Origin of the sequence: Microbulbifer okhotskensis (assembly GCF_023895975.1) — a bacterium.
Taxonomy (GTDB): Bacteria; Pseudomonadota; Gammaproteobacteria; order Pseudomonadales; family Cellvibrionaceae; genus Microbulbifer; species Microbulbifer okhotskensis.
In genome coordinates this window covers 1-48,544 of record NZ_JALBWM010000026.1, presented here as the reverse complement: position 1 = coordinate 48,544, position 48,544 = coordinate 1, and the positions used below count along the sequence as shown (strand labels likewise).

The following is a 48,544-nucleotide window of genomic DNA, read 5'->3' as shown; positions in this document are numbered from 1 at the left end:
TTTAGAAAAGATATGAGCATTAAAAGGCTTCGGAAAAAAGCCGGCTGGGATAGTGAAACTTTAGACAAGATAATTACAGTCACCATTTAAGCTGATTTATATGGGACAGCCCTGGGGGGGGAATAAGTTAAACTATTTGCCTGTTTCCACAGTGAATAAGTTTGAAGCAGAAATAGACTATGACTTGACGGGTCCTTCAACTTCCTATCGTCATACCGGCGAAAGCCGGTATCCAGAATCCAACGCTAAAAACTAGCTATAAATACCCTGTAAAAACCACTCTTCTGAGGTAAGGTCCTGAAAAACCCAGTAGAGCTCACCCCTCTTATTTTTTGCAATATAGTAATCTCGTCCGTGGCGGCCGTGTTGCCACCAGTAGCCGTCGATGCGTTCCGGGCCTTGTAACAGTTGGAGTTCCCCTCGATAAAATAACTTGTGCTCACTGCTGTCCAATTTGCTAGGGCGAGACAGCAGCCAATTGGGGCGCAGAGCTTTAATGGGTTTTATTTTCCGGCCATTGGAATTGCTTTGTATTAGCAGGGCGTTTGCACTTTGCCAGGCTTGTTCCGGTAAGTAACTTTCCTTTAGCGCAACCCCGGAGACAGCCTGATGACCAAGGCGGGCTTTTAGTTTGTTTATCAGTTGTTGTTTGCGCTGAATCTGGCTGCCTTCACCCAATAAATCCTCATCCAATAAGCCTTGCTCCAATGTCATCAAGTGATCGCAACTTAAACACACGGATTGTACTGGCTGATCCAGTGTTAATCGTTCCAACTGGAGTTTTGTCAGGACAAGCAGGCGCTGGGATTCCAGTTGTGGAGTCGATATTTCTACGGTTATCGCCTGGGTTTTATTCTGGCCAAAGTTCAATTGCCATTGGAGTCGTTGAGTGTAGAGCTGACGCCGTTGTAGTTGTGCGCAAAGCTCTCTCAACAAGCGCCCCATTGGGAATAACAATTGTTCGCTGTTATCCAGGGGGCTGGGAGAAAATAATTCGCTGTGGAATTGGGCGGGTGGCTGATAGCTGGAGACGGGGTCCTGGCGGCTGCCATTGAGCCGCGCGAGGTAGTCTACAAAGGGGCGGCCAAAGCGGGCGCCGACTTCCGATAAGGGGATAGCGAGCAACTGGCTGACTCTTTTGATACCGCAAGTGTAGAGCTTGGCAAGGGTTTTATGGTCGCAGTCGAGCAGTTTGCTCGGGGTAAAGCTGATCCACTGTTTCCATTGCTGAGGGGCTGGCGCTGTGTGTGTCTGCGCAAGCCATTGGCGGTGCTCCGGGAGTTGGCTCAGCAGGCGTGCAGCGCTGGGGTTGTGGCCAAGACCCATAATGCTGTCGACCCCCATATGCTCAAGTTCGTTATTCAGTTGATCTATCAGTGCTCTGAGCCCACCGTTGGCTTTCAGGCAGCCGCTCAACTCCAGGTAAAGATGGGCCGGAGTGCTTTCTCCGTTGTTCATAGGCCCCACCGTCTGAGGTGAAACGACAGGTGTGAAGCTGTAGCCCCATTGGGCCAATTGTTGCAGCTGCTGTTGCTCCCGCTGTGGGTCTCGCGCTAATAGTCGCAAGTCTGCACAAAGGGCGCAGGCGGTGGCGATACTGAGCCCGGTTTCAACGCCACGCTGGCTTGCAGCGGGGTCGCTTTCTACGATTAATTGCTTTTCAACGACAGCTTGGGGCGCAGTTTCTCCCCCCTGGGGTTGTGCGCGGGTTAGCACTTCCAGCGGGAGTTTGGGGAATTGAATACAGAGCCAGAGCATGGTCTTCTCCACCGGTGTCTGTCAGTGCAGGGGCTGGTCTCGATGGACCAGTCTTGCGGTTCTAGCCAGGTAGAGGTGTTGGCCACTGGGGCCGCCCAGTTGCTTTAGGAGATTTAACGCCAGTTGCTCTCCAGCGGATTCGAGCTTTAGGCGCAGGCTGGCGGGTGAAGGGTTGGTAGACTCGCTCTGCGGACGGAAGTGAAAGTGCAGGCAGTCGCCGGTGCGGGCGGCGACTTGTAGTCGGCGCAGGTCTTTATGGTTGGGGATCTGGCGGTCCTGCCAGCTGAGCAGGGCACCACAGCTGCCGGATTGCAGGGACTGCTCTATCGCCCAGAGCCTATCCTTGGGCCCGCGCGGGTGCAGTATCAATAGATTTTCCAGGCGGATACCGCTGTTGGCTAGCGCTGGAGCGTAGGGAATATGGGGGGGATTGATCAAAATCACCGTCTGTTGGTGCTGAGTGAGTTCGGCCAACGCCGGCAGTAGCAGCGTGAATTCACCGATCCCTGTCTGATTGAGCAATAATTCGGTGGTGGCACCGCGGGGCCAGCCGTGCCCGGTAAGGAGGGCGTCGAGGCCGGGATAGCCGCTGGCAATAGCACTGCACTGCCTTCTGGGTTCATTGGCAGCCTGCCAGATATCGGCCCTGTTGAGTAGTTGTTCAAGCTTCTGGCGTTTTGCCTGGCTATCTAACGGCTTGGTTTGCAAAAAGTTTTCGGCGCTACCCACGATTCCACCACTCAGTTCTGGCCAGGTTTGGCTCAAATCTTCAGCTAAGGCTGTATGCACATCCAGTAATGCTGTTGATTTATACAGTATCTATTCAGGGGTAACAAGAGAGAAATCATTGCATTGGCACTTTTTTGCACAGCCCAAACCGGCTATGATTCCGCCACTTTTATTGAGCACTTATTATTCTATTCAGGGGGATGGAGTGAGTATCAAGTCCGACAAGTGGATTCGCCGCATGGCTGAGCAGCACGGTATGATTGAGCCTTTTCAGGCGGGCCAGGTGCGCCATAACGATGATGGCGAGCGACTCATCTCCTATGGCACCTCTAGCTACGGCTACGATGTGCGCTGCGCTCGTGAGTTCAAGATCTTTACCAATGTCCACTCAGCCACGGTTGACCCGAAGACCTTCGATGAGAACAGCTTTGTGGATGTGGAAGGCGATTACTGCATTATTCCGCCCAACTCCTTTGCCCTGGCGCGCACGGTGGAGTACTTCCGTATCCCCCGCTCGGTGCTGACGATCTGCCTGGGTAAGTCCACTTATGCCCGTTGCGGCATTATCGTCAATGTGACACCGCTGGAGCCAGAGTGGGAAGGGCATGTGACTTTGGAGTTTTCCAATACCACTAACCTGCCGGCGAAGATCTATGCCAACGAAGGCGTGGCGCAGATGTTGTTTTTTGAGTCCGATGAAGTCTGTGATGTGTCTTACGCCGATCGCGGTGGCAAGTACCAGGGACAGCGCGGCGTAACCTTACCGCGTACCTGATTACCTGGGTGTACCCGGTCATAAATTCTTATCTATGACAGAAATTTCTTTGAGCGCATTGCCTGAGCGCGTCGATGTCTTGGTCATCGGCGCCGGGGCGGCGGGGTTGATGTGTGCGGCTGCGGCAGGCCAGCGCGGGCGCAGTGTGCTGGTGCTGGATCACGCTAATAAAGTTGGCAAGAAGATCCTGATGTCCGGCGGCGGCCGCTGTAATTTCACCAATCTGTATACCAGCCCGGAGAATTTCTACAGCGACAATCCCCACTTCTGCAAGTCGGCCCTGGCGCGCTATAGCCAATGGGACTTTATTGCCCTGGTGGAAAAACACGGGATCGCCTACCACGAAAAAACCCTCGGCCAGCTCTTTTGCGACAACAAATCCAGAGATATTGTTGATTTACTGCTGGCGGAATGCCGTACAGCCAAAGCCCAGATTCGCACCCGCTGCGCAATTTCTGCGGTTAGAGCTGCGGAAGCGGGTTACCGGGTGGAAACCACTATGGGAACGGTTGTTTGTGAATCGTTGGTGGTGGCTACCGGTGGTCTCTCGATTCCCACGATGGGGGCAACGGGGTTCGGTTACGACATCGCTCGCCAGTTTGGGCTGGATATAGTCCCCACCCGCGCGGCATTGGTGCCGTTTACACAACACAAGCGCCAGCTGGATCGGCAAAGCAGCTTGCCGGGGACTTCTCTTGCGGTGACAGCCTCTTGTGCTGAAGGCAGTTTTCACGAGCAGATGCTATTTACTCACCGGGGCTTGAGTGGCCCGGCGATCCTGCAGATTTCAAGCCACTGGCGCGAGGGGCAAGCCGTCACATTTGACTTGGCTCCAGACCGTAACCTGGCCGATTGGTTACCACAGCGGCGTCAGCAAAGCCCGGAGAGTCATTTGCACAGTGTGTTGGCCGAGGTGTGGAGCAAAAAGTTGGTGCAGTTTTTCTTGCTGCGAGCAGAAATCACCAGTCGACCCCTCAAGCAAGTGACGGAGGCAGAGTTGCAACAAATTGGCGATAAATTACAGCGCTGGAAGCTGGTACCGGCCGGTAGCGAAGGCTACCGTACTGCCGAGGTCACCCTTGGGGGAGTGAACACCGCGCAGGTTTCGTCGCGCACTATGGAGTGCAAAACCCAAGCGGGGCTCTATTTTGTGGGCGAGGTGCTCGATGTCACTGGTTGGCTCGGTGGATTTAATTTTCAGTGGGCCTGGGCTTCGGCGCACGCTGCGGGAGAGGTGGTTTAATGGGTGACGTAATTCCTTTCAAAAGAAAAACGGCCTGGCAAAAGCACAAAGGCAGTACATTGTGCCGAGAAGGTTTCCATAAATGGAAAACGGTCGTTGAAAGAAAGTTCGATGTTAAGCAGGGAAAGTTGGTTACTGAGTATTGCTGTGAACGCTGTGGTAAAACCAAAACTAAATTAATCTAGCGATCTTACCTCCATTCTATGAAATTACAGTGGGCCTGGCTGCCGTGGTTAGGTTCCTTGAAAATAGTCAAACTGGTGCGAAAGTGTTTCGCACCAGTTTGACTTTCCCAAGCTATTGCAGCCCCTTTTGATTAATAACGATAGTAGCGGCCGCGATAGCGATAATAGTCTCTGCGTTTTCTTTCCCTATCGTAGAGGTAGCCCGCACCGGCCCCAATAACGGCACCTGCGGCGGTGCCCCCTGGACGCCCACCACTGATCAACGCGCCGGTTACGGCCCCGATACCCACGCCGGTGCCGATGCGGCGATCGGTATCACTCATATTGGCACAGCCTGTACCTCCTAGGCCCGCGGCCAACACCGCTGCCAGGCTGAGATGTTTGATGGCTCTGATACGCATAGGCACCCCTGTTGCTGATGGGTTGAGGTATAGGGAATCGGCGTAATTAGCCGAATAATTCGCAGCCAGTGTAGAGTCCGCTTTTACTGGCAACAAACATAAAATGGGAGTTTCGTTCCCTTTTTTTAGAGATATTTAGGGAGTTATTGGGGTGTTTGAAAAACAGGATCTAGTTGAGCTGGCCCGACTTAGCATGCCTTTCGGGAAGTACTCGGGGTATTTGCTGATGGATCTACCAGAAGAATATTTGCTTTGGTTCGCCAGGAAGGGATTTCCAGAGGGCCGGTTAGGTGGCTTGATGGCGCTCGCTCTGGAAATAAAAGTAGAGGGGCTGCAGGGACTTATTGATCCTTTGCGATGAGATAAAATAGCGGCGTAGCAGATTTTTTCGGTTTTGCATGAAGTCCCTAAGAATCGGTAAATTTGTCATCCTGACATTTGACACTAATATAGTAATGCCTAGGTGTGCTTTGCGGAGCAAAGGCCAAGAAAAAGCGGACCGTGATGGAGACTGGACTGACCCGGAAATAGGCCCACAGCGGGTAACCACTGGTCTGGATGATTTCAGCGAGGTAGTAGCGGGAGTAGAGCCAGTCAGCTTGAAAGAGGGAGCGGTCGAAATGATTTCGACCGCCACTCTATTTGAAAACCGAATGATTAGTGATGGCGTTTTATTCGGGATCTCGGAGAAATCCCTCACTTTACATAACCCGGTATTATTGAAAACTAAGCCCAGTAGCTGGCTACAAGGCTAGAACAAATAGTCGTAATTTGTGGGTTTATAGCGGGATACGTATGACGACCCCACCCAGTGTATGGCCCAGTTCAAAGTCAGTACGTGGACTGTCTACATGGTCATTGTGACAGCTGACGCAGGCTGGCGATACACCAACATCCGCATATACAGCAGTGAAGTATTCGGTATCCCCCAGCGTCTCGCGGCCGTAGAAGTTCTCGCCGGGATTGTCAATGACGTACTGTAGGCCTTGCTTTTCCATATCGGTACGCGGCTTGTTCTGCTTGTTGATGGGCCACAGGGAAAGCAGGGCATAATTAAATCCAGATTCATTTTCAGCAACACGCTCTGCACCCATACGCATCATCTGAGCAGGCAGAGGCAATAATTTTTTATCTTGCCAGTGCTCGTCAGCATCTAGAATCTTTTCCTCGTTTTGCAGGCGGTTTACCACCTTATTGGTGTAGTTGGCCCGGTCTGCTTCGATAACAGCAAAAATGGCATCCGCCATTCGCTCTGGCGCAACTCCCTGGTTTTTTTCACAACCTGTGAGTAGGGCCAGTCCGGCGATAATACAAGCGGCAATACGCATAGTGTTCCCCTCCTATTGGGATTTAGTTTGCTTGTTTTTGCTTTTGGAGATCCTTGCAATCCGCTCGCGGATCAGATCGAAAGTCTGATGTTTTTCCGCGGGTTTATGCTTAAAGTTACTTGTAATCAGGCTTTTGTCGGCCAGTGCGGCAAGGGAGAATTCTGCTCCATGGCAGCTTAGGCAAACCGGCAGCATTTTTTCATTGGGGCGAAGGTTATGGTTTTGGTTGTGATTAGCCACTATTTGATCGCCATGAGTTTCCCGTGGTAGGTGACAGCTGGCGCAGCTGACTCCGTCCCCAGGGTTCGCAGTCCAGGTGTTAAAATGGGGGGACTCTTTATAGGCGAGACTGTGCTCATCATTATGACAGCCGAGACAGGCTTCAACAGCGGCAAACTGCATATCAACCTGATGAGGGCCGTGACAGCTGATGCAGCTTAATTCGTCTGTAGCATTTGTACTCATGGGAAGGCGAGCCTGCTGTGGTGATATAACACCCACTTGCTGAATAAACTCCTCAGCCAGTTTGTCGGATAGGCGCATTCCATGTTTGCCTTCAGTGAATGTTTTCTTTTGTTCGCTGTGACAGTCGGTACATTGCTCCACAATCTCCAAACTGCTGAACTGTATTTGGTTTTCCTCATGGCAGCTACTGCAGTTCACATCGGTTTGAGCGTGAACACTTTGCGCCCAGGCAGCCGTAATTTCCATACCGTGATCACCGCTATCGATATCCGCTTGAGAAATTTGCAAAGGTACCTTTTGTGGGTGTTCATTCAGCCAGGATTGAACGGCTGTACGGGCGGGGAGCTTTGCTGTCTCCAAATGGTCAGGCTGATCGGCATGGGCAATGAGGAAGTCCTCATATAGAGAGCCGTTATCGTGATAATTATGACAGCCTGCACTGGCGCAGGTCTCAAAGCCGAGGTCTTTATGGCTGCTGCGTTCCTCAGCAATATCACTGTGACAGTGAAAACAGAAATCACCAGCCAGCGTGACGCCCATTTCTCTCGTGATCTGCGGCTTGTGCTCTGTGTGACAACTCACACATAAGCGGGCATCAAGTGTTTCTAATAGTGATGCATTGCGGGGGTCCAGAAATTTTTTCCGTGGGTGCGAATCATCAACAAGCTCTAACTCCTCTGCGTGGCAATTGAGGCAGGCTTGTTGAACGGCTTCCTCTCCGGAAAATCCATCGGTATGGCAGGAGGTGCAGGCGAGTTCAATTTGATGATGACCATGAGTGGCATCCCCACTGATAAATAGGGATTTATCGTCGATATTAAGGTTGTAGGCGACTGCTGAGCCAATGACCAGGGTCAGCAGCAGGCCGTAGTGCCAGAATTTGAACTGATAGGATTTCATTTAGAAGTAATAAACCGCAAAAATATGGTAGCCGAGAAGGACCGGTAAAGCCCAAAGCAGGGCATAGTGCACACGAGACCACCACTTTCGGTGCTCACGAAGTTTCAGGTCCGTCCAGTGGTGGTTGCGCGCCATAAAAACGCCGACGAGCGAGCCCGTTGCGGTTGCAGTCAGAAATACCAGCATTAGCGCCAGATTCAGGTTTTCCCCAAGGCGAAATCCCGAGTGCATTGCCAGGGCGACCAGCGCAATCAGACCTGTAATGCTATGTGCGTAACGCCAGTGATCGACATGACCAAGGTTGAGTTTTTTCCAGCGTTTTCGAATGCTTAGTGCGGCGGTGAATAAGCACATGGCTAAAATGGTATAGCCGGTAAGCTGTTTCCAGAAATTGTCATACCAGAGCTTTTCCCAGAAAAATGCCGTTTGCACAGAGTCTGAAATGGGCGCTGAAGGCATTAAAAAAGCCAGAGTGATCAGTATCAATGACAACGCTGATGTAACCCATATCCCTTTTGAGTGCCTCATTACCAGGTTGGGGACGGGGGCATCGAGGAGTTCGGCCATCAGTGGGCGGCAACTGCCGCATACTGAGCCTGCGGTAGTTGCCTGCTGCAATTCATTCAGATTGCGTTTGCCATCGGAAATGGCTTTGCACAGCTCCCCCTTGGTGACGGAATTACACTGGCAAACCAGGTAGCTATCGGGGAAATCCTTAAGGTTGTTACCCGATTTCTTGGCGAAAAGCCGGCCTTCATTTTCGAATTGCTTTAACGAGCGCAAAGAAATTTTTTGCCCTTGCGCCACCGCTTGGCGAAGTTCACCCGCTTCATCCCAACTGCCTATATAGCTGGCCCCCAAGATGTTCTCGCCTTTAATAAATAGCCGGCGATAGATCCCCTTGAAGCGGTTTTTGTAAACGTAGCTCTGCGCATCAGCTGCGGCATTGCCATTGTCCGAAGATACATCACCCATAATTCCGCAGGGGATATGGGCAATTTTTAGTTGAATGTCGGTATAGCTACCGGAATAGGGCTGCGAAAGTAATTCACCACCGTAGTTGCGGTGAATATGAGAGCAACAACTTTCGGCCTGCTCATACCCAGGTCGAACCAGCTGGTAAACGGTTTGGTCAAATTCGGCACATTCGCCTACGGCATAAATATCTGGATCAGAGGTTTGCATCCATTCATTGACGACGATACCGCGTACGGTATTGAGCCCACATTGTTCCGCGAGGCTGATTTCCGGTTGAATACCAGTGCACAAAACAATGGCATCTACAGAAAGTGCTTCACCGCTATCGAAGATTAGTGTGCGCTTGCCATCCCATTCTTTTATTGCGCTCAGCGAGTCGCCAATTTTGAGTGTTACGCCGAGAGCGGTGAGGGCTGACTTGAGGAATCCCTCCCCCTCTTCCCCTAAAAGGCCACTTAGTAGATGACCGCGTGATTGGAGGGTGACACTGTTTTTGGGTGTTTTTAATGCTGTTGCGGCTTCAAGCCCCAAGGCGCCAGCGCCAATAACGCAAATATCCGCATTACGCTCCCGCAAAGTAAGTAAATCATTGGTGTTACGCAGGCTGCGGAAGGGGTAGACGCCGGGCAAGTCGGCGCCTTGAATTCCTGGAATGGTGGGGTTTGAGCCGGTAGCAATAATCAGCTTGGAGTAAGGCTGTATATTACCTGCGGCATCCGTTACCGTTTTTTGTGTTCGATCAATTGAAGTGATCTTGCGATCTATATATTCCGCAAGGCGGTGATCATTTTGACCGAGAATAGGGTTGTCGAGCTCTTCCAGCTCTACATGGCTGGAGAGATATTGTGAGAGCTTTACCCGATTATAGGGAGATTCCGTTTCTGCTCCATAGATGACAATTTGCGCTTCATCACAGAATTCCAGCAATTTTTGTGCACAGCGAACCCCCACCGGGCCTGTACCTACAATGACATAAATAGGGTAACTGCTATCTTTAGCACGAATACCGCTTGGCGAATGCTGGACAAGAGTGTTGTCTAGCTCAGTCATACCTCCCCCCGACTACTTTGGCTTTTCTGATGGCCTTTCTTTCTATCTTTCTAGCTTTTTTAATTTTTTAGCCATAAAGCTCTTAAAATTTCTTAGATCAATATCCCACCGCGGGGTATTTTTTAGAATTCTAATTCCTCTATGTTTAAACAAAATTAAATAAACGTCTAGTACTGATTAAGAGATGACGATAGAGAATTGGGTGTAAAGTAAGGTCAGGTCGGAAAATTTTGTTGCACTGGACCTTTATGCGCAGTTTTGGGTTTGCTGGGGAGGTGGGAAAATAATCTTCGCTTTAATCTCTGCCCTAAATAGGTGCTTAAATTACTGCGATGGCGATGGCGATGGCGATGGCAGGAATACGGGTAAGATTTGGCAGGGGTTGCCGATTGAGGAGCGTTGCCAGCTATTGTTACAGCTACTGAAAAATTATGCGGCCCCGTCCTTGTGGGCGGCAGGGAATAAAAGCAGTAGGCGGTTTGTAAAGAATTGTTTTTTATGGGTGTATCTAGGCTAAATTTCCAGTGACATGGGTTGCAAAAACCTGTCGATTGGTTTCAAGATGGCTGATAAAGAACGTAGAGTTCTTTTTCTTCCAGTGCAGTGCGGCGGGTTAATGCCTCGCCAATTTTTTGATAGTCCATTTTGAAGTCGCGAGCCATCTCCGGGGTGAAGGCTTCATGGTTATAGCGCTTGCAAAACTGTACAACAGCATTGGCAATTTCGTTCATGTCGGTGCGGAAATCTTTTACCACCTGAAGGGTGTGTGCATCACCGATAAGGGCCTGCTCAAGGTAAACGTAAAAGCGTACGTTTTCTTTGATCAGGTGAGCCTGGAAGCCGGATTTAAATTGAGTCAGCAGTTGTGACAGTTGGCGATAGTTCTGCTTTTCATGGCCTTCAGACCACATGCGCTGGAAAATACTGATTAAATTTCGATGGTCATCTTCAAGAGCTTTGATCAGCGTGGGGTCGTAAGAGATTGTGCGGCCGCCCTTGGCTCCAGCATAGGAGCTGCGCGTATATTTTTCTTCTAGGTCTGCGGTGTTTTCCGTTTTGTTACTTCGAAACATTCCAGAAATAAAGCTAAGCATTAATTTGGTCTCGGTAGATTTTTAAGGAAGCTTGTTATTAGATTTGATCGCTCTGCGAAATTGGGTGCTGGCTGGAGAGAGGGCGCAGCTCTTTGAGTCCCGGTGAGCGCGGCGGATTTTACATTGGATGACAGGTGGTTTAACCGCTAGAAAAGGACAGTATTAGGCAAAATGACAAAATTGGGATGCATGTCACACTTTGGCTCTTTGCTTTTATAATTTTATCGAATTGCAGCTGGTGGGATCTTGAGAAATACAAATTAATTTAATTAAAGGGGTGATAAAAAACCCGGCTTAGCCGGGTTTTTTACTTGGCGGGCTATTGAAAGTAATTTTCGGTAGCCTGCCAAGTAAATCAAACAGGTTAGAGCTTGATTTGTCGTCGAGACTTTACGGCATACGCCCACAAGCCTGGGTAGGGCAGCCTATTAAGCCTAGCGCTGTTCCAGGTCGGTGTAATTGCGCTGCGGGTAACCTGTGTACAGTTGGCGCGGGCGGCCAATCTTGTACGGGTTGGAAATCATTTCATTCCAGTGGGCGATCCAGCCGGAGGTGCGTCCGGTGGCGAAGATGACGGTGAACATATCGGTAGGGATGCCGATGGCTTTCATAATGATGCCGGAGTAGAAGTCCACGTTCGGGTAGAGCTTCTTCTCTACGAAGTAATCGTCTTCAAGGGCGATTTTTTCCAGCTTCTTGGCGATCTTCAGCAGCGGGTCATTCTCAGCGCCCATGGCGCCCAGAACTTCGTCACAGATGCCCTGCATGACGCGGGAGCGCGGGTCAAAGTTCTTGTAAACGCGGTGACCAAAGCCCATCAGGCGGAAGGGGTCGCTCTTGTCTTTGGCGCGCTTCACGAACTCGTCGATACGGCTTTCATCGCCAATTTCCTGCAGCATATTTAGTACTGCTTCATTGGCACCGCCGTGAGCGGGACCCCAAAGGGTGGCAATACCGGAGGAGATGCAGGCAAACGGATTGGCACCAGAGGAGCCGGCCAGGCGAACGGTGGAAGTAGAGGCGTTCTGTTCGTGATCGGCGTGCAGCAAGAAGATAATATCCATTGCTTTGGCGACAATCGGGTCGATTTTGCTGGATTCGCAGGGGTTGCCAAACATCATGTGGAGGAAGTTTTCGGAGTAGCTGCGGCTATTATCCGGGTACATGAACGGCATGCCTTTGGAGTGCTTGTAGCACATGGCTGCCAAGGTTGGCATCTTGGCGATCAGGCGGTGAGCGGAAATCTCGCGATGCTCTGGGTTATTGATATCCAGGGAGTCGTGGTAGAAGGAGGCGAGGGCGCCAACTACGCCACACATCATAGCCATCGGGTGAGCATCGTAACGGAAGCCCTTAAAAAAGCTCACCAGAGATTCGTGCACCATGGTATGAGACATAATGGTGTCTACATACGTCTTCTTCTGTTCTGCGTTTGGCAGCTCGCCATTCATCAGTAGGTAGCAGGTTTCCAGGTAATCGGATTTCTCTGCCAGTTGCTCGATGGGGTAGCCGCGGTGCAGTAGTTGACCTTTGCCGCCATCAATAAAGGTGATCTTGGATTCACATGAGGCTGTGGATACGAAGCCCGGATCATAGGTGAATAAGCCTCTGCCGGTCAGGCCGCCGACATCGACAACATCGGGGCCGAGGGTGCCGGAGCGAACGGGCATCTCAAGAGCGCCGTCGATACCATCGACTGTGAGGTGCGCTTTTTTTTCGGACATTGCGGACTCCTAATAATGTTCTTATGCCGGCCTTTTCCCGCTGTTTTCGGGTGCTGGTGGCCTTTTGAGCGGGGCCAAACTTAAGTGCCGCGCCGTAAATTGTCAAACCAAAAGGAATGGACCACCAGTCTATCGGCAACAGGATATCCGGTTGTGGTACTTACTCGTAGAGTATTTACCTATATGGAGGGATGGAAAGTCGGCAGAAATCTCGCAGCTGCAGGAAAGTCGCAAGACAGTGACGGGAGGCCAGCGTAATCACAGGCGTTCGTTGTGTTTTGACTATTGAATGCCTATAATCCGCGCGGCTTGCGCCATGGTACGGCTACTTTGTACAAGGCTTCATCAGGTCGAGTACAAAGTGATCAGCAAGCAGCTCGTCCCTCCAATTGAAAAGCTAACGGGCGCCCGGTCGTTCAGGGCAACAAGGTGTTTTTCCTGTGAACAAAAACAGACCTGTCAATTTAGACATTTCCACTATCAAGCTTCCCGCTGCTGGTTTGGTTTCCATTTTGCATCGCGTGTCCGGTGTAGTGCTCTTCGCCGTTGTGGCGCTTTTGCTCTGCATACTCGATGCCAGCCTGGAATCCGAACAGGGCTTCGCCGATATGGCGGCAGCGTTTAACAGTATTCCAGCCAAGCTTATCCTATGGGCCTCCCTGGCAGCTCTTATCTACCATCTGTTAGCGGGTGTTCGCCATCTGTTTATGGATATGGGGATGGGTGAGAGTCTCGAAGGTGGTCGCCGCAGCGCCATTGCCGTGCTGGTGGTGAGTGTAATCCTTATTCTTCTGGTGGGGGTATGGTTGTGGTAAGAACAGTAACTAGCTTTGGCCGTAGCGGTACTTTCGACTGGCTTTATCAGCGAGTCACTGCGGTAGTATTGCTCGCGTATACCCTCTTTATAGTGGGTTTTATCTTCTTTAGTAAAGACTTTGGCTACCAGGCCTGGTCTGAACTGTTCGCCCAGCGCTGGATGCGTGTTTTCAGCTTGGTCACCTTGCTGTCCACCATAATCCACGCCTGGATTGGCCTTTGGTCGGTGGTCACCGATTACATCACCAATCGGATGATGGGCGGTAAAGCCACTGTTCTGCGTTTATTCATAGAAGTGGTTCTGGCTGCTGTTGCTGTGTTATACGCAGTGTGGGGCATTGAAATTCTTTGGGGTGTATAAGCAATGGCGAACATGCGAACTATTTCTTTTGACGGGATTGTAATTGGTGGTGGCGGTGCCGGTATGCGCGCTGCTCTGCAGATGGCCCAGTCCGGCTATAAAACTGCGGTAATCACCAAGGTATTTCCAACCCGTTCTCACACAGTTTCTGCCCAGGGCGGAATTACCTGTGCAATCGCCAGCTCAGACCCCGACGATGATTGGCGCTGGCATATGTACGATACCGTTAAAGGTTCCGACTATATCGGTGACCAGGACGCGATCGAGTATATGTGTTCTGTTGGTCCCGAGGCCGTATTCGAGCTGGAGCACATGGGGCTGCCTTTCTCTCGCACTGAAGAAGGGCGTATCTATCAGCGTCCCTTCGGTGGTCAATCCAAAGATTTTGGTCGAGGTGGCCAGGCTGCACGTACCTGTGCCGCTGCTGACCGTACCGGCCACGCGCTGCTGCACACCCTTTACCAGAACAACATCAAGCACAAAACCGAATTCCTGAATGAATGGTTTGCGATTGACCTGGTGAAGAACCAGGACGGTGCTGTTGTCGGTGTTATCGCCATGTGTATCGAAGATGGCGAAGTGGTTTACATCAAATCCAAGGCGACGGTATTCGCCACCGGTGGCGCGGGGCGCATCTTCGCCTCTACCACTAACGCACACATTAACACCGGTGACGGTGTGGGCATGGCCCTGCGCGCAGGCATGCCGGTTCAGGACATTGAGATGTGGCAGTTCCACCCCACCGGCATCTACGGTGCGGGCGTACTGGTAACTGAAGGCTGTCGCGGTGAGGGTGGATACCTTATTAATAAGGACGGCGAGCGCTTTATGGAGCGTTATGCCCCCAACGCGAAAGACCTTGCCGGTCGCGATGTTGTGGCTCGCTCTATGGTTCTTGAAATCCTCGATGGCCGCGGTTGTGGCCCGGATGGCGATCATGTACTGCTCAAGCTCGACCATCTGGGTGAAGAGTTATTGAACAGCCGCTTGCCCGGTATTTGTGAGCTGTCCAAGACTTTCGCGCACGCCGACCCGGTTAAAGTGCCGATCCCGGTTGTGCCCACCTGCCACTATATGATGGGGGGTATTCCCACCAATGTTCACGGTCAGGCCCTGACTCAGGATGCCGCCGGTAATGATCAGGTCGTTGACGGCTTCTACGCTTGTGGTGAAGTTGCCTGTGTCTCTGTGCACGGCGCCAACCGCCTGGGTGGCAACTCGCTGCTGGATCTGGTGGTTTTCGGTCGCGCTTCAGGCCTGTTTATTGAAAAGGCGCTACGTGACGGTATCGAACACCGTGAGGCTTCCGAGTCAGATCTCGAAGCGGCAATGTCGCGCCTGAATCGACTGGAGACCAGTGAGAAGGGTGAGAGCGCATTTGATATGCGCAAAGAGTTGCAGGGCGTGATGCAGAACCACTTTGGGGTATTCCGTCGCGGCGATTATATGGCTGATGGTGTGAAGAAATTGGCCGATCTGCGCGAGCGTATTGCCAATGTGCGGCTGGACGACAAGAGCCGTGCCTTTAATACTGCCCGCATTGAAGCCTTGGAATTGCAGAACCTGCTGGAAGTTGCCGAGGCCACGGCGATCGCCGCTGAGACCCGTACTGAGAGCCGCGGCGCTCACGCCCGTGAGGATTTCCAAGAGCGCGATGACGAAAACTGGCTGTGCCACTCTATGTATTTCCCTGCGGAAAAACGTGTTGGCAAGCGTGCGGTAAACTTCGCGCCTAACACCATGGAAGCTTTTGAACCGAAAGCTCGGACTTACTGATTCGGGAGCGGAATAGAATATGTTGAAAGTAAGCATTTACCGTTACAACCCGGAAACCGACAAAGCGCCCTACATGCAGGACTACGAGTTGGACACCCAGGGTAAAGACTTGATGGTGTTGGACGTTTTGGAGCTGCTCAAAGCCCAAGACCAGTCTCTGTCCTTCCGTCGCTCCTGTCGCGAGGGCGTGTGTGGCTCCGACGGAATGAATATTTCCGGTCGCAACGGCTTGGCATGTACTACGCCACTGTCCGAGGCTGCCCGCAAAGGTAAACTGGTTTTGCGCCCGCTGCCGGGCCTGCCGGTAATCCGCGACCTGGTTGTGGATATGGAACAGTTTTACGAGCAGTACAAGAAGATCGAGCCGTACCTGCAGAACGATACTCCTGCGCCGGCCATTGAGCGCCTGCAGACCCCGGAAGATCGCGAGAAGCTTGATGGCCTGTACGAGTGTATCCTGTGTGCCTGTTGTTCCACTGCCTGTCCGTCTTTCTGGTGGAACCCTGACAAGTTTATCGGTCCGGCCGGCCTGTTGCAGGCTTACCGCTTCCTGGCGGACAGTCGCGATTTGGCCACCGATGAACGCCTGTCAGAGCTGGACGATCCCTTTAGTGTATTCCGTTGCCACGGTATTCAGAACTGTGTCAATGTGTGCCCGAAGGGATTGAATCCGACGCGCGCGATCGGCCACATTCGCAATATGTTGCTGACCCGTGCGGTGTAAGGGATATCGCGGCTGTTTATCGGTTTGCTAGAGTTCTGCTCTGCGGGCTCGGTGCCAGGTAGGGCGCCACGGAAATGACAAAAAGCCGGTTTCAATCGGTATAAAACTAAAAAGGGGAGGTGGCTTTATGCGCCTCCCCTTTTGTGAGTGAAAGGAAAGCGCAGTGGCTCAAACGAAGAGATGCACACTGCAATTGAGGTAGGCATCAACATGCACGAAAGTACCATGGAGCAGCTATGGCGTAGCTCCCATATCTCCGGGGGCAATGCTGCCTACGTGGAGGAGCTTTACGAGACCTATCTGCACGACCCCAACGGTGTCCCCGAGGAGTGGCGCAATTATTTCGATAGCCTCCCCCGCGTTGGTGGCAGCAGCGATGTTTCCCACGCTGCTGTACGTCAACACTTTGAGCTGCTCAGCAAGCACCGCGCGCGGCCGGTAGTCGCACCGGGCTCAGCGGGCTCTGCCAATATTGAGCACGAGCGCAAGCAGATCAAAGTCTTGCAACTGATCGATTCCTACCGCCACCGCGGCCATAAAAAAGCGACCCTGGACCCCCTGGGTTTGATGGCCCGTGAACAGGTACCGGACCTACAGCTGAGTTACCACGGCCTGACTGAAGGTGATTTTGATACCACTTTCAATACCGGCAGCCTGTTCCTCGGTAAAGAAGAGGCTACCCTGCGCGAAATCGTAGAGGGCCTGGAGTGTGCATACTGCGGCAATCTCGGTGCGGAGATCATGCATCTCTCCAACCTGGAAGAGCAGCAGTGGTTCCAGCAACGCTTGGAGCGCAGCCAGGCCAAGGCCAACTTTGGTACTGATATTCAAATTGAGATATTGCAGCGTCTCTCTGCAGCAGAGGGCCTGGAGCGCCATCTGGACTCCAAGTACCCCGGCACCAAGCGCTTTGGTGTGGAAGGTGGTGAGAGTCTGATTCCGATGATGGATGCGTTGATTCGCCGTTCTGGCACTTACGGGGTGAAAGAAATCGTAATTGGTATGGCTCACCGCGGCCGTCTCAATACCCTGGTGAATATCCTCGGCAAGAATCCGTCAGACCTGTTCCAGGAATTCGAAGGCAAGAAGACTCTGGATACTTCCGGTGACGTGAAGTACCACCAAGGGTTCTCCTCCAACGTGATGACGCCCGGTGGCGAAGTGCATTTGGCGCTGGCCTTTAACCCGTCGCATCTGGAAATCAGTGCCCCAGTAGTGGTCGGTTCAGTTCGTGCCCGCCAAGACCGCCGCAAAGATACCTCCGGTGAGACGGTGATGCCGATTAACATCCATGGCGACGCGGCCTTTGCTGGCCAGGGTGTGGTGCAGGAAACCCTGCAGATGTCCCAGACCCGCGGTTATTACACCGGCGGTACTGTGCATATCGTGCTGAATAACCAGGTGGGCTTTACCACCAGCAAGCGTGAAGACGCTCGCTCTACTGAGTACTCCACCGACCCCGCCAAGATGATCGATGCGCCGGTGTTGCACGTAAACGGTGACGACCCGGAAATGGTCGTGCTAGCGGCACTATTGGCCGTGGACTACCGCTACGAGTTCAAGAAAGATATTGTTATCGATCTAGTGTGTTACCGCCGTCGTGGCCACAATGAGACCGATGATCCCTCCGGTACCCAGCCTCTGATGTACCAGACCATCCGCAAGCACAAGACCACTCGCACGCTTTATTCTGAGAAGCTGGTGGGCGATGGTATCTTGGATAAAGCCGCTGCAGACAAGTTGGCTAACGACTATCGCGATAAACTGGATGCGGGTGAAGACGTGGCTACTGGTCTGGTGAAGAAGCCGGATTCATCCATGTTTGTAGATTGGGGTCCCTACCTGGGTCACGACTGGCAAGAGCCCGCAGATACTGGCTATGCATTGCCAAAACTGCAGGATGTCGCTACCCGCATGACCAATGTCCCCGATGGCATCGTGATGCAGCGTCAGGTGTCCAAAATTTATGAAGACCGCCGCAAAATGGCCGGTGGCGCCTTGCCTTTAAACTGGGGTATGGCGGAAACCTTGGCCTATGGCACTTTGCTGGAAGAGGGCTTTATGGTCCGCTTCACCGGTGAAGATGTGGGTCGCGGAACCTTCTCCCACCGCCACGCCGTGGTGCACAGTCAGAAAGACGGTCAGAGCTATGTGCCTTTGCAGCATATGTTTGAAGACCAACCGCCTTTCTATATGTACGACTCGCTGCTGTCCGAGGAAGCAGTACTGGCGTTCGAATACGGCTATGCCACCACCACCCCGAAATCCCTGGTAGTTTGGGAAGCCCAGTTCGGTGACTTTGCCAACGGCGCCCAGGTTGTGATCGACCAGTTCATTACCTCCGGTGAGCACAAGTGGGGTCGTATGTGCGGCCTGGTAATGCTGCTGCCGCATGGCTACGAGGGCCAGGGTCCGGAGCATTCCTCCGCGCGTCTTGAGCGCTTTATGCAGCTGTGCGCCGAGCATAATATCCAGGTGTGTAACGCCACCACCCCGGCACAGATCTTCCACCTGCTGCGTCGTCAAGCGGTACGCCCGATGCGTCGCCCACTGGTGATCATGAGCCCGAAATGGATTCTGCGTCACAAGCTGGCCACTTCCAGCCTGGAAGAGTTGGCCGAGGGGCGCTTCCAAAATGTGATCCAGGACCAGGGAGTGGACCCGGCCAAGGTCAAACGACTGATCCTGTGTTCCGGCAAGGTTTACTACCACTTGCTGGAAGCGCGTATGGAGCGCGAACAGGGAGATGTGGCATTTGTGCGTATTGAGCAGCTGTACCCCTTCCCTGACGAAGAGTTCGTGGAAGCGGTTTCCGCATTCAAGAGCCTCAAGAGTGTCGCCTGGTGTCAGGAAGAGCCCATGAACCAGGGCGCTTGGTACTCCAGTCAGCACCACTTGCGCCGTGCACTGTCGGAATCCCATCCGAAACTGCATCTGGAATATGTGGGCCGTGCCGCCTCTGCGGCACCTGCGGCGGGTTATATGTCCACGCACCTTGAAGAACAGAACAAGTTCATCAACGAGGCGCTGACCGTCAAATAAGAGACGGCAGTAATTAGTGAAGAGTCAATCTCAGGAAACAGAAAAAATGACGATCGAGATTAAAGCGCCAACTTTCCCTGAATCTGTTCAGGACGGAACTGTCGCCACTTGGCATAAACAACCCGGTGAAGCGGTGTCCCGCGATGAACTGATCGTGGATATCGAAACCGATAAAGTTGTGCTGGAAGTTGTTGCACCCGCTGATGGTGCTCTGGCTGAAATCATCAAGGGTGAGGGTGAAACTGTCCTTTCCAATGAGGTGATTGCCAAATTTGAAGCGGGCGCTGGCGCCGCTGCTGCACCGGCTGAAGCCGAAGCACCTGCCGCAGAAGCTCCGGCAGCTCCTGGTGAGAAAATTGCGATGCCGTCCGCCAAGAAAATGGCGGCGGAGAAGGGTGTTGACCTGACCGGAGTCGAAGGCTCCGGTAAAGGTGGTCGCGTCCTCAAAGAAGACGTTATGAAAGCGGGTAGCGCTCCTGCTGCGGCGACCGCACCTACCGCTGTCGCAGCTGCTGAGGTTGCCGTTGCCCCGGGCGAGCGCGTTGAGAAACGTGTTCCGATGACCCGCATGCGCAAGCGTATTGCCGAGCGCTTGCTCGACGCTTCCCAGTCCACCGCCATGCTCACCACCTTTAATGAGGTGAACATGAAGCCGGTAATGGACCTGCGCAAGAATTATAAAGACCTGTTCGAGAAGACCCATAACGGCACTCGTCTGGGCTTTATGGGCTTCTTCGTAAAAGCTGCAGTGGAAGCGCTGAAGCGTTATACCGCAGTGAACGCGTCTATCGATGGTAACGAAATCGTTTACCACGGCTACCAGGATATCGGTGTAGCGGTTTCCTCTCCAAAAGGTCTGGTTGTGCCCATTCTGCGCAACGCTGAAAACCTGGGTTTGGCGGATATGGAAAACAATATCCGCGATCTGGGTGTGCGTGCCCGCGACGGCAAGCTGTCTATCGACGAGATGACCGGCGGCACTTTCACCATTACCAATGGCGGTGTATTCGGTTCCCTGCTGTCCACCCCGATCCTGAATCCGCCGCAAGCAGCCATCCTGGGTATGCATAAGATTCAGGAGCGTCCAATGGCGGTAGACGGCAAGGTGGAAATTCTGCCGATGATGTACCTGGCGCTGTCCTACGACCACCGTCTGATCGACGGTAAAGAAGCGGTTGGCTTCCTGGTTGCGATCAAGGAAATGATCGAAGATCCAGCGCGTATCCTGCTCGAAGTTTAAAAAATAAGTCCAAGGGCCTGCGGGCCCTCTCGATCACACTGCATTAGAAATATCTGGAACTGATCATGTCGGAAAAGTTTGACGTAATCGTAATTGGCTCTGGTCCTGGTGGTTATGTCGCTGCCATCCGAGCCGCTCAGTTGGGCCTGAAAACCGCTTGTATCGAAAAGTGGAAAAACAAGGACGACAAATACGTAAACGGCGGCACTTGCCTGAACGTAGGTTGTATTCCTTCCAAGGCACTGCTGGATAGCTCCTGGAAGTACCACGAGGCTAAAGATGCTCTCGACGTGCACGGCATTGAAGTCGGCAAGGTCAAGATGGATGTGAGCAAGATGATCGAGCGCAAGGGCGAGATCGTTAAAAAACTGACCGGCGGCGTAGCTGGCCTGTTCACCGCGAATAAAGTGATCTCCATTTTTGGTGCCGGCAAACTGCTGGCCAACAAAAAGGTGGAAGTGACCGACGACAAAGGCAACGCCACTGTCTACGAAGCGGAAAACGTGATTCTGGCTTCCGGTTCTGTTCCCGTGAACATTCCGCCCGCTCCGGTAGACGATAAAATTATTGTCGATTCTACCGGCGCACTGGAATTCACTGAAACACCCAAGCGCTTGGGTGTGATCGGTGCTGGCGTTATCGGTCTGGAATTGGGCTCTGTATGGAACCGACTGGGTTCCGACGTTGTGGTTCTGGAGGCGATGGACAAGTTCCTGGCGATTATGGATCAGCAGGTAGCCAAAGAATCCCAGAAGATCCTCAAAAAGCAGGGTCTGGACATCCGCCTCTCTTGTCGGGTTACCGGCTCGGAAATAAAGGGCGAGGAAGTGGTGGTTACTTACCAGGATAAAGAGGGTAAAGAGCACCAGGAGACGTTCGATAAGCTGATTGTCTGTGTAGGCCGTCGCCCATACACCGAAGGCCTACTGGCCGAAGATGCCGATGTAAAAATGGACGAGCGTGGATTTATCTACGTCAACGACCTGTGCATGACTTCTGCGCCGGGCGTATGGGCCGTTGGCGACGTGGTGCGCGGTCCGATGCTGGCGCACAAGGCATCTGAAGAGGGCGTTGTGGTTGCCGAGCGCATTGCCGGCCAGAAGCCGATGATGAACTACGATGTGATCCCTAATGTGATCTACACCCACCCGGAAATCGCTGCGGTTGGCCGCACGGAAGAACAGGTGAAAGCCGACGGAGAGCCCTATAACATCGGCAGCTTCCCGTTTGCGGTCAATGGCCGCGCTATGGCTGCTAACGATACCCAGGGCTTTGTGAAAATTATTGCCCACGCGGAAACCGATCGCGTACTGGGTGCTCACATTGTTGGCCCGTCTGCTGCAGACCTGGTTCAGCAGGTGGCGATTGCGATGGAGTTTGGCTCCAGTGCAGAAGATATTGGCATGACCGTATTTGCGCACCCGACGCTTTCTGAAACTGTGAAGGAAGCGGCGCTGGGCGTGAACGGCCATGCGATTCACACCGTGAATCGCAAGAAGCGTAAGTAAGAATACTTTTCGATCTCGGGGCACTAATTACTGATTAATTAGCTGCCCCGGTTTCATTTGCGGAATTCAAAATTTGCAACGGCGCAGATTTTGAATTTTGTCTTTCAGGTGCAGAGTAATCTGCAATTAGTAAACACATTTTTATATGTGAATTGGTACTGACTATGAACTTGCATGAGTATCAGGGCAAACAACTGTTTGCGGCATACGGATTGCCGGTTTCCACAGGCATTGCAGCGGAAACCCCGGCAGCGGCAGTAGCAGCGGCTGACGAAATTGGCGGTAATAAGTGGGTGGTAAAGGCCCAGGTACACGCCGGTGGCCGCGGCAAAGCTGGCGGTGTAAAGCTGGTGGATTCCAAGGCGGAAATTGAAGAGTTTGCCAAGAAATGGCTGGGTGAGCGTCTGGTAACTTACCAGACAGACGAGAATGGCCAACCGGTAACTCGCATCCTGGTTGAGAGCTGCACCGACATCGACCAGGAATTATACTTGGGCGCCGTTGTTGACCGCTCCACCCGTCGTATCGTTTTCATGGCGTCCACCGAAGGTGGCGTTGAAATCGAGAAGGTAGCGGAAGAAACTCCGGAAAAAATTCTCAAAGCCACGGTCGACCCTCTGGTAGGTGCTCAGCCTTACCAGGCGCGAGAGCTGGCTTTCAAGCTGGGTCTCAACCCGACCCAGGTTAAGCAGTTCACCAAGATCTTCCTGGGTCTGGCAAAGATGTTCCAGGAAAAAGATCTGGCCCTGTTGGAAATCAACCCACTGGTCATCACCACTGAAGGCAACCTGCACTGTCTGGATGCCAAGATTGTGATCGACAGCAACGCCCTGTACCGCCATGCGGACCTGCGCGAAATGCACGATCCTACCCAGGAAGATCCGCGCGAAGCGCACGCTGCCAAGTTCGAACTGAACTACGTAGCGCTGGATGGCAGCATCGGTTGCATGGTAAATGGTGCTGGCCTGGCCATGGGCACTATGGATATCGTGAACCTGCACGGCGGCAAGCCAGCTAACTTCCTTGACGTGGGCGGCGGCGCAACCAAAGAGCGCGTTGTTGAAGCGTTCAAGATCATTTTGTCCGACGAGAACGTAAAGGCCGTACTGATCAACATCTTCGGTGGTATCGTTCGTTGTGACATGATCGCTGAAGGTGTGGTTGGCGCAGTGAAAGAAGTTGGCGTAAAAGTACCGGTTGTTGTGCGCCTGGAAGGTAACAACGCAGACCTGGGTGCCAAGGTGCTGAGCGACAGCGGCCTGAATATTATCGCGGCCACCAGCCTGACCGATGCGGCTCAGCAGGTGGTTAAAGCTGCGGAGGGTAAATAATCATGTCAGTACTGATTAATAAAGACACTAAAGTAATCTGCCAGGGCTTCACCGGCTCCCAGGGGACTTTCCACTCCGAGCAGGCGATTGCCTATGGCACCAAAATGGTTGGTGGTGTCACTCCGGGTAAAGGCGGCCAGACTCATCTGGACTTGCCGGTGTTCAACACCGTGAAAGAAGCGGTTGAAGAAACCGGTGCGGAGGCTTCCGTAATCTACGTACCCGCGCCTTTCTGTAAGGACTCCATCCTGGAAGCGGCCAACGGGGGTATCAAACTGATCGTTTGTATCACCGAAGGTATCCCGACCCTGGATATGCTCGACGCTAAGGTGAAATGTGACGAGCTGGGCGTACGCCTGATCGGTCCTAACTGCCCGGGCGTTATCACTCCGGGTGAGTGCAAGATCGGCATTATGCCGGGCCATATCCACAAGCCGGGCAAAGTGGGCATCGTGTCCCGCTCAGGTACCCTGACTTATGAGGCGGTGAAGCAAACTACCGACTACGGCTTCGGTCAGTCCACCTGTGTGGGCATCGGTGGCGACCCCATCCCAGGCTCCAACTTCATCGATATTCTGGAAATGTTCCAGAATGATCCGCAGACCGAAGCGATTGTTATGATCGGTGAGATCGGCGGTACGGCTGAAGAAGAAGCGGCTGCTTACATCAAAGCCAATGTCACCAAGCCTGTAGTTTCTTACATCGCTGGTGTCACCGCTCCTCCCGGCAAGCGTATGGGCCATGCGGGCGCAATCATCTCCGGTGGTACAGGTACCGCTGACGAGAAGTTTGCCGCTCTGGAAGACGCCGGTGTTAAAACCGTGCGCTCCCTGGCACAGATCGGCGACGCTCTGAAGGAAATTACTGGCTGGTAATTAATTGCCAACGTGTAGTTTTCCAAAAAGCCACCCAATGGGTGGCTTTTTTATGGCTGTGAATTTATCTGTCATTACTGTTGTTGAAAAGTCGATTGTTTTTCTCAATTCCCATTTTTATTCATCTTTACTTTTTTTGATGTGACTTAAGCGAAACTCTGTAAGCAACGATTACGGCTCTATATCAATTATCGGCAAGGCTGTTAAATTGACGCCTGCTGTGAACTGTACAGACCATATTTATACCCATGGTTGCGCCCCCGTTGATAAAGCACCACGGCGGTCAAGGTCAGCAGCATTAATTCTGCCATTGGCCCCGCATACCATATCCCCACCTCTCCCAGTAGCAACGGTAAAGTCAAAATCAGCGGCAGTACAAAAATATAAGTTTTTGCCAGTCCAAGGATCGCCGCACGCTTGGCATCGCCAATAGCCTGAAAAAATGTGCTGACCATCATTAATGGCCCCGCCAGAAAATAAACCAGTGTCATCATCGGCAGGATACGTGCTACTTCTGTAATAATCTGCCGATCGCTAACAAATAGAGTTCCCAAAGAGTCCTTCAGTATTATTACGCCTATTTGCAGTGCCAGACAGTAACCGAATGCCAGTGTCAAAGCGATATTGATGCTACTGTCAGTACGGGACCAACTTTTGGCGCCGGCATTATTACCGACCAGGGTTTGAAAGGCTTGGCTTAGGCCGAGCAAGGGTAAAAAGATAAAGGTCATGATTCGAGTGGTAATACCGTAGGCACTGACTGTCGTATCGTAGTTACCACCTCCCCAGATCTGTATACTGAAAATTACTGCGATGGATGTGAGGGATACGCCGATATAGCTCAAGCTTGATGGTAAGCCCAAGGATAGATATTCGGGCCAGAAATAATGTTTGCGTGAGAGTCGAAAGATTTGTGTGTCAATCACGGTACGGCCGTAATAGCGATAGACTGCCACTATCAAAAGGGCAATTGTTTGCGCCAGAGCAGTGCCGTAAGCGGAGCCGGCTACTCCCAGCTCCAAGTGCGCAATAAAAATATAATTAAATATTATATTGAGTAGCACCGAGAAGAGAGAAACTATGGCCATCAGGGATAGTTGCCCTTCGCAGCGTAAAGTATCGGAATTTACCGAACCGATAAAGAGTGCAGGCGATAAAAAAACCAGTATCGTTAAATAGGTGTACCCCATATCGGCTAAATCTTTGGAGCCATTGGCCACTAAGACGGTTAATGGTTTACCTCCGGCGATAAACAGCAGCATTAATACGGCGGAAACGGCCAGCGCCAGGGTGATTGCCTGGGAGAATGCCTGCTTTGCCTGGTCCTTTTTCCCGGCGCCGAGTAATCTGGCTTGCACACTGGAGTAGCCACTGGAAATTAATGAAGAAAGCGCTATCAACAACATAAACATTGGGAATGTTAAAGTGACAGCAGCTAAGGCCTCGGCGCCTACATATTTTCCCAGGAAGTAAGCATCCAATAAGGTAAATGAACCATTGACCAGCATAATCAGAATAATGGGTGCCGCGGTCTTAAAAAAGACCGGCACCAAGGCGCCGCTAACAAATACATTGTTGTGTTGTTGATTCATCGTCAGTCCGTTTTACAAAGTGCCGCTGTGCATCTCCGCGATTTCATTAAATTTTTCTAGCACAAGCTGCTTAATTTCATCTGGCCAGGAGCGAGTGGCTGTTTCAAAGCTGATTTTGCTGTTCCTGTATAACGCGCGACTGGCATCTTCAAAGCCCTCGGCATCTCCAGCAACCAACAGCATAAGTCCATCCAGCTGCTGTTGTTTTAAGGTGATGCGCTCCTCGGGTGAAACGTGCTTTTGCGCCTGTTCCACCAACTTGCGTAGAGTGACAGAGGCGCCACCGGGTTGGCGACGCAGCCACTCCCAATGACGGGGAAGTAAGGTGACTTCCTTGGGAATAACGCCTAATTTGGGGCGCCCGCGCTTGGTTTTAGAGGGCGGTGTATCAGTTGCAAGTCTTGCCAGTACGTCCTCGATATCACCGTGCCAATCCACCTCAACCCGTTTGCAACTTTCACGCTCAAAGACAATGGGCTCGAGATTGTTACCCCTGGTTTTCACTTGGCGAGCAATGGCCTGCAGTGTTCCCCGTGCGATGATCCGTTGCTGGTGGATAGCGATATAGTCGATTGCCAAGGTGTCTCTCTCTATTTACCAGGGTTTAAATATTTTACCTGGGTAAATATAGTTGGTTGATCCATCTATTTGCAAGGAAAGATTCTCTCTCTGGCTGTGATCACTGATGTTCTCCATAGAGGATGGCTAGCTCTACCCGGTAAGCCCGGCGGGTGTGAGGACTTAATTTTTGATTGGATGTCAGCGATATACACGGCCTGTGAGCACTCCTATACTGCGAAAAACCAACTGTTTAGGAGTGAACATGGCCAGGGCTTTGATTGGGGTAATCGGGGGTAGCGGTCTCTACGATATACAGGGGCTAACCGAGGTGGAAGAAGTCCAAGTGGACACTCCCTTTGGCAATACTTCGGACCCTATTGTCTGTGGCAAGCTTCAGGGTATCCCTGTGGCTTTTCTTGCCCGTCATGGACGCGGCCATCGCCTGATCCCTTCTCAGGTGCCATATCGAGCCAATATTCATGCGCTACGCCAGTTGGGTGTGCGCTATATCCTTTCCCTCTCCGCAGTGGGTTCCCTGCAGGAAGAAGTGCGGCCGCTGGATATGGTGATCCCCGATCAGTTTATCGATATGACCCGCAAGCGCGAGAGCACCTTCTTTGGTGATGGTGCGGTGGCCCATGTTTCCATGGCTGATCCTGTCTGCGCGACGGTGGCAGAGAGTCTGGCGCGGGCATTTGATGCGACTCAGGAAGGAGAGTTGGTGCAGCTGCATCAGGGTGGCAGCTATATCTGTATCGAAGGTCCGCAGTTTTCTACCCGTGCGGAGTCGCATTGGTATCGCAGTATGGGGGCGTCTGTGGTGGGTATGACCAATATGCCTGAAGCAAAGCTGGCTCGTGAGGCACAGATTGCTTATGCCACTTTGGCGATGGCGACGGACTACGATTGCTGGCACCCGCGCGAAGAGGCAGTCACTGCAGAGGCTGCTATCGCCAACTTGCAGAAAAATGCCCAGCGCGCGCAACAGATTGCCGCTAAAGCAATACAGTTTCTCGGCACTGAGCAACCGAAGTCCCCAGCACACACGGCACTGGACAGCGCTTTGGTAACGCCCGTCGAAGCCATGCCGGAGGAAAAACAAGTTGTAATAAAACCTCTGCTTGCTCCGACAGAACCCGTGCTTGAAGAGATGGAGCACTGAGGCTTATGCACGAAACCTTGTCCCTATTGCAGTTGTCAGACTTTCCGCCAATCCACCGGGAGGTTATAGAAACCCTGCAAATCAATATTGGCTACCGCTGCAATCAGCGTTGTGTGCACTGCCATGTCAATGCAGGGCCCAATCGTACAGAAATGATGTCTGATGAAAACCTCGCTCTGCTATTGGAGGTTATCGAGGCGCGCAATATTCGTGTATTGGATGTCACTGGCGGTGCGCCGGAGTTGCACCGGGGTTTTCGTCCGTTGGTAAAGGCCGCAAGAGCTCGCAATGTTCATGTGATAGATCGCTGCAATTTGACGGTTTTATTCGAACCGGGCCAGGAAGATACCGCAGAATTTCTAGCCCAATATCAGGTAGAAGTGGTCGCGTCGCTGCCTTGTTACTCCATGGAGAATGTTGATAAACAACGGGGCAAAGGGGTTTTCGACAAAAGTATCGCCGCATTGCAGAAACTCAACACCCTGGGCTATGGCAAGCCGGCCAGTGGTTTACTTCTCAATTTGGTCTACAACCCTCAGGGGCCCGTGCTACCCCCCAATCAAGGCGCCTTGGAGGCGGATTATCGCCGTGAATTAGCCGCGCATTTTGGAATCGAATTTAACCATCTCTTTGCCCTTGCCAATATGCCGATCAAACGCTTTGGTTCCATGCTGGTGTCTAAGGGGCAGTTTCGGGAGTATATGGCGTTACTCAAGGAGAGCTATAGCGCTGAAAATCTCAACGGGGTTATGTGCCGTAGTTTGGTGAGTGTTGACTGGCAGGGAAATTTATACGATTGCGACTTTAATCAACAGCTGGATATCCCGGTGCCGGGGCGCTTGCATTTGCGGCACCTGCTTGAGCGAGATCTGCGTGAGTCCCCTATTTGCGTCGCTGATCACTGCTATGGCTGTACAGCCGGACAGGGCAGTAGTTGCGGCGGGGCTTTCTAGCGGTTGGTATAAAGGTGCTCGCACACAGATGTTAGAGCTATGGCCTGAGTATCTCTCCCTCGGTTGGCTGGCTACCCGATAAAATTTCTCCAGCAGCCTGCCGATCAAAATGGAATGACGGCGATCAAGAAGGTTTGACACTATGAATAAGAAAATACTGTTAGTGGCTGTCATTGTGGTGCTGGTGATTACTTTCTATGGGCTTGATTTCCACCACTGGTTAAGTTTGGATAAACTCAAGGTGGGCGCAAAGGGCTTCCAGCAGTGGCAGTCAACTTCACCGCTATTGGTGGGCCTCTTGTTTTTTGTTTTTTACGTTGTGGTCACCGGGCTCTCCCTTCCAGGTGCGGCCATTCTTACTATTGCAGCGGGCGCCCTGTTTGGACTTTTTTGGGGGACTGTTATTGTTTCGTTTGCGTCCAGCGTTGGCGCAACACTGGCCTTCCTGATGGCGCGCTACTTATTTCGCGACTCGGTTCAGGGACGATTTTCTGAGCGTCTTCAGGTGATCAATACGGGGATTGAGCGCGAGGGGGCATTTTATTTATTCGCTTTGCGCCTGGTGCCGGCTTTCCCATTCTTCTTGATTAATGTTCTGATGGGACTTACCCATATCAAAGTATGGACTTTTTACTGGGTGAGTCAGCTGGGTATGTTGGCGGGGACGGTTGTTTACGTCAATGCAGGCACCCAACTGGCGCGGGTGGAAAATCTCAAGGATATCCTTTCGCTACCTTTGTTACTGTCTTTCATTTTATTGGGCATATTCCCCTTGATTGCAAAATATGCGCTCAGCTGGTTTAAGCGCCGGCGTCAGGCCGGGTAATATCATGTATGCAGAAGCCAAAAAAATTTGATCGCAACTTAATTGTTATCGGTGCGGGCGCTGCTGGGCTGGTAACGGCCTATATTTCTGCGGCGGTAAAAGCAAAGGTCACTTTGATCGAGTCAGGCAAAATGGGCGGGGATTGTCTGAATACCGGTTGCGTACCCAGCAAGGCGTTAATTATGTGTGCGCGACTTGCGCACGGGGCGCGGCGCTCGAGTAATTTTGGCGTCATCTTGCCAGAGCCAAGTATTGATTTTCCCCGTGTAATGCAACATGTCAGGGATTCGATAAAAGCCATTGAGCCCAACGACAGTGTTGAGCGTTATACCGAGTTGGGGGTAGAAGTACTTAAAGGGACGGCAGCGCTAGTAGATCCTTGGACCGTCAAAATTGTCCATAGTAGTGGCAGCGAGAAAAATCTGACGGCTCGGGCAATTGTGTTAGCTGCGGGTGCTGAGCCTATTGTACCGCCTTTTCCTGGGTTGGATAGGGTGAGCTATCTCACCAGTGATACTCTGTGGGAGCGGCTTTCTCAGCTACAAGCGCCTCCGCAGCGACTCACACTACTAGGTGGCGGCGCTATTGGCTGTGAACTGGCTCAGGCACTGGCTAGGCTTGGCTCGGAGATCACACTGGTTGAAAGGGCCCGTGTTATTTTGCCGGAGTTGGATCGTGAGGTTTCCGCTGCAGTAACAGTGGCGCTTGAGGCCGAAGGGGTAACACTGTTAACCGGCCATGAGGCGGTTGAATTTGAAGGAGGTTCTGATCAGAAGGGCGGCGTGCTGGTTTTACGTAATGCTGAAGGCCGGGTAAAGATTGAGTTTGATGAGGTGATACTGGCTCTGGGAAGGCGAGCCAAAACTACAGGCATGGGATTGGAAAAGCTGCAACTGCTGGAAAATGGCAAGCTGAAACTCGATGACTGTCTGCGTACGCGTTATCCGCATATCCTCGCTGCGGGAGACATGGCGGGGCCCTATCAGTTCACGCATATGGCTTCTTACCAGGCATGGTATGCCGCTGTAAATGGTCTGTTTGGGGATATCAAAAAATTTGCAGTGGATTATTCACTGGTGCCCAGTGCGGTATTTGTTGATCCGGAAGTTGCCAGCGTGGGTTTAAGTGAGGGGAAGGCCCGGGAGCAGGGTATAGATTACGAGATTACCCGTTACAATATTGGAGATCTGGATCGTGCTATTGTCGATGGTGCAGCTCGGGGATTTGTCAAAGTACTGACGGCCAGAGGTAAAGATAAAATATTGGGTGTTTCTATTGTCGGGGAAAATGCTGCTGAATTAATTTCGGAATTTATATTGGCGATGAAATATGGATTGGGGCTGAATAAAATTCTTTCGACCATTCATATTTATCCCACCATGAGTGAGGCGAATAAATTTGTAGCCGGAAATTGGAAGCGAGCTCACGCCCCCGCGGCTGTTTTGCGTTTATTAGCCGTATTTAATCGCTGGAGAAGAAAATAATGCGCTTTAGTGTGGTCGTGCCCCTGTTAAATGAAAAGGCTCAGTTGGTCGCACTACTGACGCATTTGCGTGAGCTCGAGTCGCACGGGAATTGCGAGATTATCGTCGTGGATGGCGGTAGTACCGATGGTAGTGTTGAGATGTTGCAGCAGTCAGGGCTGCGGCTAGTATATTCTGCGCGGGGCAGGGCAGTACAAATGAACGCTGGTGCTGTGATGGCCCGCGGAGATTGGTTACTGTTTTTGCATGCGGATACCCGGCTTGCAAACGATGCTCTCGTTTCATTGGAAAAAAATACTGAGCGGGAAAGTGTTCAGTGGGGGCGTTTCGATATTTCTATAGAGGGTGCTAGCTGGTGGTTTCCACTGATAGCAGGCATGATTAACCTGAGGTCCCGCCTTAGCGGTATTGCTACGGGAGATCAGGCTATCTTTGTACGGCGCTCGCTGTTTGAGGCTTCGGGAGGGTTTCCCCCCCAACCTCTGATGGAAGACATCGAATTGAGTCGCCGGTTATTGCGAAAGTCCCGCCCTTATTGTCTGTGCCAAAAAGCAAAAACATCCGGACGTCGCTGGCAGAAATTTGGTGTGCTACGCACGGTCCTGTTGATGTGGCGTCTGCGCTTCGATTACTGGCGCGGCGTCTCTGCAGAGTCCCTGGCCAAGCGCTACCAATAGCGGCGGGTAAAAATATGAATACCGATCTGCGCTTAATTGTGTTGGCCAAAGCGCCCTTGCCCGGATATGCGAAAACGCGTCTGATACCGGCCTTGGGGGAGAGTGGTGCTGCTGAGTTGGCCGAGAGGCTTTTGTTACAGACTTTAACGGCTTGTATTGAGGCGGAATTAGGCGCGGTGGAATTACATGTCGCCCCCGCTCCATCACACTCGTATTGGCAGAATTTCTCGCTGCCTGAAGGCGTTACCTTGCATGGACAGGTCGATGGCGATCTGGGTCGACGTCTGTGGCGGGCAACCGATATTGCCAGGGAGGCTGGCTCTCGGGTTTTGCTCCTGGGCACTGATTGTCCGGGGCTCACATCTGCACGTTTGCGTACAGCAGTGGCAGAGTTGAGGCGCTGGGATGTCGTGATGTATCCAGCCCTGGATGGCGGCTACACACTACTTGGGCTCAGTTGTATAAAGCGCAGGTTATTTGAGGATATTCATTGGAGTACCTCAGAGGTGGCCGCACAAACCCTTGAAAGAATGAGTGAGTGCGGTCTTGAGTGTCTGGAGCTGGAAGCGCTTGCCGATATTGATGAGCCGGAGGACTTACGCCACTTGCCTGACAGCTTGCGGGAGAACAGATAGCGCCTTGTCACCTTACAGGGCGGGTGCAGCACTGGCCTTGGCTTCCAATGCCACATTATCTATGAGAGTGCCGGCAGCGTCATCGTTGGCTGCCGCCAGGCGCTGTTCTTTAATACGACTGCTCCAGCTCAACAGAGCTTGATAGTGGCGGATATTTTGCACGTAAGTTACCGGCTCCCAGCCGCGGGCGTAGCCGTGCCGGGTGGTCTTGTAGTGCTGTCGTTTAGACAGGAGTGGCAAGTGCTCGCGTACATCGGGCCATAAGTCGGGATTGCCGCCCATGCGTTCGGTAAGAACGCGGGCGTCTTCCAGGTGGCCGTAGCCGACGTTGTAGGCGGCCAGGGCCATCCAGGTCCTGTCGGGCTCACGGATACGTTCAGACAGTTTATTGCGGATTTGCACGATATAGCGGGCGCCGCCCTCGATACTTTCTTCCGGGTTGAGACGATTGACCCCCAGCTCCTTGGCGGTATTCAGGGTGAGCATCATTAGGCCGCGCACACCGGTGCGCGAGCGTGCGCGTGGGTTCCAGTAGGACTCCTGGTAGCTGAGCGCTGCCAGTAGGTGCCAGTCAAGCTCGTATTGGTTGGCCACTTTCTGCATGGTGACGCGCCACTGGGGCAGGCGTTCGCGGCTGCGCTTGGCAAAGGCCTGGGCGCCGCCGACATTCAGGTCACTGACGTGTCCGAAAAATTCCTCTCGTAGCTGAGCGATCATGCCGTTGGTGTTGGCGCGCAACATAAAGCGACGCGCACTGCGGTATAGGCTGTCGTCATCACTTTGTGGGAATGCCCAAGACACTGGCTGGAACTGGGTCAGGTTAAAGGCGATGGCCGTGTTGGGATAGAGGCCGCGGTGAACGGCGTAGGCATTGGAATCTACAATGGCGTAACTGTATTTTCCCTGCTGTACCATCTCGACCAGTTCCATCGCATCCACATCGGACACTTCCTCCCATTTCAGTTCGGTATGGCGGGTGGATAGCTTTTTCATTTCTTCGGCGTGAGCACTGCCGGCAATAACCGCAACTTTTTTACCGTTGAGATCACTGGTCTTGCGAGGACGTTCCTCGCCCACCCGGTAGATAACCTGCTGGCGAATTTCAAAATAGGAGGGGGTAAAACGCACCTGCTCGCGGCGCTCCGGAGTCACCGTGAGGCCGGCGGCAGCAAAGTGGGCGCCATCTTCAGGATCTCGCAGGTGTTCAAACATTTCGTCGAGGTCGTGCACGTCGCGAATCACCAGTTTTACTCCCAGCTCTTCGGCAAAGGCATGCAACATACCGTATTCAAAACCGGTGGGGTTACCACTGGCATCTTCGTAATAGGTAGTGGGACCATTTTGTGAAAGGACAACCAGCTCGCCGGAAGCCTTGACGCGCTCCAGGGTGTTGGGTGCTTTGCTGGCCACCAGTAGGGAGGCGCAGCAGGAAAGTACGAGCCCTTTGCACAGGCGGCGGACATAGCGCAGCATACGGCTTTTCATCATCATAGGCTGTCCCCTTTAGCTAGTCCGTTGGTTTTATCGCTGTTATACCTAAGGCTTGGTACGAGCGGCCTAGCCTCTATTATGGGGCTAAAGCTGGCGCAGCTCGCCAATTTTACATTATTTGACGACAATCTGCCCAGTTTGGCTTTTGAACACTGTGATCTGCCCGCTTGCAAAGCTGTCCTGACTTTTGTAGTGGTTATATTTATGGTGCGAAGTTGGTTTATTTATGATCAAGTTTGTTTGTCTTTTGAACATTAAGGCCACTAAATAGTTCATGTGTCTCCAAGTGTCGGGCGGATGTGTTGGAGTGGCGATGCTTCAGGTACAATTGCGCCTCTCAAATTTCCGGGGCTTGTGCGATGTATCTTTCGTGCAATTTCTCTCATTCAGACAAGAGGCAATCTCCCGCAATGCTAGTTCTGCGTGGTGCTCCCGCACTGTCGAAATTCCGCCATAAAAAACTTCTCAATCAACTGCGCGCGCTGCAACCGAGTATCGGTGATCTTTACGCCGAGTTCGTGCACTTTGCCGATAGCGACACACTGGATAATAAGGAGATGGTGCTGCTTGAGCGGCTGCTCCAGTACGGTCCGACTGAAGAAAAGCATGAGCCGAAAGGCGAATTGATTCTGGTAGTGCCGCGTCCCGGTACTATCTCTCCTTGGTCCTCTAAGGCCACCGACATTGCTCACAATGCCGGTCTTATTAACATCCACCGCCTGGAGCGGGGAGTCGCCTACTACGTGACTGGCGTCGAATTAACTGAAGCGGAACGCCATATTCTGGCCGCCTGTTTACACGATCGCATGGTTGAGACGGTGTTTACCGATTTTGATCAGGCCGGCGAGCTGTTTATCGAAGAAGGCCCCCGCCCACTGCGCGCGGTGGATATTCTCGAAGGTGGCCGCGAAGCCCTGGAAGATGCCAACATTACCTTGGGCTTGGCTCTGGCCGAAGATGAGATTGATTACCTGCTCACCAGTTTCCAAGAGCTGGAGCGCAATCCTACCGACGTGGAGCTGATGATGTTCGCCCAGGCGAACTCCGAGCACTGTCGTCACAAGATCTTCAATGCCACTTGGACCATCGATGGCGAAGAAATGCCGCACTCCTTATTTGGCATGATTAAAAACACCTACCAGAAAGGCGGTGAAAACGTCTTGTCTGCCTACGCAGATAACGCCGCGGTGGTGGCGGGCAGCGTAGCGGGGCGTTTTTATCCGGACCCCGACAGCAAAGAGTACGGTTTTAGCAGCGAAGCGATTCATCTGTTGATGAAAGTGGAGACCCACAACCACCCCACAGCGATTGCTCCCTTCGCCGGAGCGGGTACCGGTGCCGGTGGTGAAATCCGCGATGAGGGTGCGGTTGGCCGCGGCTCAAAGCCAAAAGTGGGTTTGAGTGGCTTTACCGTTTCCAACCTGCAGATCCCCGGTTGGGAGCAGCCTTGGGAATCCAATTACGGCAAGCCCGAGCGCATTGTTACCGCTCTGGATATTATGATCGAGGGCCCCATAGGCGGCGCCGCGTTTAACAACGAATTTGGCCGCCCGAATATTTGCGGTTACTTCCGTACTTTTGAAGAGAATTTTGATGGCGAGCGCCGTGGCTACCACAAGCCAATTATGCTCGCCGGTGGCTACGGCAATATCCGCGAAGAGCATGTCGATAAGCCTGAATTTTCCCCCGGCGCCAAGCTGGTAGCACTGGGTGGCCCGGCGATGCTAATCGGCCTCGGTGGCGGTGCGGCTTCTAGTATGGCCAGCGGTTCCAGTTCTGAGGATCTGGACTTCGCCTCGGTACAGCGTCAGAACCCGGAAATCGAGCGTCGCTGCCAGGAAGTGATCGACCAGTGCTGGCAGTTGGGCGAGAACAACCCCATTGCCTTTATCCACGATGTAGGCGCGGGCGGCCTGTCCAATGCTTTCCCCGAACTGGTGAAAGACGGCGGCACCGGCGGCAACTTTGAGCTGCGTAATATTCCCTGTGATGAGCCGGGTATGAGCCCGCTGGAAATCTGGTGTAATGAATCTCAGGAGCGCTATGTACTGGCAGTCATGCCGGAAGACCTGCTGCGCTTCGAGCAAATCTGTGAGCGCGAGCGCGCACCTTTTGCGGTTGTGGGTGAAGCCACCGAAGACAAGCACCTGCTGTTGAACGACACCCAGTTCGAGTCCAAGCCGGTCGATCTGCCCATGTCTGTGCTGTTTGGCAAACCGCCGCGTATGCACCGGGAGGCAGAAACGCGTCAGGCTGAAAGCAAAGCATTCTCCACTGCGGATATCGACCTGAATGAAGCCGCAGAGCGCGTATTGCGCCTGCCCACCGTGGCGAGCAAGAGTTTCCTGATCACCATTGGCGACCGCACCGTAACTGGCCAGGTAGCCCGTGATCAGATGGTCGGCCCCTGGCAGGTGCCTGTGGCGGATTGCGCCGTAACCACCGTCGCCTACGACAGCTATGCCGGCGAAGCCATGTCCATGGGAGAACGCACTCCGGTAGCATTGCTGGACGCTCCAGCTTCCGGCCGTTTGGCCGTGGGTGAGGCGATTACCAATATCGCCTGTACCCCGGTGAAGCAACTTTCCGATATTAAACTCTCTGCCAACTGGATGTGTGCGGCAGGCCACCCCGGTGAAGAGGATAAACTCTATCGCACCGTAGAGGCGGTGGGCATGGAACTGTGCCCGGAGCTCAATATCACCATCCCGGTGGGCAAGGATTCCATGTCCATGCGCACAGCCTGGGAGGAAGATGGAGAGCAGAAGGCGGTAACTGCACCGCTGTCCCTGGTAATTTCCGCCTTCACTCCAGTCACCGATGTTCGCAAAACCGTTACTCCGCAGCTGCGCACCGATAAGGGGGAGAGTGAACTGCTGTTGATTGACCTGGGTGCCGGTAAAAATCGCTTAGGCGGCTCCTGTCTGGCTCAGGTCTACAACGAGCTGGGCGATAAGCCTGCGGACCTGGATGATGCCAAGAAGCTGAAAGGTTTCTTCGAGGTGGTACAGCAGGCTCTGAACGAAGACCTGATCATGGCTTACCACGATCGCGCCGACGGCGGTCTCTTTACTACCCTAGCGGAAATGGGCTTTGCCGGCCGTATGGGTATGGATGTGGAAATCTACGAGCTCGGCGAAGATCCGATTGCCGCACTGTTCAGTGAAGAGTTGGGGGCGGTGTTACAGGTGCCCGCGTGCGAAGCGGATATGCTGGTACAGCGCTTTTCCGCTGCCGGCGTGCCTACTCACAAGATCGGTTACCTGAATAACAATGAGCACCTGTGTATCACCAATAACGGTGTTGAAATCTTCAAGCGCTCCCGTGCCGAACTGCAGCAGATCTGGTCGGAGACCAGCTTCCGTATCCAGTCTTTGCGCGATAACGCCGAGTGTGCTGAGCAGGAATTTGCTTCTATCATCGAGGAAGATCCGGGCCTTTCGGCTAGTCTCACCTTCGATATTAACGAAGATATTAGCGCGCCTTATATCGCCAAAGGTCTTCGACCGAAAGTCGCCGTGCTGCGTGAGCAAGGTGTAAACAGTCAGGTGGAAATGGCGCATTCCTTCCACCGCGCTGGCTTTAAGGCTGTCGACGTTCATATGAGCGATATCCTTGCCGGCCGTGTGGCCCTGGATGAATTTAAGGGCTTGGTGGGTTGTGGTGGTTTCTCTTACGGTGACGTGCTCGGCGCCGGAGAGGGCTGGGCCAAGACCATTCTGTTTAACCAGCGCGCCCGCGATCAGTTTGAGGGTTTCTTTAATCGCCAGGATACCTTCGGCCTGGGGGTGTGTAACGGCTGTCAGATGTTCTCGGTGATCAAAGAGCTGATCCCCGGTGCCGATCACTGGCCACGTTTTGTACGCAACCTGTCCGAGCAATATGAAGCGCGCTTTGCCCAGGTGGGTGTGGAGGAGTCTCCTTCGGTGCTATTCAAGGGGATGGCTGGCACTTACATGCCGGTAGCAGTTGCCCATGGTGAGGGCCGGGTGGAATTTGCGGACCAGCAGGCACTGGAACAATGTGAAGCTTCCGGCACCATCGCCATGCGTTACCTGAATAACAAAGGTGAGATTAGCCAAACCTATCCGGCCAACCCGAATGGCTCGGTCAATGGCATTACCTCCCTGTGTTCCGAGGATGGGCGCGTTACTATCATGATGCCACACCCGGAGCGGGTCGCGCGTGCGGTTAGCAATAGCTGGCACCCCGACGAGTGGAAAGAGGACTCCGGTTGGATGCGCCTGTTCCGCAATGCGCGGGTATTTGTGGACTGACAGTGAGGTTGAAAAAGGTCTTCCAGGCCTTTTTCAACCTGGGTTTACGGCGCATATGCGTGAACCTTTTACGACCAGCTAAGCACTTAACAGTTTGATCTGCGGCCCGAGCTTCCCTGTTCGGGTTGGCAGGCTGTCGACAACTATTTTTTGGATGGTGATTGATCTCTTGCGCAAATCATCCCGCAAGCCACTCGGCGATCCGCTTTTGTTCTTGTTGCTTTTCCCGCCTTTTATCGGGAACATTTGATTTTCCCTGCTACACTTAAACGATTATTCGAAATAACGTTTTTAGCTATGATGCAATTTTCTGTTGTATTTGCAGAGTACTTGCTCATTGCCCCAGCCAATACCTTCCCGGGTTACGGGTCCACACTAAATACCATTCGGCCCTTTTTTAACTGCACATTTTTCCTGTTCAGAATTAAGTGGTATCTGACGGTTTTATTCCTGCCCCAAAAAAAGTAATTAAGGAGAATATTATGGCGTACAACGAAACGCTGGTTGAGAAGGTGCGCAAATTACTTCAAAAGAGTGAAGGTCTCAGTGAGAAGCAGATGTTCGGCGGACTCGCTTTCATGTTAAATGGCAATATGGCTTGTGGTGTTGTCGGTGAGGAACTTATGGTTCGTGTTGGGCCGGAGGACTATCAGACCGCACTGGCAGAGAGATATACCAGGCCTATGGATTATACCGGGCGGCCGCTGAAAGGTATGGTGTATGTGGAAGAAGATGCTGTTGCAGAAAATTTGGATAACTGGGTAAGTCGCGGAGCTGTATTTGCCGGGTCCTTGCCCCCGAAATAATAAAGTCAGTGCATCTCAATAGGCGAGAGGATTTCACTCTGTTGTGTAGTGACTGATTGTCGGCCACTAAAAATTTTGGAGCATTGTTTTTTCTCGCGAAAATCTCTGGGCTGCCTACAGTCAGCGAAATCATGGGGCTATTCAGAAGATTAAGGCTTTCCGTGGCCTTTCCCAATTGGGTTTTCGGCCTATGTCTACAAGCCATGTACAGCAAATTTAGCACTCACCAGCTGATTTGTGGCCAAAACATCCATGTTGGCGTTGGCAGGCTGTAGAAAAATACTATTTTCAATAGCTTGCTAAAGGCCTTGGTTGATGCATTTTACAGCTGTTAGAAAGGATTTTGATTATGTATTTTATCGAATTGAATAACGGTGTTGAGATTCCTCAATTGGGTATGGGGATGGCTGCAATTGGCAGTTGGCAGCAGGATGATGAATATGTAAGCGAAGTTATTTTAAAAGCCATATCCCTAGGCTATCGACATTTCGACACGGCGTCCGTATACGGTAATGAGCGAGCCTTGGGGCGTGCACTCAAAGAGTCTGGATTGCCGCGAGAAGAATTGTTCATTACCAGTAAAGTTTGGGATACAGAGCAGGGCAATACGAAAACCCATGATGCTTTTGCCCGTAGTCTGGAGCGCCTTCAGTTAGAGTATTTGGACTTATATCTGGTCCACTGGCCGGTACCGGCCTATACAAGAGAGACTTGGGAGGCGATGGAAGCGCTTTACCAGCAAAAGAAAGTACGCGCCCTGGGACTTTCCAATTTCCGTAAATCCGATATTGAGCAGTTAGCTACCTTTGCCGAAGTGCGCCCGGTATGTAACCAGATTGAGTTGCACCCTTACTTTACTCAGCAACCTTTGGTGGATTATTGCCAATTTCACAAAATTGCGATCAGTTGCTGGGCTCCTTTGGGATCGGGTTCAGCTTGGAGTGCAGTGAGTGAACATGAAAAGCCGCTGGTAGATCCTGTCATTTTAGAGATAGCCAAGGATCATGATGTGGGGCCCGGGCAGATTATTCTAAAGTGGAATATTCAGCAGCATCGAATCGTTATTCCCAAGTCTGAAAGTTTGGAAAATATGCGTAATAATTTTTTATTGTCGAATTTCAACTTAAGCCACTCGGAAATTAATTCTATCAACGAATTAAATTGTAATAAGAGATTGGGTGGTGATCCCGATTACGCTAATCAAACACATGTAATGGTGAAGGTTCCAGATTGAGGCGGGATTATTGTCCCCCCCTCATTGCCATTTTATCCAGAATGACATAGGTTGCTATGGCACAGGCGGAGGCTACATTCATTGAGGAGTTAACCCCTAGCATAGGGATATGAACAATAGTATCCACCATTTTTAAGAGTGCAGTCCCGACTCCATCTTTTTCCGACCCCAATATCAAACATACCTTCTCATTATGGAGAATAGGCAGTTGTCTGAGCTCGATGCTATTTGAAGCAATTTCCAGACAGATCAGACGATAACCACGATCTCGTAGCATTTGCGCTGTATCAAGTGCCGATTGACGATACTCATAGGGAACATATTTTTCCGTTGACCTGGAAATTTTTCGAATTTTTGAGTTGGGTGGTACCAGGCTTTCACCAGTTAGATAAATTTTTTCAACTCCCAGCGCATCGGCAATTCGAAACAGCCCACCTACATTACTGGGTGTACCGATATTCGTGGCCAGAAAACACAAGGGGTGAGTACTTGCGGTTGGTTGGTGGCTGCTATGGTCTATTTGCATATCGAGTCGTTACTGCTAAATCGATAAGGGAAGCTTATGCTCCCCCGTGGTGATGTCGGTGTTTGTAGAGATTTGAACCGTCTATTGGCTGCTTTCAGCTATCTCAAGGGCTTCCTCGGCGACGCGTTGGGCAGAGGCCTGTCGGTTGCGCATTTGTTCAACCAGTGACGGCTCCCGGTTGGCTTTTTGGTTTTGTAGATGTATCGCCTGTCGATAAACTTGATCGGATACGATAAATTCTTCTGCTCTTTGGTTAATTTCGCTGTAACGCGTGTTCAGTTCGGAGATTTTTTTAGACAGATGCTCCAGGTCCAGAATGCGATCAAAGTAAAGAGCAATCAAGCGTTCACATTCCCTGGCAATCGCCAGGTACTCATTGCCGACTTGGCGATGCCCCTCATAGTTCTTTTTAAAGTTAAAAAAGGTTTGCACACCACCCAGTAAGGCAGCCAGAAGTGCTAAAGCTGCGCCGGTCCATTTGGTCCAGTCCGGTAGTTCCGCGTTGATTAGCGAGAAGAATAGCGAGCCGAGAAACAGGTTTACAACCACGATAGGAACGCCGCAAAGCACGTGCAGGTTGCGCCCCTTCATGGATGCGCGAAAGTGGCTGTGCTTGCACAGGTGGGCATTCCAGCGGAGCTTTTCCAGGACTTCCACTGTATTGGGTATATTACTCATGCTTCCCTTCCATCTTCTCTTAATGACTAGCTATTGTGGGCGATAGTTTGACGGATACCAACAAGATGTACAGGGCGGCAGGGTACCGGTGCTTAAAGAAGGGCGTTCAGTGATTAGATTGATGATTGAGCCTTGATTGTCATGTAAGCAAGTACTTGCGTACAAGGCTCTAGCATTTCTCAGTGGGGTTAGAAGCTGTCAGTCACGCCGACGGCTGAAAGGTTGGCACTTTCATCGCGTATCTCGTAGATAGTGTGTGCCAGGCTAATCCCCCAGTCGCCAGTTAACCAGTTTACTTCAGCGCCATAGTAGGGGTTACTGCTACTATTTTTGGCGCTGTTCCAGCTGTAACTTCTATCGAGGGGTTCCGCTCCTAAAAACTCTTCAGGCTCGTTATAGAAGTTGAGAATGCCCGTTTCCTCAACTTGCCCACTTGAGTCCTCACATCACATATGAACGCCCAAGCGAATACCAGCACTCAGGTTTTACTGGAGCTCTTTGGTGAGAACGAGGCTCAGGCCATATGATTTGTATTTTCTTTCGCTTTGCCTCTCGTGTTTGTAGTCTGCGATGACTATCACATCATCACTAGCGTAATAGTACTTGTATCCAGTACCTTGGAACTCATATCCCCTGCAAATATCACCCAGGTTGGCCATGGAACCTTCAATTGACAGGGATTCATTGATCCGATAGCCAAAAGTGAAGGCGTAACCCCTTAGGTTAGGCTCTTCTCGAATCGCATAAGCGTCTTCAGAGTTCAGGCTCATGTGCCCAAGAGAAGTCTTTAGGTAAGAGGGTTGCTCTTCAGCGTTAACACTGACGCAGATCAGTGCGATAAGGGAGACGAGTGCGATGTGCTTCAAGGGGTACCTCTAAAAACGTTGGTTGTGTGCCGATACAGACTGCAGAATGATGGCAAGACCAATGTTACTTGTGAATAAAATTTAAGCGCATCATTAAGTTGGAGAAAGAATGAAATGAATGGAATGTCATATTTTAGATTCGTACATGAATGGCTAATAGGATTTTTGATTTCAACCTACTTAAAAGGTGGGTTGAGTCCAAGCCGCCAATCTTTTGATGACATTTTTGACTCCTAAAACAGCACCTGTTACATTTTTTCCCCATTGGATTTTACTTTCTATGCTGTTCCCCGCTTAAAAAAAAGCTGCTCAAACTGGTAACTTTCTTGTATTTTGTTTGGCCACTTGGAAGAAGTGGTTGTTGCTTTTCCAAGATTCAAACCAATAAGAAACTTAACCCTTGGGTAATGGGGAAAATATGTCGATTGTACGGCAGCGCTTTATTGCATTAGGACCACTTTTTGCAGTGGCTTTCTATCTATTTTTAACCGCGATGGGGATACAGTACCTGCCTGCAGTAACTGCGGCGATTACTTTACTCACCGTCATTTGGTGGGTTACTGAGGCTCTGCCGATCCCGGCAACGTCGCTGGTGCCACTGGTGTTATTGCCCCTTTTTGGAGTGACTGATCATCGGGAAGTGGCAGCATCTCTGGGCAGTCATGTGATCCTGCTGTTAATGGGCGCTTTTATCTTATCCAAAGCCCTGGAAAAGAGTGGGGCCCACGAGCGGCTAGCGCTCTATATGCTGAGAATTGTCGGGGTCTCCAGTGGTCGCAGATTGGTGTTCGGATTTATGTTGGCGGCGGGCTTTCTCAGTATGTGGATTTCCAATACCGCCACAACATTGATGATGCTCCCGATTGCCCTGGCAATCCTTTCCCGGATCAACGATGAACGCTTGAGTATCGCTTTGATATTAGGTATCGCCTACGCCGCGAGTTTGGGCGGCGTAGGGACGCCACTGGGAACACCGCCCAATGTTATTTTTATGGGGGTTTACGAGGAAGTGACGGGGCGTGAGTTTAGTTTTCTGGAATGGATGAAAATAGGTATTCCGGTTGCTCTGGTAACGTTGCCCATAATGGCCCTCTGGCTCACCCGCAATATTCACCTTAAAAACGAAATTGAACTTCCAGCAGTGGGCGAGTGGCGGGCGGAAGAAAAGCGCACGCTGATGGTGTTCGCCGCTGCGATTCTGTTGTGGGTAACACGCAATGCGCCTTTGGGTGGCTGGAGTGACCTGATTGGTGTTGATTCAGCGGGTGACGGTACTGTCGCTCTCGCTGCGGTGATCACTATGTTCCTGGTCCCTAACGGCAAAGGTGGACGCTTATTGGACTGGCAGACAGCTGAAACCATACCCTGGGGAATGTTACTGCTGTTTGCTGGCGGTATTGCTCTGGCAAAAGGATTCTCCACTTCTGGCTTGAGCGATATGCTCGGCAACGGGCTCACTTTCCTCACAGCGATGCCGCTCTGGCTAATGCTTGTACTGCTATGTCTGGGTGTAACATTCCTGACAGAAATCACCAGTAATACGGCAACTGCCACGCTATTGATGCCAATTCTCGCAGTAGCGGCCACTTCAGCGGGGTTTGAGCCCATGGTTTTAATGATACCCGCAGCGATGAGTGCGAGTTGTGCCTTTATGCTGCCGGTGGCCACTGCGCCCAACGCCATTGCCTATGGCACAGGAAAGATTCGGATACAGGATATGGTGCGTGAAGGTGCTGTGCTTAGTGTGACAGCATCGCTGATTATTGCGGGAATGAGCTGGTTGATATTGGCCGGGTAGTTTCTGCCTTACGCAAAGTATCTTAAAATCAACAAGAGTATAACTAGCTCGAGGTCTGATTGAACCTGTAGCTCAGGTAAATTCGATTTTGGTAAAGTGTATTTACTAGCTGGTCGGAAGTTAAGAGTAGATTCTTTTCCCGTCTTTCTAGTATCTGGGAGACAGCAGCGTATCGTTGTCATACAGAAGTAGTGGTGAAAAAAGCAGAATATATGGTTGCTGTAGGCAAGTCTGGGTTTACAAGCCTTGAGGAGAAAGTCAGCCAAATGCTCAATGAAGGGTGGAAGCCTGTCGGTGGACTTGCCTTCAATGCAGGCTATCCGTATCAGGCCATGGCCCGCGTCGTCACAGTATCACAGCGTCCGGCAAAGCAATCGGGGTATGAAAAGCAAACCGAAGAGAAATCTGGCGCAAGAAAAAAGCTTGATGCTCAGGAAGCTATGCGGCTCGTTGATGAGCTGACCTAGTTGGACGAACTGACCTAGAAAGGTTTATGGATGCTCGCCATTTGTTAAAAAATACTATTCAACAGGTGACGAATGAATATAAAAATACATCGACTGGAAGGGTAGCAATAAATGAGAAATACTACAGCAGTCCTAATGCTCGCTATAGGCTTGGTGGGCTGTGGCGAAGCGGACAAAGAGCAGAAAATCCAGGAGGAGGAAATGACCTCATCCACCGGGCAGGCCTCTGCGCCGATGGCCCAGAAGGTCCCCCATAAGATGTTGATACATGGCCATGAGCGTGTCGATAACTACTATTGGATGCGCGATGATGAGCGCAAGGCCCCGGAAGTTATTGCTCACCTGGAAGCGGAAAATGCTTATACCGATTCGGTTATGCAGCACACCAAGGCATTGCAAGACGCACTATTCGAAGAAATGACCGGTCGCTTGGAGAAAGATAAATCTACGGTACCGGTTTATTACAATGGCTATTGGTACCACACCCGCTACCTACCAGAAAAAGAATATGCAGTTCATGCACGGCGCAAAGGCACTCAGGAGGCCCCTGAGGAGGTGATGTTGGATGTCAATGCGCTGGCACAAGATAGTGGCTATTTCAGTGTTGGGCGGTTGGCAGTTTCTCCCAGTAATCAGTTGTTGGCCTACCCAGAGGACAATATGGGGCGACGTGTTTACACGATTCGCTTCAAAAACTTAAAAACCGGTGAGTTATTGCCGGACAAGCTGGAGAACGCTTCACCGGTAGCTGTTTGGGCAAATGACAATCGGACTGTGTTCTATATCAATAAAGATCGGCAGACTCTCCTTGGCTATCAGGTAATGCGCCATAAGTTGGGTACACCACAGAGTGAGGATGTGATGGTGTACGAGGAGGCTGACAAAGCCTTCTATACCTGGATCTCCAAGTCCAGAGATGGAACTCAGGTGAATATTCACCACAGTTCTACTACCAGCAGTGGTCAGTCAATTTTGAATGCGGAAACGCCTTTGGCTGAGTTTTCTCCTCTCTATCCTCGTGAGAAAGGCCATGAATATTCAGCTCAAAAATTAGGGAGCAACTTTTATATTCTGACTAACTGGCAGGCGGAGAATTTCCGCCTGATGAAAGTCGCCACGCAGAGCGCGGCAGATAAATCCAAATGGAAGGATGTCATACCTCATAACAGCAAAGTTTTACTGGAAGACTTTACATTATTTGATCAACACTTGGCTCTGATAGAGCGGAAGAGTGGTCAGACTGGATTGAGGATTATTAATCTGGAAAATGATAAGGATCTTCAGGTAGGTTTTAATGATCCAGTTTATCAATTGAGTTTGAGCGCAAATCCCAACCTGGATTCCGATAGTGTGCGGATCTCTTATTCCAGTTTGACCACACCTAAAAGTGTGTATCAGGCCGAGCTGGATAGTGGGGAGTTACAGCTGTTGAAGCAGGATAAAATTCCGGGTGGTTTTGATCCAGAGTATTATCAGAGTGAAGGAATTCTGATAACTGCGCGAGATGGAGTAAAAGTACCGGTTTCTTTGGTTTATTGTAAAGATAAATTTAAACATGACGGCACCAATCCACTGCTGCAGTATGCCTATGGTTCCTACGGTAGTACAGTAGACCCTCGATTCCGATCTTCAGTCGTTTCCCTTCTTGATCGTGGCTTTGTATTTGCCATAGCGCATATTCGTGGTGGTCAGAAGTTGGGAAGAGCATGGTATGAAGATGGAAAGATGTTCAACAAAAAGAATACTTTCACCGACTTTGTCGATGTCACTAAGGGTTTGACTCAGCTAAAATATGGTGCTTCCGATAAGATCTTTGCTTCCGGCGGGAGTGCCGGAGGGCTGCTGATGGGCGCGGTAGTGAATATGGCCCCGGACTTATACCGAGGTGTTACTGCAGCTGTGCCGTTTGTCGATGTTGTGACCACCATGCTGGATGAATCAATTCCTTTGACGGTCAATGAGTACGATGAGTGGGGAAATCCCAATAATAAAGATAGCTATGAATATATGCTGTCTTACTCTCCCTATGATCAGGTAAAGGCTCAGGATTACCCCAATATTTTGGTAACCACTGGTCTGCATGACTCTCAGGTGCAATATTTTGAACCCATGAAATGGGTGGCAAAATTGCGTGAACTAAAAACGGATAAGAACCAGCTGTTATTTAATGTGAATATGGAGGCTGGGCATGGTGGCTCATCCGGCCGCTTCCGCCGTTATCACGAAACGGCCTTGCAGTATGCATTTTATTTGGACCTGCTGGGTGTGGGTGAGGCTGCAGCCAGAGTTGAGTGACCTCCATTGCAAAAGTTTAAAAATTTGCCCTGATATCAAGAAGGTTGAATATAGAAATTGAAAAAAGGGAAGCTAAGCTTCCCTTTTTTGTCTGCTGCGTCATTGCATTATTGCGGTTCAGAATGAAAATGGGGGGTGGAAATTTTCTGGTGTCCAGGGTTTTCATTCGCCTTCCTTTTTTTCTGAAAGCATTCTTGTTTTTGGATTTCCACGCAGTAGGGAAGCTGTTGGTCGAAGATTAAGTGGAGTTCTTATTTTTTTAAAACTTGAATATTCTAGTCTTTTCTCATAAGTTAAAAATTTATTTTGATTTCCCAGCTTGCCTTACACCCTTAATAGTGAGTGTCTTACGTTATCATTTGTGACATGTGATTGTTTGTTGTGAGTTACATTTGTATTTTCTGGTCAGCAAGCCTAGAGGTAGAGTCATGCTGAGATGGGCTGGGAGTTTGATAAGGAAGACGCTTTTAACTTTAGCACCCATGGCAGGTGTTTATGCTTTGTTTTCCTATGTCTACAATAATTATTTTGCCCAGTCGGTGACCTTTAATAGAAAATTAATCTCGCACGATTCAGTCAGAAGTGTCGACTATCTTCAGGGGCGAGATCGGATCAAGGTGTTGATTGTGACAGGTGGCGGCGTTCGTGGTCTTATTCCTCTCTATGTTTTGCAGCATCTTGAGAGGGGGTTGGGGAGGCCGATAAATGAAGTTTTCGATGTGTTCGCTGGCGTGTCAACAGGAGCGGTTATAGCAACTGGTGTTAATATTCCAGGTGATGCTATCCCTGACCATTACGGCAAGAATATTTCACATTTGGAATATTTGATAAACGTTTATAAGGATGAGGCTGGTTACCTTTTTGGCCCACCATGGTATCACAAGCTATTAACCGGTGCGGGTCTTTTCTCACCCTCTTATTTCGGGGGGCGCTTGCATGAGGTTATGGAAAAATACTATACCAAGAGTCTTGGATTTACTGATCTGGAAAAGTATGTAATTGTTCCTTCGCTAAATATTGATAGTGGGGAGGTGTGCTTGTTTAAGAATCGGGGTGATACCGTTATGGATCTGCCCACCAATAGTTTGTATCAGTTAATGACGGCTGCAGTTAGCGCAGAAACAGCATTCCCTCCAGTTTCCTTTGAGGCTAATCGCACTGAATACAAAGCGCTACAATTTACTGATGCTGCTATTGAGATGAAGAGGTTTGGCAGTGTATTTGCAGATGCAGCTATAGCTATGAATAATCCAGCAAGCATGATACTACGTGATATTATTCGTGAGTTTCCGAATAAGGAGTACTATATTCTGGTTTTGTGTTCTGGATACCCGAGATTGCTCAGTTCAACTATTGGCTATCATTCTCTGCGAAAGTGGGGGCGCATACACTGGGCACGCGATGCATTGGCAAATATCCAGCGCTCAATGGATAAAAATCAACTTTACACATTGGAAATTGCCAAAGCCCTTTCGGGAAAGGGGCGGATTGAATACGATTATCTTAACGTCGATATTAATAAGCCCTTTGTAGGAATTTTTGACCATGATTTACTGGGGCATCTTCGGGGCTACTCCAATAAATTGATTGAAGAAAACAAATCCTGCATGCAGAAGATCCAGGCACCTTAACAAAATGGGATAATTTTAAGCGATTCTGGCCGCAAGCAGGTGGTCAGTCAAAATATAAAGGCGGTCTCTCATTTTTTGTTGCATTGGGAGTGTTAAGATAGAAACTTGTGATTCTCTTTTCTGATTTATTATATGCGTAACTTCACAACGATAGAGGCGCCGGTGATAGACCGGTTTGCAGGGCTGTCCCATATAAATCGGTGTAAAAACGAACAGAATAGACCTAAAATAGCCATCTTTTTTGAAGCATAGAGTGTTTTTTAGACAAAATGGATAGCGTTA

41 protein-coding genes are annotated in these 48,544 nt (G+C 51.3%); 27 read left to right on the top strand and 14 right to left on the bottom strand.

Annotation, left to right across the window (positions count from 1 at the left end):
• Nucleotides 1-252: 252 nt before the first annotated feature.
• Together MO867_RS08605 and imuA are read right to left on the bottom strand one after the other, a co-directional pair.
• Nucleotides 253-1,758: a Y-family DNA polymerase gene (locus tag MO867_RS08605; protein ID WP_252465941.1), complete on the bottom strand. Its 1,506-nt coding sequence runs from the start codon at nt 1,756-1,758 to the stop codon at nt 253-255.
• 21 nt (nt 1,759-1,779) lie between these two features.
• Nucleotides 1,780-2,547, bottom strand: coding sequence for a translesion DNA synthesis-associated protein ImuA (gene imuA, locus MO867_RS08600; RefSeq protein WP_252465940.1), 768 nt, complete (start codon nt 2,545-2,547; stop codon nt 1,780-1,782).
• Nucleotides 2,548-2,692: 145 nt separating this feature from the next.
• Here imuA and dcd point away from each other — a divergent pair, with 145 nt between their 5' ends.
• The 3 genes from dcd to MO867_RS08585 are packed head-to-tail and all read left to right on the top strand — an operon-like array spanning nt 2,693 to nt 4,690.
• On the top strand, nt 2,693-3,262 hold the full coding sequence (gene dcd / locus MO867_RS08595; protein WP_252465939.1) for a dCTP deaminase: 570 nt from the start codon (nt 2,693-2,695) through the stop codon (nt 3,260-3,262).
• Nucleotides 3,263-3,296: 34 nt separating this feature from the next.
• Nucleotides 3,297-4,505 carry a BaiN/RdsA family NAD(P)/FAD-dependent oxidoreductase gene (locus MO867_RS08590; protein WP_252465938.1) on the top strand — a complete coding sequence of 403 codons (1,209 nt, stop codon included), beginning with the start codon at nt 3,297-3,299 and terminating at the stop codon, nt 4,503-4,505.
• Nucleotides 4,505-4,690, top strand: coding sequence for a hypothetical protein (locus MO867_RS08585; protein WP_252465937.1), 186 nt, complete (start codon nt 4,505-4,507; stop codon nt 4,688-4,690). The genes MO867_RS08590 and MO867_RS08585 overlap by 1 nt, the downstream gene beginning before the upstream one ends.
• A 131-nt stretch (nt 4,691-4,821) precedes the next feature.
• Here the strand turns inward: MO867_RS08585 and MO867_RS08580 are convergent, their stop codons facing one another.
• Nucleotides 4,822-5,091: a YMGG-like glycine zipper-containing protein gene (locus MO867_RS08580; protein ID WP_252465936.1), complete on the bottom strand. Its 270-nt coding sequence runs from the start codon at nt 5,089-5,091 to the stop codon at nt 4,822-4,824.
• A gap of 151 nt (nt 5,092-5,242) precedes the next feature.
• Here MO867_RS08580 and MO867_RS08575 point away from each other — a divergent pair, with 151 nt between their 5' ends.
• Both MO867_RS08575 and MO867_RS08570 read left to right on the top strand, forming a co-directional pair.
• Nucleotides 5,243-5,452, top strand: a complete 210-nt coding sequence (locus MO867_RS08575; protein WP_252465935.1) for a DUF3820 family protein — start codon at nt 5,243-5,245, stop codon at nt 5,450-5,452.
• 109 nt (nt 5,453-5,561) lie between these two features.
• On the top strand, nt 5,562-5,846 hold the full coding sequence (locus MO867_RS08570; RefSeq protein ID WP_252465934.1) for a hypothetical protein: 285 nt from the start codon (nt 5,562-5,564) through the stop codon (nt 5,844-5,846).
• A 24-nt stretch (nt 5,847-5,870) separates the two neighbouring features.
• On the opposite strand, the gene MO867_RS08565 is transcribed toward MO867_RS08570, so the two are convergent.
• From MO867_RS08565 to gltA, 5 genes are all read right to left on the bottom strand, one after another.
• Nucleotides 5,871-6,419 carry a Tll0287-like domain-containing protein gene (locus tag MO867_RS08565; RefSeq protein WP_252465933.1) on the bottom strand — a complete coding sequence of 183 codons (549 nt, stop codon included), beginning with the start codon at nt 6,417-6,419 and terminating at the stop codon, nt 5,871-5,873.
• 12 nt (nt 6,420-6,431) lie between these two features.
• Nucleotides 6,432-7,784 carry a cytochrome c3 family protein gene (locus MO867_RS08560; protein WP_252465932.1) on the bottom strand — a complete coding sequence of 451 codons (1,353 nt, stop codon included), beginning with the start codon at nt 7,782-7,784 and terminating at the stop codon, nt 6,432-6,434.
• On the bottom strand, nt 7,785-9,812 hold the full coding sequence (locus MO867_RS08555; RefSeq protein WP_252465931.1) for an FAD-dependent oxidoreductase: 2,028 nt from the start codon (nt 9,810-9,812) through the stop codon (nt 7,785-7,787). It abuts the gene before it with no gap.
• Between the two features lie 557 nt (nt 9,813-10,369).
• Complete coding sequence (locus MO867_RS08550; RefSeq protein ID WP_252465930.1) at nt 10,370-10,906, bottom strand: hemerythrin domain-containing protein; 537 nt, start codon at nt 10,904-10,906, stop codon at nt 10,370-10,372.
• 434 nt (nt 10,907-11,340) lie between these two features.
• Nucleotides 11,341-12,630: a citrate synthase gene (gene gltA, locus MO867_RS08545; protein ID WP_252465929.1), complete on the bottom strand. Its 1,290-nt coding sequence runs from the start codon at nt 12,628-12,630 to the stop codon at nt 11,341-11,343.
• Between the two features lie 440 nt (nt 12,631-13,070).
• Here gltA and sdhC point away from each other — a divergent pair, with 440 nt between their 5' ends.
• The 9 genes from sdhC (at nt 13,071) to sucD (ending at nt 24,303) form a co-directional block, all read left to right on the top strand.
• On the top strand, nt 13,071-13,445 hold the full coding sequence (gene sdhC, locus MO867_RS08540; protein WP_252465928.1) for a succinate dehydrogenase, cytochrome b556 subunit: 375 nt from the start codon (nt 13,071-13,073) through the stop codon (nt 13,443-13,445).
• Complete coding sequence (gene sdhD / locus MO867_RS08535) at nt 13,439-13,807, top strand: succinate dehydrogenase, hydrophobic membrane anchor protein (protein ID WP_252465927.1); 369 nt, start codon at nt 13,439-13,441, stop codon at nt 13,805-13,807. The genes sdhC and sdhD overlap by 7 nt, the downstream gene beginning before the upstream one ends.
• Before the next feature lie 3 nt (nt 13,808-13,810).
• Nucleotides 13,811-15,583 (top strand): succinate dehydrogenase flavoprotein subunit, encoded by a 1,773-nt coding sequence (gene sdhA / locus MO867_RS08530; protein ID WP_252465926.1) that lies wholly within the window; start codon nt 13,811-13,813, stop codon nt 15,581-15,583.
• 19 nt (nt 15,584-15,602) lie between these two features.
• Entirely contained in the window at nt 15,603-16,307 is a 705-nt protein-coding gene (locus tag MO867_RS08525) for a succinate dehydrogenase iron-sulfur subunit (RefSeq protein WP_252465925.1), read from the top strand.
• 210 nt (nt 16,308-16,517) lie between these two features.
• Complete coding sequence (locus MO867_RS08520) at nt 16,518-19,349, top strand: 2-oxoglutarate dehydrogenase E1 component (protein ID WP_252465924.1); 2,832 nt, start codon at nt 16,518-16,520, stop codon at nt 19,347-19,349.
• Nucleotides 19,350-19,395: 46 nt separating this feature from the next.
• The gene (odhB, locus tag MO867_RS08515; RefSeq protein ID WP_252465923.1) at nt 19,396-20,589 is read left to right on the top strand and encodes a 2-oxoglutarate dehydrogenase complex dihydrolipoyllysine-residue succinyltransferase; all 1,194 of its coding nucleotides are present in this window, start codon (nt 19,396-19,398) and stop codon (nt 20,587-20,589) included.
• A gap of 65 nt (nt 20,590-20,654) precedes the next feature.
• Nucleotides 20,655-22,097, top strand: coding sequence for a dihydrolipoyl dehydrogenase (gene lpdA, locus MO867_RS08510; RefSeq protein WP_252465922.1), 1,443 nt, complete (start codon nt 20,655-20,657; stop codon nt 22,095-22,097).
• A gap of 164 nt (nt 22,098-22,261) precedes the next feature.
• Complete coding sequence (gene sucC / locus MO867_RS08505; protein ID WP_252465921.1) at nt 22,262-23,428, top strand: ADP-forming succinate--CoA ligase subunit beta; 1,167 nt, start codon at nt 22,262-22,264, stop codon at nt 23,426-23,428.
• A gap of 2 nt (nt 23,429-23,430) precedes the next feature.
• The gene (gene sucD, locus MO867_RS08500; RefSeq protein ID WP_252465920.1) at nt 23,431-24,303 is read left to right on the top strand and encodes a succinate--CoA ligase subunit alpha; all 873 of its coding nucleotides are present in this window, start codon (nt 23,431-23,433) and stop codon (nt 24,301-24,303) included.
• A gap of 203 nt (nt 24,304-24,506) precedes the next feature.
• Here sucD and MO867_RS08495 read toward each other — a convergent pair whose 3' ends face one another.
• Complete coding sequence (locus MO867_RS08495; RefSeq protein WP_252465919.1) at nt 24,507-25,895, bottom strand: MATE family efflux transporter; 1,389 nt, start codon at nt 25,893-25,895, stop codon at nt 24,507-24,509.
• 12 nt (nt 25,896-25,907) lie between these two features.
• Nucleotides 25,908-26,474 (bottom strand): DUF2239 family protein, encoded by a 567-nt coding sequence (locus tag MO867_RS08490; RefSeq protein WP_252465918.1) that lies wholly within the window; start codon nt 26,472-26,474, stop codon nt 25,908-25,910.
• A gap of 244 nt (nt 26,475-26,718) precedes the next feature.
• On the opposite strand from MO867_RS08490, the gene mtnP reads away from it, so the two are divergent.
• From mtnP to MO867_RS08460, 6 genes are all read left to right on the top strand, one after another.
• Complete coding sequence (mtnP, locus tag MO867_RS08485) at nt 26,719-27,618, top strand: S-methyl-5'-thioadenosine phosphorylase (RefSeq protein WP_252465917.1); 900 nt, start codon at nt 26,719-26,721, stop codon at nt 27,616-27,618.
• 5 nt (nt 27,619-27,623) lie between these two features.
• Nucleotides 27,624-28,571 (top strand): arsenosugar biosynthesis radical SAM (seleno)protein ArsS, encoded by a 948-nt coding sequence (gene arsS, locus MO867_RS08480; RefSeq protein WP_252465916.1) that lies wholly within the window; start codon nt 27,624-27,626, stop codon nt 28,569-28,571.
• Nucleotides 28,572-28,713: 142 nt separating this feature from the next.
• Complete coding sequence (locus MO867_RS08475; RefSeq protein ID WP_252465915.1) at nt 28,714-29,397, top strand: TVP38/TMEM64 family protein; 684 nt, start codon at nt 28,714-28,716, stop codon at nt 29,395-29,397.
• 8 nt (nt 29,398-29,405) lie between these two features.
• Entirely contained in the window at nt 29,406-30,881 is a 1,476-nt protein-coding gene (locus MO867_RS08470) for a dihydrolipoyl dehydrogenase family protein (protein ID WP_252465914.1), read from the top strand.
• Nucleotides 30,881-31,558: a TIGR04283 family arsenosugar biosynthesis glycosyltransferase gene (locus tag MO867_RS08465; protein WP_252465913.1), complete on the top strand. Its 678-nt coding sequence runs from the start codon at nt 30,881-30,883 to the stop codon at nt 31,556-31,558. The genes MO867_RS08470 and MO867_RS08465 overlap by 1 nt, the downstream gene beginning before the upstream one ends.
• Before the next feature lie 14 nt (nt 31,559-31,572).
• Nucleotides 31,573-32,193, top strand: a complete 621-nt coding sequence (locus MO867_RS08460) for a TIGR04282 family arsenosugar biosynthesis glycosyltransferase (protein ID WP_252465912.1) — start codon at nt 31,573-31,575, stop codon at nt 32,191-32,193.
• A gap of 12 nt (nt 32,194-32,205) precedes the next feature.
• On the opposite strand, the gene mltF is transcribed toward MO867_RS08460, so the two are convergent.
• Nucleotides 32,206-33,684, bottom strand: coding sequence for a membrane-bound lytic murein transglycosylase MltF (gene mltF, locus MO867_RS08455; protein ID WP_252465911.1), 1,479 nt, complete (start codon nt 33,682-33,684; stop codon nt 32,206-32,208).
• Between the two features lie 410 nt (nt 33,685-34,094).
• On the opposite strand from mltF, the gene purL reads away from it, so the two are divergent.
• From purL to MO867_RS08440, 3 genes are all read left to right on the top strand, one after another.
• Nucleotides 34,095-37,961: a phosphoribosylformylglycinamidine synthase gene (gene purL, locus MO867_RS08450; RefSeq protein ID WP_252465910.1), complete on the top strand. Its 3,867-nt coding sequence runs from the start codon at nt 34,095-34,097 to the stop codon at nt 37,959-37,961.
• A gap of 482 nt (nt 37,962-38,443) precedes the next feature.
• Nucleotides 38,444-38,767: a TfoX/Sxy family protein gene (locus tag MO867_RS08445; RefSeq protein WP_252465909.1), complete on the top strand. Its 324-nt coding sequence runs from the start codon at nt 38,444-38,446 to the stop codon at nt 38,765-38,767.
• Between the two features lie 349 nt (nt 38,768-39,116).
• The gene (locus MO867_RS08440; protein ID WP_252465908.1) at nt 39,117-40,001 is read left to right on the top strand and encodes an aldo/keto reductase; all 885 of its coding nucleotides are present in this window, start codon (nt 39,117-39,119) and stop codon (nt 39,999-40,001) included.
• Between the two features lie 7 nt (nt 40,002-40,008).
• Here MO867_RS08440 and MO867_RS08435 read toward each other — a convergent pair whose 3' ends face one another.
• The 3 genes from MO867_RS08435 to MO867_RS08425 form a co-directional block, all read right to left on the bottom strand.
• Entirely contained in the window at nt 40,009-40,527 is a 519-nt protein-coding gene (locus MO867_RS08435) for a TrmH family RNA methyltransferase (protein WP_252465907.1), read from the bottom strand.
• Between the two features lie 81 nt (nt 40,528-40,608).
• Nucleotides 40,609-41,205, bottom strand: a complete 597-nt coding sequence (locus tag MO867_RS08430; RefSeq protein WP_252465906.1) for an SLATT domain-containing protein — start codon at nt 41,203-41,205, stop codon at nt 40,609-40,611.
• Nucleotides 41,206-41,690: 485 nt separating this feature from the next.
• Complete coding sequence (locus MO867_RS08425; protein WP_252465905.1) at nt 41,691-42,071, bottom strand: hypothetical protein; 381 nt, start codon at nt 42,069-42,071, stop codon at nt 41,691-41,693.
• A 418-nt stretch (nt 42,072-42,489) separates the two neighbouring features.
• On the opposite strand from MO867_RS08425, the gene MO867_RS08420 reads away from it, so the two are divergent.
• The 4 genes from MO867_RS08420 (at nt 42,490) to MO867_RS08405 (ending at nt 48,262) form a co-directional block, all read left to right on the top strand.
• Entirely contained in the window at nt 42,490-43,869 is a 1,380-nt protein-coding gene (locus tag MO867_RS08420) for an SLC13 family permease (RefSeq protein WP_252465904.1), read from the top strand.
• A 194-nt stretch (nt 43,870-44,063) separates the two neighbouring features.
• Nucleotides 44,064-44,336: a DUF1737 domain-containing protein gene (locus tag MO867_RS08415; protein WP_252465903.1), complete on the top strand. Its 273-nt coding sequence runs from the start codon at nt 44,064-44,066 to the stop codon at nt 44,334-44,336.
• A 111-nt stretch (nt 44,337-44,447) separates the two neighbouring features.
• A complete protein-coding gene (locus MO867_RS08410) occupies nt 44,448-46,631 on the top strand; it encodes a S9 family peptidase (protein ID WP_252465902.1) in 2,184 nt (727 codons plus the stop codon).
• Nucleotides 46,632-47,059: 428 nt separating this feature from the next.
• A complete protein-coding gene (locus tag MO867_RS08405) occupies nt 47,060-48,262 on the top strand; it encodes a patatin-like phospholipase family protein (RefSeq protein WP_252465901.1) in 1,203 nt (400 codons plus the stop codon).
• Nucleotides 48,263-48,544: the final 282 nt, after the last annotated feature.

Bases quoted from the DNA above. Each gene is read 5' to 3' on its own strand.
- purL (WP_252465910.1), top strand. From the start codon at position 34,095: ATGCTAGTTCTGCGTGGTGCTCCCGCACTGTCGAAATTCCGCCATAAA.
- MO867_RS08460 (WP_252465912.1), top strand. From the start codon at position 31,573: ATGAATACCGATCTGCGCTTAATTGTGTTGGCCAAAGCGCCCTTGCCC.
- sucD (WP_252465920.1), top strand. From the start codon at position 23,431: ATGTCAGTACTGATTAATAAAGACACTAAAGTAATCTGCCAGGGCTTC.
- MO867_RS08475 (WP_252465915.1), top strand. From the start codon at position 28,714: ATGAATAAGAAAATACTGTTAGTGGCTGTCATTGTGGTGCTGGTGATT.
- MO867_RS08435 (WP_252465907.1), bottom strand. From the start codon at position 40,527: ATGCAAATAGACCATAGCAGCCACCAACCAACCGCAAGTACTCACCCC.
- MO867_RS08420 (WP_252465904.1), top strand. From the start codon at position 42,490: ATGTCGATTGTACGGCAGCGCTTTATTGCATTAGGACCACTTTTTGCA.
- MO867_RS08410 (WP_252465902.1), top strand. From the start codon at position 44,448: ATGAGAAATACTACAGCAGTCCTAATGCTCGCTATAGGCTTGGTGGGC.
- sdhA (WP_252465926.1), top strand. From the start codon at position 13,811: ATGGCGAACATGCGAACTATTTCTTTTGACGGGATTGTAATTGGTGGT.
- mtnP (WP_252465917.1), top strand. From the start codon at position 26,719: ATGGCCAGGGCTTTGATTGGGGTAATCGGGGGTAGCGGTCTCTACGAT.
- MO867_RS08430 (WP_252465906.1), bottom strand. From the start codon at position 41,205: ATGAGTAATATACCCAATACAGTGGAAGTCCTGGAAAAGCTCCGCTGG.
- MO867_RS08440 (WP_252465908.1), top strand. From the start codon at position 39,117: ATGTATTTTATCGAATTGAATAACGGTGTTGAGATTCCTCAATTGGGT.
- MO867_RS08580 (WP_252465936.1), bottom strand. From the start codon at position 5,091: ATGCGTATCAGAGCCATCAAACATCTCAGCCTGGCAGCGGTGTTGGCC.
- MO867_RS08550 (WP_252465930.1), bottom strand. From the start codon at position 10,906: ATGCTTAGCTTTATTTCTGGAATGTTTCGAAGTAACAAAACGGAAAAC.
- MO867_RS08565 (WP_252465933.1), bottom strand. From the start codon at position 6,419: ATGCGTATTGCCGCTTGTATTATCGCCGGACTGGCCCTACTCACAGGT.
- mltF (WP_252465911.1), bottom strand. From the start codon at position 33,684: ATGATGATGAAAAGCCGTATGCTGCGCTATGTCCGCCGCCTGTGCAAA.
- MO867_RS08605 (WP_252465941.1), bottom strand. From the start codon at position 1,758: ATGCTCTGGCTCTGTATTCAATTCCCCAAACTCCCGCTGGAAGTGCTA.
- MO867_RS08560 (WP_252465932.1), bottom strand. From the start codon at position 7,784: ATGAAATCCTATCAGTTCAAATTCTGGCACTACGGCCTGCTGCTGACC.
- MO867_RS08495 (WP_252465919.1), bottom strand. From the start codon at position 25,895: ATGAATCAACAACACAACAATGTATTTGTTAGCGGCGCCTTGGTGCCG.
- MO867_RS08555 (WP_252465931.1), bottom strand. From the start codon at position 9,812: ATGACTGAGCTAGACAACACTCTTGTCCAGCATTCGCCAAGCGGTATT.
- MO867_RS08445 (WP_252465909.1), top strand. From the start codon at position 38,444: ATGGCGTACAACGAAACGCTGGTTGAGAAGGTGCGCAAATTACTTCAA.
- MO867_RS08405 (WP_252465901.1), top strand. From the start codon at position 47,060: ATGCTGAGATGGGCTGGGAGTTTGATAAGGAAGACGCTTTTAACTTTA.
- arsS (WP_252465916.1), top strand. From the start codon at position 27,624: ATGCACGAAACCTTGTCCCTATTGCAGTTGTCAGACTTTCCGCCAATC.
- MO867_RS08525 (WP_252465925.1), top strand. From the start codon at position 15,603: ATGTTGAAAGTAAGCATTTACCGTTACAACCCGGAAACCGACAAAGCG.
- MO867_RS08590 (WP_252465938.1), top strand. From the start codon at position 3,297: ATGACAGAAATTTCTTTGAGCGCATTGCCTGAGCGCGTCGATGTCTTG.
- MO867_RS08470 (WP_252465914.1), top strand. From the start codon at position 29,406: ATGCAGAAGCCAAAAAAATTTGATCGCAACTTAATTGTTATCGGTGCG.
- MO867_RS08465 (WP_252465913.1), top strand. From the start codon at position 30,881: ATGCGCTTTAGTGTGGTCGTGCCCCTGTTAAATGAAAAGGCTCAGTTG.
- gltA (WP_252465929.1), bottom strand. From the start codon at position 12,630: ATGTCCGAAAAAAAAGCGCACCTCACAGTCGATGGTATCGACGGCGCT.
- MO867_RS08520 (WP_252465924.1), top strand. From the start codon at position 16,518: ATGCACGAAAGTACCATGGAGCAGCTATGGCGTAGCTCCCATATCTCC.
- odhB (WP_252465923.1), top strand. From the start codon at position 19,396: ATGACGATCGAGATTAAAGCGCCAACTTTCCCTGAATCTGTTCAGGAC.
- sucC (WP_252465921.1), top strand. From the start codon at position 22,262: ATGAACTTGCATGAGTATCAGGGCAAACAACTGTTTGCGGCATACGGA.
- lpdA (WP_252465922.1), top strand. From the start codon at position 20,655: ATGTCGGAAAAGTTTGACGTAATCGTAATTGGCTCTGGTCCTGGTGGT.
- MO867_RS08585 (WP_252465937.1), top strand. From the start codon at position 4,505: ATGGGTGACGTAATTCCTTTCAAAAGAAAAACGGCCTGGCAAAAGCAC.